The 54,385-nt window shown below is 65.3% G+C and carries 57 protein-coding genes (2 of these 57 running past the window's edge); 37 read left to right on the top strand and 20 right to left on the bottom strand.

What is annotated here, in order from left to right; translation table 11 throughout:
- Positions 1-527, bottom strand: the 5' portion of a protein-coding gene (locus BLT73_RS02985) for a rhomboid family intramembrane serine protease (RefSeq protein ID WP_090520678.1). The gene continues 196 nt to the left of window position 1, outside the view; the window shows 527 of its 723 coding nt (coding positions 1-527); its start codon is at positions 525-527; its stop codon lies off the left edge, out of view.
- Between the two features lie 129 nt (positions 528-656).
- On the opposite strand from BLT73_RS02985, the gene BLT73_RS02980 reads away from it, so the two are divergent.
- On the top strand, positions 657-1,925 hold the full coding sequence (locus BLT73_RS02980) for a 4-aminobutyrate--2-oxoglutarate transaminase (protein ID WP_090520676.1): 1,269 nt from the start codon (positions 657-659) through the stop codon (positions 1,923-1,925).
- On the opposite strand, the gene soxR is transcribed toward BLT73_RS02980, so the two are convergent.
- Complete coding sequence (soxR, locus tag BLT73_RS02975; protein ID WP_090520674.1) at positions 1,922-2,407, bottom strand: redox-sensitive transcriptional activator SoxR; 486 nt, start codon at positions 2,405-2,407, stop codon at positions 1,922-1,924. The two genes, BLT73_RS02980 and soxR, sit on opposite strands and share 4 nt — an antisense overlap.
- A 72-nt stretch (positions 2,408-2,479) precedes the next feature.
- Between soxR and BLT73_RS02970 the strand changes: the two genes are divergently transcribed.
- The 4 genes from BLT73_RS02970 to BLT73_RS02955 are packed head-to-tail and all read left to right on the top strand — an operon-like array spanning position 2,480 to position 6,047.
- On the top strand, positions 2,480-3,064 hold the full coding sequence (locus BLT73_RS02970) for an NADPH-dependent FMN reductase (protein WP_090520972.1): 585 nt from the start codon (positions 2,480-2,482) through the stop codon (positions 3,062-3,064).
- Complete coding sequence (locus tag BLT73_RS02965) at positions 3,061-4,266, top strand: MFS transporter (protein ID WP_090520672.1); 1,206 nt, start codon at positions 3,061-3,063, stop codon at positions 4,264-4,266. The genes BLT73_RS02970 and BLT73_RS02965 overlap by 4 nt, the downstream gene beginning before the upstream one ends.
- A 36-nt stretch (positions 4,267-4,302) precedes the next feature.
- Positions 4,303-5,286 (top strand): ABC transporter ATP-binding protein, encoded by a 984-nt coding sequence (locus BLT73_RS02960; protein ID WP_090520668.1) that lies wholly within the window; start codon positions 4,303-4,305, stop codon positions 5,284-5,286.
- Positions 5,283-6,047 (top strand): ABC transporter permease, encoded by a 765-nt coding sequence (locus BLT73_RS02955; protein WP_425438796.1) that lies wholly within the window; start codon positions 5,283-5,285, stop codon positions 6,045-6,047. Before BLT73_RS02960 ends, BLT73_RS02955 begins: the two co-directional genes overlap by 4 nt.
- A 447-nt stretch (positions 6,048-6,494) precedes the next feature.
- On the opposite strand, the gene BLT73_RS02950 is transcribed toward BLT73_RS02955, so the two are convergent.
- Positions 6,495-6,947: a hypothetical protein gene (locus BLT73_RS02950; protein WP_090520666.1), complete on the bottom strand. Its 453-nt coding sequence runs from the start codon at positions 6,945-6,947 to the stop codon at positions 6,495-6,497.
- A gap of 206 nt (positions 6,948-7,153) precedes the next feature.
- On the opposite strand from BLT73_RS02950, the gene BLT73_RS02945 reads away from it, so the two are divergent.
- Together BLT73_RS02945 and BLT73_RS02940 are read left to right on the top strand one after the other, a co-directional pair.
- Positions 7,154-7,672, top strand: a complete 519-nt coding sequence (locus tag BLT73_RS02945) for an HdeD family acid-resistance protein (RefSeq protein WP_090520663.1) — start codon at positions 7,154-7,156, stop codon at positions 7,670-7,672.
- 179 nt (positions 7,673-7,851) lie between these two features.
- The gene (locus tag BLT73_RS02940) at positions 7,852-9,084 is read left to right on the top strand and encodes a DUF2254 domain-containing protein (protein ID WP_176804859.1); all 1,233 of its coding nucleotides are present in this window, start codon (positions 7,852-7,854) and stop codon (positions 9,082-9,084) included.
- A gap of 160 nt (positions 9,085-9,244) precedes the next feature.
- Here the strand turns inward: BLT73_RS02940 and nrdF are convergent, their stop codons facing one another.
- The 6 genes from nrdF to hppD all read right to left on the bottom strand — a co-directional run bounded on the left by nrdF (position 9,245) and on the right by hppD (position 14,854).
- Positions 9,245-10,225 carry a class 1b ribonucleoside-diphosphate reductase subunit beta gene (gene nrdF / locus BLT73_RS02935; protein WP_090520660.1) on the bottom strand — a complete coding sequence of 327 codons (981 nt, stop codon included), beginning with the start codon at positions 10,223-10,225 and terminating at the stop codon, positions 9,245-9,247.
- A gap of 11 nt (positions 10,226-10,236) precedes the next feature.
- The gene (nrdE, locus tag BLT73_RS02930; protein ID WP_090520657.1) at positions 10,237-12,381 is read right to left on the bottom strand and encodes a class 1b ribonucleoside-diphosphate reductase subunit alpha; all 2,145 of its coding nucleotides are present in this window, start codon (positions 12,379-12,381) and stop codon (positions 10,237-10,239) included.
- A complete protein-coding gene (nrdI, locus tag BLT73_RS02925; protein ID WP_090520969.1) occupies positions 12,363-12,779 on the bottom strand; it encodes a class Ib ribonucleoside-diphosphate reductase assembly flavoprotein NrdI in 417 nt (138 codons plus the stop codon). The genes nrdE and nrdI overlap by 19 nt, the downstream gene beginning before the upstream one ends.
- A 33-nt stretch (positions 12,780-12,812) precedes the next feature.
- Positions 12,813-13,034, bottom strand: a complete 222-nt coding sequence (gene nrdH / locus BLT73_RS02920) for a glutaredoxin-like protein NrdH (protein WP_090520968.1) — start codon at positions 13,032-13,034, stop codon at positions 12,813-12,815.
- A 363-nt stretch (positions 13,035-13,397) separates the two neighbouring features.
- Positions 13,398-13,745: a Rieske (2Fe-2S) protein gene (locus BLT73_RS02915; RefSeq protein WP_090520656.1), complete on the bottom strand. Its 348-nt coding sequence runs from the start codon at positions 13,743-13,745 to the stop codon at positions 13,398-13,400.
- Entirely contained in the window at positions 13,742-14,854 is a 1,113-nt protein-coding gene (gene hppD / locus BLT73_RS02910; RefSeq protein WP_090520654.1) for a 4-hydroxyphenylpyruvate dioxygenase, read from the bottom strand. Before hppD ends, BLT73_RS02915 begins: the two co-directional genes overlap by 4 nt.
- A 113-nt stretch (positions 14,855-14,967) precedes the next feature.
- Here hppD and BLT73_RS02905 point away from each other — a divergent pair, with 113 nt between their 5' ends.
- Complete coding sequence (locus BLT73_RS02905; RefSeq protein WP_090520653.1) at positions 14,968-15,435, top strand: Lrp/AsnC family transcriptional regulator; 468 nt, start codon at positions 14,968-14,970, stop codon at positions 15,433-15,435.
- Here the strand turns inward: BLT73_RS02905 and BLT73_RS02900 are convergent.
- Complete coding sequence (locus BLT73_RS02900) at positions 15,432-16,190, bottom strand: TSUP family transporter (protein WP_090520651.1); 759 nt, start codon at positions 16,188-16,190, stop codon at positions 15,432-15,434. The two genes, BLT73_RS02905 and BLT73_RS02900, sit on opposite strands and share 4 nt — an antisense overlap.
- Before the next feature lie 51 nt (positions 16,191-16,241).
- Here BLT73_RS02900 and BLT73_RS02895 point away from each other — a divergent pair, with 51 nt between their 5' ends.
- Positions 16,242-17,255 carry an NAD(P)H-dependent flavin oxidoreductase gene (locus BLT73_RS02895; RefSeq protein WP_090520649.1) on the top strand — a complete coding sequence of 338 codons (1,014 nt, stop codon included), beginning with the start codon at positions 16,242-16,244 and terminating at the stop codon, positions 17,253-17,255.
- On the opposite strand, the gene epmA is transcribed toward BLT73_RS02895, so the two are convergent.
- Positions 17,252-18,292, bottom strand: a complete 1,041-nt coding sequence (gene epmA / locus BLT73_RS02890; RefSeq protein WP_090520647.1) for an EF-P lysine aminoacylase EpmA — start codon at positions 18,290-18,292, stop codon at positions 17,252-17,254. The two genes, BLT73_RS02895 and epmA, sit on opposite strands and share 4 nt — an antisense overlap.
- A gap of 88 nt (positions 18,293-18,380) precedes the next feature.
- On the opposite strand from epmA, the gene efp reads away from it, so the two are divergent.
- On the top strand, positions 18,381-18,947 hold the full coding sequence (efp, locus tag BLT73_RS02885; protein ID WP_090520645.1) for an elongation factor P: 567 nt from the start codon (positions 18,381-18,383) through the stop codon (positions 18,945-18,947).
- 119 nt (positions 18,948-19,066) lie between these two features.
- On the opposite strand, the gene BLT73_RS02880 is transcribed toward efp, so the two are convergent.
- Together BLT73_RS02880 and serB are read right to left on the bottom strand one after the other, a co-directional pair.
- The gene (locus BLT73_RS02880; RefSeq protein WP_090520643.1) at positions 19,067-19,273 is read right to left on the bottom strand and encodes a cold-shock protein; all 207 of its coding nucleotides are present in this window, start codon (positions 19,271-19,273) and stop codon (positions 19,067-19,069) included.
- A 190-nt stretch (positions 19,274-19,463) separates the two neighbouring features.
- On the bottom strand, positions 19,464-20,342 hold the full coding sequence (gene serB, locus BLT73_RS02875; RefSeq protein ID WP_090520641.1) for a phosphoserine phosphatase SerB: 879 nt from the start codon (positions 20,340-20,342) through the stop codon (positions 19,464-19,466).
- 133 nt (positions 20,343-20,475) lie between these two features.
- Between serB and lysM the strand changes: the two genes are divergently transcribed.
- Entirely contained in the window at positions 20,476-20,979 is a 504-nt protein-coding gene (gene lysM / locus BLT73_RS02870) for a peptidoglycan-binding protein LysM (RefSeq protein WP_090520640.1), read from the top strand.
- A 152-nt stretch (positions 20,980-21,131) separates the two neighbouring features.
- Complete coding sequence (locus BLT73_RS02865) at positions 21,132-23,012, top strand: acyl-CoA synthetase (RefSeq protein WP_090520638.1); 1,881 nt, start codon at positions 21,132-21,134, stop codon at positions 23,010-23,012.
- A 60-nt stretch (positions 23,013-23,072) separates the two neighbouring features.
- Here BLT73_RS02865 and BLT73_RS02860 read toward each other — a convergent pair whose 3' ends face one another.
- Positions 23,073-24,395: an MFS transporter gene (locus tag BLT73_RS02860; protein WP_090520636.1), complete on the bottom strand. Its 1,323-nt coding sequence runs from the start codon at positions 24,393-24,395 to the stop codon at positions 23,073-23,075.
- 213 nt (positions 24,396-24,608) lie between these two features.
- On the opposite strand from BLT73_RS02860, the gene cyoA reads away from it, so the two are divergent.
- From cyoA to BLT73_RS02835, 5 genes are read left to right on the top strand one after another with little or no spacing between them, the layout of a single operon-like run.
- Positions 24,609-25,667, top strand: a complete 1,059-nt coding sequence (gene cyoA / locus BLT73_RS02855; RefSeq protein ID WP_090520635.1) for a ubiquinol oxidase subunit II — start codon at positions 24,609-24,611, stop codon at positions 25,665-25,667.
- An 11-nt stretch (positions 25,668-25,678) separates the two neighbouring features.
- On the top strand, positions 25,679-27,688 hold the full coding sequence (gene cyoB / locus BLT73_RS02850; protein WP_090520633.1) for a cytochrome o ubiquinol oxidase subunit I: 2,010 nt from the start codon (positions 25,679-25,681) through the stop codon (positions 27,686-27,688).
- A gap of 7 nt (positions 27,689-27,695) precedes the next feature.
- Positions 27,696-28,322, top strand: a complete 627-nt coding sequence (gene cyoC, locus BLT73_RS02845) for a cytochrome o ubiquinol oxidase subunit III (protein ID WP_090520632.1) — start codon at positions 27,696-27,698, stop codon at positions 28,320-28,322.
- Positions 28,322-28,708, top strand: a complete 387-nt coding sequence (gene cyoD / locus BLT73_RS02840) for a cytochrome o ubiquinol oxidase subunit IV (RefSeq protein ID WP_090520630.1) — start codon at positions 28,322-28,324, stop codon at positions 28,706-28,708. Before cyoC ends, cyoD begins: the two co-directional genes overlap by 1 nt.
- The gene (locus tag BLT73_RS02835) at positions 28,705-29,454 is read left to right on the top strand and encodes an SURF1 family protein (RefSeq protein ID WP_245726957.1); all 750 of its coding nucleotides are present in this window, start codon (positions 28,705-28,707) and stop codon (positions 29,452-29,454) included. The genes cyoD and BLT73_RS02835 overlap by 4 nt, the downstream gene beginning before the upstream one ends.
- Here the strand turns inward: BLT73_RS02835 and BLT73_RS02830 are convergent, their stop codons facing one another.
- The 4 genes from BLT73_RS02830 to BLT73_RS02815 are packed head-to-tail and all read right to left on the bottom strand — an operon-like array spanning position 29,455 to position 35,145.
- Positions 29,455-30,576 carry a glycosyltransferase family 61 protein gene (locus BLT73_RS02830; RefSeq protein WP_143025612.1) on the bottom strand — a complete coding sequence of 374 codons (1,122 nt, stop codon included), beginning with the start codon at positions 30,574-30,576 and terminating at the stop codon, positions 29,455-29,457. It abuts the gene before it with no gap.
- Between the two features lie 43 nt (positions 30,577-30,619).
- Positions 30,620-32,947, bottom strand: coding sequence for a sulfatase-like hydrolase/transferase (locus BLT73_RS02825; RefSeq protein WP_090520627.1), 2,328 nt, complete (start codon positions 32,945-32,947; stop codon positions 30,620-30,622).
- A gap of 3 nt (positions 32,948-32,950) precedes the next feature.
- On the bottom strand, positions 32,951-33,709 hold the full coding sequence (locus BLT73_RS02820; RefSeq protein WP_090520625.1) for a hypothetical protein: 759 nt from the start codon (positions 33,707-33,709) through the stop codon (positions 32,951-32,953).
- Positions 33,706-35,145, bottom strand: coding sequence for a hypothetical protein (locus tag BLT73_RS02815; RefSeq protein WP_090520623.1), 1,440 nt, complete (start codon positions 35,143-35,145; stop codon positions 33,706-33,708). Before BLT73_RS02815 ends, BLT73_RS02820 begins: the two co-directional genes overlap by 4 nt.
- Before the next feature lie 161 nt (positions 35,146-35,306).
- Here BLT73_RS02815 and BLT73_RS02810 point away from each other — a divergent pair, with 161 nt between their 5' ends.
- Genes BLT73_RS02810 through BLT73_RS02795 form a run of 4 tightly spaced genes read left to right on the top strand, consistent with a single transcriptional unit; the run spans position 35,307 to position 40,262 of the window.
- The gene (locus BLT73_RS02810) at positions 35,307-36,125 is read left to right on the top strand and encodes a glycosyltransferase family 32 protein (protein WP_090520965.1); all 819 of its coding nucleotides are present in this window, start codon (positions 35,307-35,309) and stop codon (positions 36,123-36,125) included.
- 40 nt (positions 36,126-36,165) lie between these two features.
- Complete coding sequence (locus BLT73_RS02805) at positions 36,166-38,004, top strand: glycosyltransferase family 2 protein (RefSeq protein WP_245726938.1); 1,839 nt, start codon at positions 36,166-36,168, stop codon at positions 38,002-38,004.
- 33 nt (positions 38,005-38,037) lie between these two features.
- Complete coding sequence (locus BLT73_RS02800) at positions 38,038-39,213, top strand: nucleotide sugar dehydrogenase (protein WP_090520621.1); 1,176 nt, start codon at positions 38,038-38,040, stop codon at positions 39,211-39,213.
- A gap of 11 nt (positions 39,214-39,224) precedes the next feature.
- Positions 39,225-40,262, top strand: coding sequence for a glycosyltransferase family 2 protein (locus tag BLT73_RS02795; RefSeq protein ID WP_090520619.1), 1,038 nt, complete (start codon positions 39,225-39,227; stop codon positions 40,260-40,262).
- A gap of 233 nt (positions 40,263-40,495) precedes the next feature.
- On the opposite strand, the gene BLT73_RS16950 is transcribed toward BLT73_RS02795, so the two are convergent.
- On the bottom strand, positions 40,496-40,807 hold the full coding sequence (locus BLT73_RS16950) for a hypothetical protein (protein ID WP_143025611.1): 312 nt from the start codon (positions 40,805-40,807) through the stop codon (positions 40,496-40,498).
- Between the two features lie 85 nt (positions 40,808-40,892).
- Here BLT73_RS16950 and BLT73_RS02790 point away from each other — a divergent pair, with 85 nt between their 5' ends.
- The 15 genes from BLT73_RS02790 (at position 40,893) to BLT73_RS02720 (ending at position 53,193) form a co-directional block, all read left to right on the top strand.
- The gene (locus BLT73_RS02790) at positions 40,893-41,336 is read left to right on the top strand and encodes a GtrA family protein (RefSeq protein WP_090520617.1); all 444 of its coding nucleotides are present in this window, start codon (positions 40,893-40,895) and stop codon (positions 41,334-41,336) included.
- Entirely contained in the window at positions 41,333-42,985 is a 1,653-nt protein-coding gene (locus BLT73_RS02785) for a hypothetical protein (protein ID WP_090520616.1), read from the top strand. The genes BLT73_RS02790 and BLT73_RS02785 overlap by 4 nt, the downstream gene beginning before the upstream one ends.
- Positions 42,982-43,797 carry a glucose-1-phosphate cytidylyltransferase gene (rfbF, locus tag BLT73_RS02780; protein ID WP_090520614.1) on the top strand — a complete coding sequence of 272 codons (816 nt, stop codon included), beginning with the start codon at positions 42,982-42,984 and terminating at the stop codon, positions 43,795-43,797. Before BLT73_RS02785 ends, rfbF begins: the two co-directional genes overlap by 4 nt.
- A complete protein-coding gene (rfbG, locus tag BLT73_RS02775) occupies positions 43,797-44,942 on the top strand; it encodes a CDP-glucose 4,6-dehydratase (protein ID WP_090520612.1) in 1,146 nt (381 codons plus the stop codon). Before rfbF ends, rfbG begins: the two co-directional genes overlap by 1 nt.
- Positions 44,943-44,960: 18 nt before the next feature.
- Positions 44,961-46,148: a DegT/DnrJ/EryC1/StrS family aminotransferase gene (locus BLT73_RS02770; protein ID WP_218132496.1), complete on the top strand. Its 1,188-nt coding sequence runs from the start codon at positions 44,961-44,963 to the stop codon at positions 46,146-46,148.
- A gap of 140 nt (positions 46,149-46,288) precedes the next feature.
- The gene (locus BLT73_RS02765) at positions 46,289-47,230 is read left to right on the top strand and encodes an NAD-dependent epimerase/dehydratase family protein (protein WP_176804857.1); all 942 of its coding nucleotides are present in this window, start codon (positions 46,289-46,291) and stop codon (positions 47,228-47,230) included.
- The gene (locus BLT73_RS02760) at positions 47,227-48,216 is read left to right on the top strand and encodes a glycosyltransferase family 2 protein (protein WP_090520607.1); all 990 of its coding nucleotides are present in this window, start codon (positions 47,227-47,229) and stop codon (positions 48,214-48,216) included. Before BLT73_RS02765 ends, BLT73_RS02760 begins: the two co-directional genes overlap by 4 nt.
- Before the next feature lie 85 nt (positions 48,217-48,301).
- A complete protein-coding gene (locus BLT73_RS02755; protein WP_090520605.1) occupies positions 48,302-48,916 on the top strand; it encodes a ribonuclease D in 615 nt (204 codons plus the stop codon).
- A gap of 9 nt (positions 48,917-48,925) precedes the next feature.
- Entirely contained in the window at positions 48,926-49,870 is a 945-nt protein-coding gene (locus tag BLT73_RS02750; RefSeq protein WP_090520603.1) for a KpsF/GutQ family sugar-phosphate isomerase, read from the top strand.
- Positions 49,870-50,436, top strand: coding sequence for a hypothetical protein (locus tag BLT73_RS02745; RefSeq protein ID WP_090520601.1), 567 nt, complete (start codon positions 49,870-49,872; stop codon positions 50,434-50,436). The genes BLT73_RS02750 and BLT73_RS02745 overlap by 1 nt, the downstream gene beginning before the upstream one ends.
- A 21-nt stretch (positions 50,437-50,457) precedes the next feature.
- The gene (gene lptA / locus BLT73_RS02740; RefSeq protein ID WP_176804855.1) at positions 50,458-50,949 is read left to right on the top strand and encodes a lipopolysaccharide transport periplasmic protein LptA; all 492 of its coding nucleotides are present in this window, start codon (positions 50,458-50,460) and stop codon (positions 50,947-50,949) included.
- Entirely contained in the window at positions 50,949-51,692 is a 744-nt protein-coding gene (lptB, locus tag BLT73_RS02735; RefSeq protein WP_090520600.1) for an LPS export ABC transporter ATP-binding protein, read from the top strand. Before lptA ends, lptB begins: the two co-directional genes overlap by 1 nt.
- A gap of 148 nt (positions 51,693-51,840) precedes the next feature.
- A complete protein-coding gene (gene hpf, locus BLT73_RS02730; RefSeq protein WP_090520598.1) occupies positions 51,841-52,419 on the top strand; it encodes a ribosome hibernation-promoting factor, HPF/YfiA family in 579 nt (192 codons plus the stop codon).
- Between the two features lie 62 nt (positions 52,420-52,481).
- Positions 52,482-52,946 carry a PTS sugar transporter subunit IIA gene (locus BLT73_RS02725; protein WP_090520597.1) on the top strand — a complete coding sequence of 155 codons (465 nt, stop codon included), beginning with the start codon at positions 52,482-52,484 and terminating at the stop codon, positions 52,944-52,946.
- 55 nt (positions 52,947-53,001) lie between these two features.
- Complete coding sequence (locus BLT73_RS02720; protein WP_090520595.1) at positions 53,002-53,193, top strand: hypothetical protein; 192 nt, start codon at positions 53,002-53,004, stop codon at positions 53,191-53,193.
- Here BLT73_RS02720 and mutY read toward each other — a convergent pair whose 3' ends face one another.
- Complete coding sequence (mutY, locus tag BLT73_RS02715) at positions 53,194-54,210, bottom strand: A/G-specific adenine glycosylase (RefSeq protein WP_090520593.1); 1,017 nt, start codon at positions 54,208-54,210, stop codon at positions 53,194-53,196.
- Positions 54,211-54,293: 83 nt separating this feature from the next.
- Here mutY and BLT73_RS02710 point away from each other — a divergent pair, with 83 nt between their 5' ends.
- Positions 54,294-54,385, top strand: the start of a protein-coding gene (locus BLT73_RS02710) for a DUF721 domain-containing protein (RefSeq protein WP_090520591.1). The gene runs 433 nt beyond the window's last position; only the first 92 of its 525 coding nucleotides appear in the window; it begins with the start codon at positions 54,294-54,296; the stop codon falls past the right edge of the window.

Genomic DNA, 54,385 nt, shown 5'->3' with positions numbered 1-54,385 from the left:
AAGACCTGGAACAGGAACCACAGCCCCAGCATCACCCAGGCCGGGATGGTGAAGATCTTGATGACGATGATGATGATCGCCAGCACATCCACCTTGGCCTTGGGAAACAGCAAGAGATAGCCGCCCATCACCCCGGCAATCGCGCCGGATGCCCCGACCATCGGGATGCCGTCGGACGGGTTGGCGGCGATCTGCGCGCCCGCCGCCGCCAGCCCGCAGGCGAGATAGAAGACCAGGAACCCCAGATGCCCCATCTGGTCTTCCAGATTATCCCCGAACACCCAGAGAAACAGCATGTTGCCCGCGATATGCAGGATGCCCGCATGCAGGAACATATGCGTCACCAGCCCCCAGAGATTGGCGCCATTCGTCACCGCCACCGGGTAGAGCGCCAGATCCTCCCACAGCGCGGTCATGCCGCCGGCCCAGGGCATGGTCAGCACGAACATGACAAGGTTCAGGAAGATCAGCAGGTTGCGGATATAGGGCGTGCGCTCGGACGGGTTGTGATCGCGGATCGGAAACATCTGGTGTCCTTCTTTGCGCCGACGATGCCCGAGCGGGCGCAATGAGGCAAGCGTCACCCCCTTGCCGGAACGCGGCGAAGGGCGCAATCATCGCTGCGAGAGATTCCGGGAACGACCAGGGGGGCCATCATGGCGGAGCTGACCGAGCGCAAGAATGCCGCGATTTCGCGCGGCGTGGGCATGACCACGCAGATCTATGCCGAGCGGGCCGAGAATGCCGAGATCTGGGACAGGGACGGCAATCGCTATATCGACTTCGCCGCCGGCATCGCGGTGGTCAATACCGGGCATCGCCATCCCAAGGTGATGGCGGCGGTGCGCGCGCAGCTCGACCGCTTCACCCATACCTGCCACCAGGTCGTGCCTTACGAGAACTACGTCACGCTGGCCGAGCGGCTGAACGATCTCGTGCCCGGCGCGGGGCCGCAAAAGACCATTTTCGCCACCACCGGGGCCGAGGCGGTGGAAAACGCGATCAAGATCGCGCGGCATTATACCAAGCGCCCGGCGGTGATCTCGTTCGCGGGCGGGTTTCACGGGCGGACCTTCATGGGCATGGCGCTGACCGGCAAGGTCCAGCCCTACAAGGCCGGGTTCGGGCCGATGATGAACGACATCTGGCATCTGCCGTTTCCGAACGATCTCTACGGAGTCAGCCAGGACGTGGCCGTCGCGGCGCTGGAACGCCTGTTCAAGGCCGATCTGGAGCCGGAGCGTGTGGCCGCGATCATCGTCGAGCCGGTGCAGGGCGAGGGCGGGTTCTACGAGGCGCCGCAGGGATTCATGTCGCGGCTGCGCGAGATCTGCGACGCGCATTCCATCCTGCTGATCGCCGACGAGGTGCAGACCGGATTCGCCCGCACCGGCAAGCTGTTCGCGATGGAACATCACGGCGTGGCCGCCGATCTGACCACCATGGCCAAGGGGCTGGGCGGCGGGTTCCCGATCTCCGCCGTGACCGGCCGGGCGGAGGTGATGGACAGCCCTGCGCCGGGGGGCCTGGGCGGCACCTATGCCGGCAATCCGCTGGGCGTGGCCGCCGCCCATGCCGTGCTCGACGTGATCGAGGAGGAGGGGCTGTGCGACCGCGCCGAACGTCTGGGCCAGCGGCTGAAACAGCGCCTGGCGGGTCTGCGCGATGCGGTGCCGGAGATCGTCGATATTCGCGGGCCGGGTTTCATGAACGCGGTGGAGTTCAACATCGCGGGCAGCGACCGGCCCAACACCGACATGGCCAACCGGGTGCGCGAGGAGGCGCTGAAGCGCAACCTGATCCTGCTGACCTGCGGGGTGAACGGCAATGTGATCCGCTTCCTCGCGCCACTGACCATCCCCGATGCGGTGTTTACCGAGGCGCTGGATATCCTCGACGAGAGCATCATGGCCGCGCGGGGCTAGCGCCGGCCCGCCTCGGCCTCTGCCCCCAGCCGGTGCGCGCCCGGCCCCCAGGCGGCGGCGCGGTCGTTTTCATTGAAGATCGGGCACTGGTCGTGGGACAGGCAGCCGCACTGGATGCAGCCGGCCAGCCGTTCGCGCATCAGGGAAAGCGTCTCGATCCGCCGGTCGAGATCGTCGCGCCACGCCGCCGAGATCCGGCCCCATTGATCGCGGTTCAGCGGTAGTCCGTCCAGCGCAGGCGCGATGGCCTGCCGGATCTCGGCCAGCGGGATGCCGGCGCGCTGCCCGGCCCGGATGATCGCCAGCACCCGCAGCGCGGCGCGGGTATAGCGGCGGTGATTGGCCCCGTTCCGCGTCGCCCGAATCAGCCCCTCGCGCTCGTAGAAATGGATGGCGGAGACGGAAAACCCGCTCCGCTTGGCTAGCGCGCCGACGGACAGCATCGGTGGCGGACGGCGGGTGCCACTGTTTTCAAACGACATTATGCTCTTGTCCTAAACTATTGTTGAGGTCTTAGGGTGCGCCGCATCGAAACAGATTTCAAGGAAAGACAAATGTCTCATCACAACCAGATTGCCGTCATCCAGGGCTCGATTCGCGCCGGGCGGATCAACGACCGCGTCACCGCCTGGGTGGTCCGCGCCATGCAGCAGCAGGGATACAGCCCCGACGTGATCGACCCGGCCGACCCGGAATTCCTGCCGATCCAGACCGGCGACGAGGCGGCGGCGGCGCGGCTGACGGCACGGCTGGAGCCGGCCGCGGCCTATGTGGTGGTGACGCCGGAATACAACCACGCCGCGCCGGGGCCGCTGAAAACGCTGATCGATTCGCAGAAACATGTCTGGCAGGCCAAGCCGGTCGGCTTCGTCTCCTATGGCGGGATCTCGGGCGGGCTGCGCGCGGTCGAGGCGCTGCGCCCGGTCTTTGCCGAGCTGCACGCCGTGACGCTGCGTGACACGGTCAGCTTCGCGGCGCCATGGAATCGGTTTGACGATTCAGGCCGGCTGACCGATCCTGAGGACCACGCGGCCGCATCGGCCGCCATGTCCCATTTCGGGGATCGTCTGCGCTGGTGGATCGCGGCCCTGGGCCCGGCGCGCGCGGCATCCCCCTATGATCGGAAGAAGGCTGCATGATCGACCGGATCCTGAGGGACTCCCGTGCCTGGGGCGTGATGCTGGCGGCAACGCTGACCATCATGTCGAACGCGACGATTACCCCGGCCCTGCCGGGCATCCAGGCGATGTTTCCCGACAATCCCAATGCCGAATTGCTGACCCGGCTGCTGATTACCGCGCCGTCGCTGGTCGTGGCCATCATCGCGCCCTTCGCGGGGGTGATGGTGGACCGGCTGGGCCGCCGCCTGCCGCTGTTCACCGGGCTGGGGATCTATCTGCTTGCCGGGACGGCGGGTCTCTATCTGCAATCGCTGGAGGCGATCCTGGCGTCCCGCCTGGCGCTGGGCCTTGGGGTGGCGGGGATCATGACCGCGCAGGCCGCGCTGATCGGGGATTACTTCACCGGGCCGGAGCGCGGGCGGCTGATGGGCTATCAGCTTGCCGCGGTCAATCTGGGCGGGCTGATCTTCGTGATGACGGCGGGATTCCTGGCCGCGATCAGCCCGCGCCTGCCCTTCCTGATCTACGGGCTGGCGCTGCCGATCTTCCCGCTTTTGTGGCGCCTACTGCCCGAACCCGACCGCAGCGCCGAGCAGAACCCAGGCACCGCCATGCCCGGCGGCGGCGGAGAGCCGGGCTGGCCCGTCACCGTGCTCATCATGGCGACCGCCGCGGCGCTGACCTTCGTGGTGTTCTACGCCATCCCGACCCAGCTTCCCTATCACCTGGCCGAGATCGGGCTGGAAGATCCGCGCTACGCGGGCGAGGTGATGGCCTCGATGATGCTGGCCGCCGCGGTCTCGGCGGTGATTTCCGGGCTGGTGCGGCCGCTGCTGGGCCGGATCGGCACGCCGGTCACGGGGTTCCTGCTGCTGTCGGGCGGGTTCTGGATCCTGGCGCAGGCCACGGCGCTGCCGCTGGCGATGGCCGGGACCGCGCTGATCGGGTCGGGGCTGGGCTTCTGCATGCCCACCTTCATCACCACGGCGCTGAATGCCGCGCCGTTCAACCGCCGCGGGCTGGTGTCGGGCCTGGTGACATCCTCGTTCTTCCTGGGCCAGTTCCTGTCACCCGTGGCCAGCCAGCCGCTGGTGGCACAATGGGGCTATCCGGCGGCCTTCACCACCGGCTCGCTGCTGTTTCTGGGGCTGAGCGTGATTCTGGCGGTGACGCTGAAACACCGCCAGCCGCACGTAGACAACACCGCCCGCGCGCAATAGCGTCGCACGCGCCGCATCCGGGATGGGAATATCACGATGAATGCAATCATCGACGTCGATCGTCTGAGCAAGCAATATGTCAACGGACCCAAGGCGCTGGACGATGTCTCGCTGCAAATCGACGAGGGCGAGATCGTGGCGCTGCTGGGGCCGAACGGGGCCGGCAAGACGACGCTGATCTCGATCATCTGCGGGCTGGTCGTGCCCAGCGGCGGCACGGTGCGCGTGGGCGGGCACGACATCCGCACCGACTGGCGCGCCGCGCGCAAGCTGATCGGGCTGGTGCCGCAGGAAATCACGCTGGAGCCGTTCGAGACGGTGCTCAACTCGGTCCGCTTCACCCGCGGGCTCTACGGCGCGCCGCCCGATGACGCCTATCTGGAACAGGTGCTCCGCAGCCTCGCGCTGTGGGACAAGAAGGATGCCGCCACGCGGGAACTCTCGGGCGGCATGAAGCGCCGGGTGCTGATCGCCAAGGCGCTGTCGCATCAGCCCAAGATCCTGTTTCTGGACGAGCCCACCGCCGGGGTCGATGTCGCGCTGCGCCGCGAGATGTGGCAGGTCGTCGAACAGCTTCGCCGCGACGGGGTCACGATCATCCTGACCACCCATTACCTGGAAGAGGCCGAGGAGATGGCCGACCGGATCGGGGTCATCAACCACGGCAAGCTCTTGCTGATGCAGCCCAAGGACGAGCTGATGGGCGAATTCGGCAAGAAGCACCTGACCGTCGAATTGCAGGAGCCGCTGGACGCGCTGCCCGCGTCGCTGGCCGAACGCGGCCTGACTCTGTCCGATGATCGCAGGCGCCTGGGTTACGACTATGACACCCGGTCCGAGCGCACCGGCATCGCCCGGCTGCTGGCCGATCTGGCCGGGCTGGGGCTTCAGGTCCGCGACGTCTCCACCAAGCAATCCAGCCTGGAGGAGGTGTTCATGTCGCTGGTGGCCGAACCGGATGACGAGGGGCCAGACCGCGACGACGCGGCCCGGCCCGCACTGAAGGAGGCCACGGCATGATCAATACTGGCGCGATCCGGGCCATTTACGGCCATGAAATGTCACGTTTCTTCCGCACGGTCTGGCAGTCCATCGCCTCGCCCGTGCTGTCCACCGTGCTGTATTTCGTGGTGTTCGGCGCCGCGATCGGCGGGCGCATCCAGTCGGTCGAAGGCATCCCTTACGGCGCCTTCATCGTGCCCGGCCTGATGATGCTGACCGTGCTGCAGCAATCCGTCTCCAACGCCTCCTTCGGGATCTATTTCCCGAAGTTTTCCGGCACGATCTATGAATATCTGGTCGCCCCGGCCGGCTGGATCGAGGTCTCGGTGGGCTTCGTCGGCGCGGCGGCGTCGAAGGCGATCCTGATCTCCATGCTCATCCTGCTGACCAGCTTCTTCTTCGTCGGCGCGCAGATCGCCCATCCGGTCTGGATGCTGGCCTTCCTGTTCCTGACCTCCTTCGCGTTTTCGCTGCTGGGTTTCATCATCGGTCTGTGGGCGAAGAATTTCGAGCAGTTGCAGATCGTGCCGATGATGGTCATCACGCCGCTGGTGTTCCTGGGCGGGGCCTTCTACTCCGCCTCGATGCTGCCGCCGGTCTGGGAGACGGTGGCCAAGCTGAACCCGGTGCTCTACCTGATCTCGGGGTTTCGCTGGTCGTTCTTCGACATGGCCGATGTGCCGGTCGGGCTGTCGCTGTTCGCGGTCGGGCTGATGATCCTGGTCTGCATGGGGATCATCCGCTGGATCTTCCTGACCGGCTGGCGGCTGCGCGACTGAGCCGCGCGCGCCGCCGCGTCTCGCCGCCCTGTGAAGCGCCGTGACCGCGCGGGGCCGTTGGACCGACCGGTTCGGCCGGTCGCTGCGACCGCATTGGACAATCCCTTGTTGTAAGGTGGTTTTGCGGGATCTCAGCGCCTGATAAATCCCGAAATTCCCGCGAAACGTGCAAATCCCGGATCTGTGTTTACTGCGAAACCTGCCCGAAAGGACAAGTTACTTGCCGGAACCCTCGCCAGTGACCATGTGTTCCTCTGCCAGTTCGTCAGGCCCACGGGCGACGCCGCCCGACGGTTCAGAGTGACAGGTGACATGTGCCCGGCCTGGCCAGAGCCAGACTTTCCGTCCGTTGGCGGATCAGGGGTACCACCGGAACGCGCAGTTCCGGTGGCTGTTAACGAGTTGACCAATGGTAGGGGCCCGCGCCACGGCGCGGGCTCTCCATCATCAATTGTTACAGATGCGTGACTGCGGGTCGAGGCGAATATAATCCCGCGCCGTGATCTTGTGCATCTTCAGCGAGCCCTTCCACTCCCGCTCCCATCGCTCGCGGATGCCGTTGCGATAGAACATCCCCATGATCTGATCGACATAGGGCGGGATGATCTGGGTGTTCGGAATGCGCGGCGCGTGAAACCCGATCGTCGCATGCGGCCCCAGGCAGGCATTGCGCATGGTAATCAGCATGGTGCAGGCGGACCGGCAATAGCCCCGCACCTCCACCCGCTTGCCCGAGCGTTCCAGCCGGCTGCGCAGCTTCACCATGTCCAGCACATTGCCGCCCTTGTGGTTCATCACCACGATGGCCTGCCTGGTCTCCGTGATCGCGGCCTGGCCCGCACCCGGCAGGGCCATCGCCAGCGCCAGGACGATCACGGGCAGGATGCGGAAATGCGACATGGCCAGACAATCTCTTCTTGGTCTTCCCATTCTGACCCGGCAAAGCGGGTGAGAAAAGCCACAGCTCCGTGAAGCTTTCGGTGATTCGGCGGGTTGGGGGTGGAATTTCGTGGCGCAATGCACGCAGAAATGGCACGACCCCGGACAGGGTGCGCCGCCGGTTTGCACCGATGGCGGGGCGCGTCATTTCGAGTGGAGTCTTCAACATGACAGGTCGTATTCTCTGGATCGTGATCGGCATCCTGTCGGTCCTCGCGGGGATCCTGGCGCTGGCCAATCCCTTCATGGCGACGCTGACCGCGGAACGCTTCGCCGGCTGGTCCTTCATCTTCATCGGCGGGCTCCAGATCGGCGCGGCCTTCCAGACCGTCGGCTGGGCCGGGCGGATCTGGGTGATCCTGCTGGGGCTGGCCTGTATCCTGCTGGGGGTGTTCCTGCTCCTGAACCCGCTGGCCGGGATCGTCTCGCTGACGTTCGCTGCCGCCGTCACCTTCATCATCGCCGGCATCTTCAAGATCGTGCTGGCGATGGATCTGCGCGGCACACCGGCCTTCTGGCTGATGATGCTCAGCGGCCTCGTCTCGGTCGTGCTGGGCGCGATGGTGCTGGGCAATTTCCCCGCCTCGGCCGCGACGCTGCTGGGCATCCTGCTGGCGGTGGAGCTGATCTCAACCGGCGTGTCGATGGTGGCGCTGTCCACCACGCGCGAGGCGACGCGGCACTGACCCCGGCCGCGGGTTGCGCGGACAGGTGCGGCGCAACGCGGCCCGACCGGCCCGGTGAGACCCCGGCACGGTAAGACCCCGGCCCGGCCCGCGCGGGACGCATTGATCCCGCGGCCGAAAACCGCCACAACATGCCTGCCGGTCGCGACCGGCGCAGATGGTGCGGCAAGGGGTCAGGCATGTTTCGCTGGGTGCATAGCGGCTGGGCGATGAAGCTGCGCGAGCAGCTTCGCAAGATGTGGGTGCGGGTCGTGCTCTACAGCCTGGCCGGGATCGGTCTGGCACTGACCGCGCAATTCGTCGGCCCCTACCTGCCCTATATCCCGAAGATCGACCTGGCCTCGGGCTCGGTCGGCTCGCTTCTGAACATCATTGCCTCGTCGATGCTGGCGGTGACGACCTTCTCGATGTCGATCATCGTCTCGGCCTATTCATCGGCCACCGCCAACGCCACCCCGCGCGCGACACGCCTGCTGGAGGAGGACCGCGTCGCCCAGACCGCGGTGTCGATCTTCATCGGCTCCTTCCTGTTCTCCATCGTCGGCATCATCGGGCTGTCGGCGGGCATGTATCCCGACAAGGCGCGGGTGCTGCTGTTCATCGCCACGCTGCTCGACATCTTCCTGATCACCTGGGCGCTTCTGCGCTGGGTCAACCATCTCAACGAATTCGGCCGGATGAGCGACATCATCGACCGGATCGAGGAGGCCGCGATGCGGCCGACCCGGCTCTATCGCGAATCGCCCGCCCTGGGCGCGGTGCCCGGCCAGTCGGTCCTGCCCGACACCGCGCCGGTCATCACCGCCGACACGCCCGGCTATGTCCGCTATATCGACATGGCCGAGTTGCAGGAGGCGTCCGAGCTGGCCGGGGTGGAGGTGGAGATCCGCCGGATGCCGGGCAAATACGCCCATCGCGGCGAGGTGCTGCTGCGGCTCTCGGCGCAGGTCGAGGACAAGTTCCAGCACGCCATGCGCGATTGCTTCACCCTCGGCACCTCGCGCAATTTCGACCAGGATCTGCAATACGGCATGACCGTGCTGGGCGAGGTGGCCAGCAAGGCGCTGTCGCCGGGGATCAACGATCCCGGCACCGCCATCGAGGTGCTGCGCGCCGGCACCCGCGTGCTGCAGGAATTCCACCGCCCGCTGGAGGAGGAACGCGAGCCGGACTATCCCCGCGTCCATGCCCCGCCGCTGGATGTGCCGCAGCTCTATGCCAGTTTCTTCGCGCCCATCGCCCGCGACGGCACCGCCGTGCTGGAGGTGCAGGAGACGCTGCATGACTGTCTGAACGTGCTGGCCCGCGAGGGCCACCTGCCGGCTGCAAGGCGAGAGGCGGGCCGGGCGCGCGAGCGGTCGGGCAAGAACCTGACCGAGCTGTGGGAAAAACAGATGCTCGGGATCGACTGAACGCAACGCGCGTTGCCGGTGTACACATGGTGTACAGGCTGTGCACGCCCGGTGCATGGTCTGTGACACGGCTGTGACCGGGGTCCGGCGGCGTTGAACGGGCCATGAAAAAGGGCGCGCCGCGGCACGCCCCCTAGATCACGCTTATGGGTTGTCGGGATCAGAAATCCCAGTCCTCATCCTCGGTCGCGACCGCCTTGCCGATGACGTAGCTGGAACCCGAGCCCGAGAAGAAGTCGTGATTCTCGTCCGAATTGGGCGACAGCGCCGCCAGGATCGCGGGCGAGACCTTGCAGGCCTCGGCCGGGAACAGCGCCTCGTAGCCCAGGTTTTGCAGGGCCTTGTTGGCGTTGTAATGCAGGAAGGTCTTCACATCCTCGGTCAGCCCCACCGGATCATACAGCGTCTCGGTGTATTTCCCCTCGATCTCGTAGAGATCGAAGAGCAGCGAAAAGGCGAAATCCTTCAGCTCCGCCCGCTCGGATTCGGTCAGTTTTTCCAGCCCACGCTGGAATTTGTAGCCGATATAATAGCCGTGAATCGCCTCGTCCCGGATAATCAGCCGGATCAGATCGGCGGTGTTGGTCAGCCGCGCCCGGCTGGACCAGTGCATCGGCAGATAGAAGCCCGAATAGAACAGGAAGCTTTCCAGGAACACGCTGGCGATCTTCTTTTTCAGCGGGTGGCCGGTGCTGTCATACTCATCCAGGATCAGCCGCGATTTCGCCTGCAATTGCTCGTTTTCCGAGGACCAGCGGAACGCCTCGTCCACCTCGGAGGTCTGGCACAGCGTCGAGAACACGCTGGAATAGCTGCGCGCATGCACCGCCTCCATGAAGGAGATATTGCTCAGCACGGCTTCTTCATGCGGCGTCAGCGCATCGGGCATCAGCGCCGGCGCGCCCACCGTGTTCTGGATCGTGTCGAGCAGCGTCAGCCCGGTAAAGACGCGGATCGTCAGCTTCTGCTCGGCCTCGGTCAGCTGCGACCAGCTCTGGATATCGTTGGACAGCGGCACCTTTTCCGGCAGCCAGAAATTGGCGGTCAGCCGGTTCCAGATCTCCAGATCCTTGTCATCCTGCAGCCGGTTCCAGTTGACGGCGGCGGGCACGGCGCGGGCGGTGTTCATGGCGTCTTTCATGGTGTTCGTCCTTACAGCGTGCAGGAAACGCAGCCCTGAACCTCGGTCCCCTCAAGGGCGTTCTGGCGCAGGCGGATATAGTAGATGGTCTTGATCCCCTTCTTCCACGCATAGATCTGGGCGCGGTTGATGTCGCGGGTCGTGGCGTCGGCGGGGAAGAACAGGGTCAGCGACAGGCCCTGATCGACGTGCTGGGTGGCCGCGGCATAGGTGTCGATGATCGCCTCGGGGCCGATCTCATAGGCGTCGCGGTAGAACTCCAGATTGTCGTTCGTCATATACGGCGCGGGGTAGTAGACGCGGCCGATCTTGCCTTCCTTGCGGACCTCGATCTTCGCCGTGATCGGATGGATCGAGGAGGTGGCGTAGTTGATATAGCTGATCGAGCCGGTCGGCGGCACCGCCTGCAAATTGCGGTTGTAGAGCCCATCGGCAATGACGGCGTCCCGCAGCGCGGCCCAGTCCTCGCGGCTCGGCACCTCGATCCCGGCCTCGGCAAACAGCTCTTTCACCCGGTCGGTCTCGGGCAGCCAGTCGCGGTCCGTATATTTGTCGAAGAACGAGCCATCGGCGTATTTCGACTCCTCGAACCCGGCAAAGCTGCGGCCGCGCTCCTTCGCCAGCGCATTGGATTCGCGCAGCGCGTGATACAGCACCGTGGCGAAATAGATATTGGTGAAGTCGATCCCTTCTTCCGAGCCGTAATGGATCCGCTCGCGCGCCAGATAGCCATGCAGATTCATCTGGCCCAGCCCGATCGCGTGACTTTCGTCATTGCCCTTGCGGATCGAGGGCACGCTGTCGATCGACGACATTTCGGACACCGCGTTCAGCGCCCGGATGGCGGTGCCCACCGTGCCGGCCAGATCGCCGCTATCCATGGCCTTGGCGATGTTGAGAGAGCCGAGATTGCAGGAAATATCCGTGCCCATCTCGGCATAGGAGAGGTCGTCATTGAACTCAGACGGCGTGTTCACTTGCAGGATTTCACTGCACAGATTGGACATGGCGATGCGGCCGGCGATGGGGTTCGCCGCATTCACCGTGTCCTCGAACATGATATAGGGATAGCCGGATTCGAACTGGATCTCGGCAATGGTCTGGAAAAACGCCCGCGCGTTGATCTTTTTCTTGCGGATGCGCGGATCGTCGACCATCTCGTGATATTTCTCGGTGACCGAGATATCCGAGAACGGCACCCCGTACACCTTCTGCACATCATGGGGCGAGAAGAGATACATATCCTCGTTCTTCTTTGCCAGCTCGAAGGTGATATCGGGGATCACCACGCCGAGGCTCAGCGTCTTGATGCGGATCTTTTCATCGGCATTCTCGCGCTTGGTGTCGAGGAAGCGCAGAATATCGGGGTGATGCGCGTTCAGATAGACCGCACCCGCCCCCTGCCGCGCGCCCAACTGGTTGGCATAGCTGAAGCTGTCCTCAAGCAGTTTCATCACCGGGATCACGCCGGAGGACTGGTTGGCGATCTGTTTGATCGGCGCGCCATGCTCGCGGATATTGGTCAGCATCAAAGCCACGCCGCCGCCGCGTTTCGACAGTTGCAGGGCCGAGTTGATGCCGCGCCCGATGGATTCCATGTTGTCTTCGATGCGCAGCAGGAAGCAGGAGACGAACTCGCCCCGCGCCTGCTTGCCGGCATTGAGGAAGGTGGGCGTCGCGGGCTGGAACCGCCCTTCGACGATATCCTCCATCAGCCGCATTGCGAGCGCCTCATCACCCCGCGCCAGCGTCAGCGCGACCATGACCACGCGGTCCTCATACCGCTCCAGGTAACGCTGCCCGTCCCAGGTCTTCAGCGTGTAGGAGGTGTAGTACTTGAACGCGCCGAGAAAGCTGGGGAAGCGGAATTTCTTGCCATAGGCCTCATCCCAGATCCTGCGCTGGAAATTCTTGGAATACTGGTCCAGCACGGCCGGGTCGTAATAGCCCTCTTCGACCAGATAGCCGAGCTTTTCGTCGAGGCTGTGGAAGAACACCGTGTTCTGGTTCACATGCTGCAGGAAATACTGCCGCGCCGCCTTCCGGTCCGCGTCGAACTGGATCTGGCCCGCATCGTCATACAGGTTCAGCATCGCGTTCAGCGCGTGATAGTCCTTTGCCTCTGGCGCAGGACGGTTCAGGCGGTCGTCAAGCATGTCTCTCTCCAGAATCGATGAAGCCCGTCGCGGATGCGGGCAATGTCGTGATCGGTGCCGGCAAGTTCAAACCGGCACAGCAGGGGCACCCCGCATTTGCGGGCAATGACGTCGCCCGAGGCGGCGAAGAATTTTCCGAAATTGCGGTTCCCGGCCGAGATCACGCCGCGGATGAGCGCACGCCGGCCGGGATCGTTCAGAAAGCGGATGACCTGCCGGGGCACGGCGCCCCGGCCTTCGCCATCCGCAAATGTCGGTGTGATCAGCACATATGGCTGATCGGGTGCGGGCATCGGCTCATCGGGGCTGATCGGGATGCGCAGCGCGTCCACACCCAGCCGGGAGACGAAATTCGCCGTATTGCCCGACCGAGAGGAAAAGAAAACAAGCTGTGCCATACGACCGGTGCCAATAGAGCCTGCCGCCGGAAATCAGGACAGCTGGCCGATCAGGTCGGGCCGGAAGCCGGACCAATGCGAATCGCCAGCGATGACGACGGGTGCCTGACGATAGCCCAGATCCGAAACATGCGCATAGGCATCTTCGTCCTGGGTCAGATCGACCACGTCGAATTCGATTCCGCGCGCCTGCAGGGCGCGGGTGGTGGCGGTGCACTGGACGCAGGCCGGCTTGGAGTAAACGGTGATGCTCATCTGATCCCTCATTCTCTGTGCGGCACCGGAAGGAACGGAATCTGGCGGAAAAGACGAGCCTTCCCACCGATGCGCCCATGGCCCCGGCACCATGGTTTGTTGACATTCCGGCCCTGTTCGCCGCGGGTCTTGTCAGCGTGTCGCCTGTGTCGCGTCTCGCCCGCTTCGGGGTGATTCCCCCTGTGCCAGAACCCGTTCATCTTGTGCCCAAGCCCGGGGGGCTGTCAATATTTTGTGTGGCTTGGCTGACATATATCTAGGGGTTGACAGCGCATCCCCATTATGGGGCGAGCCGGGGCAGTCACGCGGGTATCTGGTAGGCGGCCAGCCATGCTTGAGGATGCGGCGCGACGGCGGGCAGAATCACCCCTCCGCAATGACCACGCGGTCCGCCTCCTGACGCAGCGGCACCGGGTCGAGCCCGCAGCCGGCCGGCCCGGCAATAACAGCGCCGGTCCGGCAGTCGAATTGCGCCTGGTGCGAGCTGCAGATCAGCCGCGCGCCATCGGCCGACAGAATGCGCGTGCCCTGGTAATCCAGCGGCAGATATTGATGCGGGCAGAGATTGACGAAGCCGCGCAGCCCGTCCGCATCCCGGACCACCAGCAGCGGAAAACCGGCAAGGTCGAGGGCTTTGACCCCCTCGACCTCGTCGATCTTGCAGACGACCGTGCCCGGCGCGGGCGCGGTCGAGATGTCCTGCCAACTCATTCCGCGGCGGTGTCCTTCAGCACGCCGCGGCGCATCTGGTCCTCTTCGATCGATTCGAACAGCGCGCGGAAATTCCCCTCGCCAAATCCGTCATCGCCCTTGCGCTGGATGAACTCGAAAAAGATCGGCCCGATCACGGTTTTCGAAAAGATCTGAAGCAGGATTCGCGTCGTGCCGCCATCGACCACGCCCTCGCCGTCGATGAGGATGCCGTGTTTCTTCATCTTCTCCAGCGGTTCCTCATGGCCGGTCACGCGCTTGCGGGACATCTCGTAATAGACATCCGGCGGCCCCGGCATGAATTCCAGCCCGTTTTCGGCAATCGCGTCGGTCGAGGCATAGATATCCTCGGACGCCACCGCGATATGCTGGATGCCTTCGCCCTTGTATTCGTTCAGATATTCCTCGATCTGGCTGTGCTCATCGGCGGATTCGTTGATCGGGATGCGGATCTTGCCGTCGGGAGAGGTCAGCGCGCGGCTGAACAGCCCGGTCTGCTTGCCCTTGATGTCGAAATAGCGGATCTCGCGGAAATTGAAGGTCTGGTTGTAGAATTTATACCAGGTGTCCATGTTCCCGCGCACGACGTTATGCGTGAGATGGTCGATATAGTAGAAGCCCACGCCTTCCGGGCGCGGATCTTTTTCCCCGAGCCAGTCATATTCCGCATCCCATGCGCTGCCGGTGTCGTCATATTTGTCGATGAAATAGAGCAGGCTGCCGCCGATCCCGCGCACGGCCGGGAAATCCAGCACCTTGCCGGGGCCGGTATATTCCTCGGCGCCCAGGTCTACCGCGCGTTTCAGCGCGTGTTGCGCATCCACCACGCGCCAGCCCATGGCGGGCGCGCAGGGGCCGTGATCGGTGATGAACTGGCTGGCATGGCTGTCCGGTTCGGCGTTCAGCACGTAATTGATGCCGCCCTGGCGGTAGAGGGTGACATTCTTCGACTTGTGCTTTGCCACCGGCACGAACCCCATCTTGCGGAACAGCGAATCGAGCTCCGCCGGGTTCGGATGGGCGAACTCAACGAACTCGAACCCGTCCGTGCCCGCGGGGTTGGCGTCGCTGATCTCGGCCTTCGGTGCGTCGTGGGGAAACGGTCCCATGAAATCCTCCTGTTTGCTTGAAGACGATTATGCAGCAACCGGGATGCAAGTGGGTTGCAATGAAGGCGCGATACGGCAAATCTATGCATGGTTTGTGCATTGGGCGCGGGATAATGGCCGAAATCACGCATGACAGCTTTGATCGTGCAATCCTTGCCGCATTGCAGCGCGACGGGGCGCTGACCAATGCGCAATTGTCGGAGCGGGTGAATCTCTCTCCCTCGCAATGCTCGCGCAGGCGGGCGGCGCTGGAACGATCGGGCGCGATCCGGGGCTATACGGCGCGGCTGGATGCGCGGGCGCTTGGTTTCGGGATCAGGGCCTTTGCGCGGGTCAATCTGCGCAGCCATGGCGCGGCGGGCGACAAGGATTTCGCCAGCTTCGCCGCCGCGCAGCCAGAGGTGCGGGCGGCGCATTCGGTCTCGGGCGATGCGGATTACGTGCTGGAATTGCAGGTCCGCGATTTGGATGCGCTGGCGGATTTCATCCATGACCGGCTGTTGCAGCATTCTCAGGTGACGCAGGTGCGGTCCGAAATCGTGCTGAAATCGGCCAAGCAGGATGGCGGGCTGCCGATCTAGACCAGGTCGAGCAGCAGTTTCAGCGCCAATGCCGTCGAGGTCACGACCAGCAGCGGCTTGATCAGCCGCGCGCCCACCCGCATCGCCAGAACGGACCCGACCCAGGCCCCGGCGATCTGCGCCACCCCCATCGCCAGCCCGGTGATCCAGAGCGGCTTGCCGACAAGTGCAAAGGCCACAAGCCCGCCGAGATTGGAGGCGAAATTCAGCAGCTTGGTATGCGCCGTGGCCCGCAGGATGCCGTAACCCGCCAGCATCACGAAGCCCAGCATGAAGAACGACCCCGTGCCCGGACCCAGAAGCCCGTCGTAAAATCCGATCAGCGGGACCACGAAGGCGGTGAATTGTAAGGGGCTGATCCGGGCGGTGCGGTCCGCATCGCCGAGACCGGGCTTGAGCGCAAAGAATGCGGCAATCCCGATCAGCAGCAGGGGCAGAAGATAGCGCAGCGCCTCGGTCGGGATCAGCGTCACGCAGAACGCCCCGATCAGCCCGGCGAGGAACGAGACCGACGCCGCCCCCAGTTGCCGCCGCAGATCGACATGGCCGGAGGCCGCATAGCTGATCGCCGCGGTGGCCGCCCCGAACACGCCCTGCACCTTGTTGGTGGCGAGCGCCTGCGCCGGCGGCAGCCCCGCCAGCATCAGCACCGGCACGGTGATCAGCCCGCCGCCGCCCGCAATGGCGTCGATGAACCCCGCCGCGAAGGCCGCGAGGATCAGCAGAAACACGACATCGAGGGCAAGTTCGAACATGACGGCTTGATCCTCCCCGTCGCAGGGAATGTAAATGGACAAAAGGAGGCCATGATGCTGCTGGAACAGATCGGAATGCGCGTGCCTGTCGTGCAGGCGCCGATGGCGGGTATCACCACGCCCGCGCTGGCTGCGGCGGTGGCCCATGCGGGCGGGCTCGGCTCGCTCGGCGTGGCGGCTATGGATGCGGCGCGCGCGCGTCAGGAGGTGCGGGCGGTCCGGGCGGCGACATCGGCGCGGTTCAATGTGAATGTCTTCTGTCATCAGCCGCCGCGTCGTGACGCGGGCCGGGAATCCGCGTGGCTTGACGGCTTGGCGAATGATTTCGCCCGGTTCGATGCGGCGGTCCCGGAGACGCTGGCGGATGGCTATCGCTCCTTCCTGCTCGACGACGCGATGCTGCGGATGCTGGTGGAGGAACGGCCGGGCGTCGTCAGCTTCCATTTCGGCCTGCCCGCTGCGGCGCAGATCGGCGCGCTGCGGGACAGCGGTGCCATCCTGCTCGGATCGGCGACGAGCCTTGCGGATGCGCTTAAGATCAGGGCGGCCGGGCTTGACGGGATCGTCGCGCAGGGCTGGCAGGCGGGCGGGCATCGCGGGGTGTTCGACGAGAACGGGCCGGATGAGCGGCTGGAGACGCGGGAACTGCTGGCAGCGCTGTCCGGGGTGGGGCTGCCGCTGATCGCGGCGGGCGGGATCATGGCCCGCGCCGATGTGCAGGCGGCGATGGATGCCGGTGCGGTGGCGGCACAATGCGGCACGGCCTTTCTGATGGCAGAGGAGGCCGGGACCACCGCCCCGCACCGGCAGGCGCTTGCGTCGGGCAAGACCCGCATGACCCGTGCCATCTCTGGCCGTCCGGCGCGCGGGGTCGAGAACATCATCAGCCGCCGGGATGACAGCGCCGCGCCCGATTACCCCTTGCCCTATTCGGCGCTCAAGGCGCTGCATGGTGCGGCCTCTGCGGCGGGGGAGACCGGCTACGGGCCGTTCTGGGCCGGCACCGGATGCGCCGAGGCCCGCCCCGGAACGGCGGCGGAGATCCTCGGGCGGCTGGTGCCTTAATCCGGCGCGGGCGTCCACATCACCGCCTCGATCGACGGGGCGGAGGTCGCCAGCATCACCAGCCTGTCGAAGCCGAGCGCGATGCCGGATGCCGCCGGCATGATCCGTAGCGCCTCCAGAAACTCCTCGTCCAGCGGATAGGCCTCGCCATAGATCCGGGCCTTCTCTTCCATGTCCGCCTCGAAACGGCGGCGCTGCTCGGCGGCGTCGGTCAACTCGCCAAACCCATTCGCCAGCTCGACCCCGCAGGCATAAAGCTCGAAGCGTTCCGACACGCGCGGATCATCGGCGGCGCGCCGCGCCAATGCCGCCTCGGGGACCGGATAGCGGTCAAGGATCGTGGCGCAGCCATGACCCAGATGCGGCTCCACCCGATCCGACAGCACGCGCGAGAACAGGTCCGACCAGCTGTCATCCGGGCCGTGAGAAATCCCCGCCTCGGCAAGCTGGGCGGCAAGCGCGTCGCGGGCGGTCCCGCCGTCGCGGTCGATGGTGGAGAGCAGGTCGATCCCGGCCAGGTCGTGGAACGCATCGGCCACGCTGATCCGTTCGGGCGCTGCATAGGGGTCGCAGAGGCGGTCGCGGAACCGGAACTCGGCCGCGCCTGCGGCTTCGGCCGCCAGCATCAGGAAATCGGCGCAGTCATCCATCAGCACCCTGTAATCCGCGCCCGCCCGATACCATTCCAGCATGGTGAATTCGGGATGATGCAGCGCCCCGCGCTCGCGATTGCGCCAGACATGGCTGAAGGCGGCGATCCGCGTCTCGCCTGCCGCCAGCAGTTTCTTCATCGCGAATTCCGGCGAGGTGTGCAGATAGACCGGCCGCGCTGCGCCGTCATTGCCGACCATCGTGCTGGCGAAACCGTGCAGATGGGTTTCATTTCCCGGACTGATCGCCAATGCAGCCGGATCGACTTCGGTGAACCCGTTCCGGTCCAGCCAGTGCCGGATTGCCCGCTGGATGCGGTTGCGGGCCAGCAGGGCCGGGCGTCGGTCGGCGTGACGGTGGGGCTGCCACCATTGGTCGTCGGTCATGGTTTCGCTGGCAATAGCTCGGTCATTGCGATAGGGACACGCGAAATGCGCTTATGCGCCCATCCGACAATTCGCAAGGAATCCGCAGATGAAAGTCATCGCATCCAGCCTCCGCAAGGGCAATGTCGTGGAACTCGACGACAAGCTGTATGTCGTGCTGAAATCCGAGAATTTCCATCCCGGCAAGGGCACGCCGACCACCAGCGTCGATATGCGCCGCATCTCGGACGGGGTGAAGGTGTCGGAACGCTGGAAGACCACCGATCAGGTCGAGAAGGCGCATGTGGACGAGCGCGAGTATGATTTCCTCTACAATGACGGCGAAGGCTATCATTTCATGGAGCCGGAGACCTATGAGCAGCTCGTCGCGTCCGAGGATGTGGTGGGCGATCAGTCGGTCTATCTGCAAGAGGGGATGCGGGTGTTCCTGCAGGTGTTCAACGGCGCGCCGATCGCGCTCGAACTGCCGCAGAAGATGACCGTGGAGGTGACCGAGACCGAACCGGTCGTGAAGGGGCAGACGGCGTCCTCCTCCTACAAGCCGGCGATGGTCGATAACGGGCTTAGGGTGATGGTGCCGCCGCATATCAGCACCGGGACGCGCATTGTCATCAACACCGGCGACAACTCCTATGTGGAGCGCGCGAAGGACTGATTTTGCCTGCTGGGGTCACGGTGAGGGGCGTCCGCAAGGGCGCCCTTTTTCGTGGGGCCGGACATGAAAAAAGCGGGGTTGCGTCGCCGCAACCCCGCCCGTTCCGATCCCGGCGCTGCTTAGGCGAGCGCGAGATTGCTGGCCGATTCGCGGCCATTGCGGTCCTGTTCCAGGTCGTAGGTGACGGCCTGGCCGTCATTCAGACCGGTCAGACCGGCGCGTTCCACGGCCGAGATATGGACGAAAACGTCCTTGGAGCCCGATTCCGGGGCAATGAAGCCGTAGCCTTTGGTGGCGTTGAACCATTTCACGGTGCCGTTGGCCATCGTGTCATTCCTTGTGTTTTTGCCGCTCACGGAATGCAGCGGCCCGGCAAAGCTGAAGTCGAAAGCTGAGCCGAAAAGGAACAGGTCCGAAAAAAGAGATGCGCCCCCTACATAGGCCGGATCGCCAGCGTTTGCGAGGGGGGATCGCACCGCGACCGCCCCGCCGGCGGGAATGCGCCGAGAGCCTGGCTCAGCCGGTCACGAACTCGTCACGCCCGTAACCCTGCATATAGAGCAGCGCGGTCAGGTCGCCATGATCGATCCGCACCGCCGCCTGCTCAGCCACGACCGGCTTGGCGTGCAGGGCGACGCCCGTGCCTGCGCGCCGGATCATGTCAAGATCATTGGCGCCGTCCCCGACCGCCATCGCATCATCCGGGGTCAGGCCGCGCGCGGCGGTGATCTCCTCAAGCGCCTGCAGCTTGGCCTCGCGCCCCAGAACCGGCAGGCCGACATGGCCGGTCAGCACGCCATCATCGGCTAGAAGCGTGTTCGCGCGGTGCTCGTCGAAGCCCAGCATCCCCGCCACCGGGCCGGTGAAGGCGGTGAACCCGCCAGAAACCAGTGCCGTATAGGCGCCCTGCGCGCGCATCGTGGCGATCAGCTCGCGCCCGCCGGGGGCCAGGGTGATGCGCTGATCCAGAACCTGGCCGATCACCTCTTCACCCAGCCCGGCCAGCAGGCCGACGCGCTCCAGCAGCGCCTCGTGGAAATTCAGCTCTCCGTTCATGGCGCGGGCGGTGATCTCGGCCACGCGCGCGCCGACCCCGGCCTCTGCCGCCAGCTCGTCGATGCATTCCTGCTGGATCATCGTCGAATCCATATCCGCCAGCAGCACCGCCTTGCGCCGCCCCGCGACCGGCTGGATGACCAGGTCGAACCCCGCCATCCGCGTGTCTGTCGCAATGGCCGCGGCATCCTCGGGCAGGGCCGAGACCGGAAACTCTGCCGCGATCTTGTCGGCCAGCCAGACCGGGTTTCCGCCCTCGAAGAGATGTCGCAAAGCATTTACGCGGTCCGGGGTAAGATCGGCCCGCTCGGTCGCGGCGATGACGGTGACGATATGCATGAGGCTCCCCGGTTCGGTCTGGGCATCTGACGTAGCGACCCGCTATCGCAATTCCCGGCGCTGTGCCAGCATCCGGGAACCGACGCGAGCGGATTGCGTTGGGGCGCGACGACAAACATGGAAGGATAAGCCGATGGCTTTGTGGGATTTTGTCAAGGATGCAGGCAAGTCGGTGTTCGGATCGGCAGAGGCGGCGGAGCCGAAAGATGGCGGTGCCGCGGATGCGCAGGCCGACACCGAGCGCAAGGTTGCGGCGATGAAGGCAGAGCTGAAGGCGCTCGGTCTTGGTGCCGACGACGTGAAGCTGACCCTGCGCAGCGACAAGGAAACCGTGAAGGTCGAATCCAAGGGCGCGGATCGCGAGACGATGGAGAAGCTGATCCTGGCGATCGGCAACATCAAGGGCATCGCCAAGGTCGAGGCCGATCTGCCCGAGGCCGAGAAGACCGCGACGGTCAGCAGCAAATCCGCCGAACCCGTCTTCCATACCGTGAAATCGGGCGAGACGCTGTCAGCGATCTCCAAGCAATATCTCGGCAGCGCCAATCGCTATAACGAGATTTTCGAGGCGAACCGCCCGATGCTGTCGGACCCCGACAAGATCTATCCGGGTCAGACACTTCGCATCCCGCAATAGGGCGCGACCAACGGGCCAGGGCGCGGCGTCAGCGGCCATGACGCTGCGTTCCGGCGGCCGTGGCCGCGTGGTCAGGCTTGCCCCGCGGCCCCGTTATGTCCCATGCTTACGCCCGAAATCACGGGCGCGAAGCCGCCCGGCAAGGGGGGAAGATGGGGCTGTTCAGATCAATCACCGACCGTCAGGCGGTCGAAGACGCGATGCCGTATGCCGCGCGCGACAATGCCCGCACGATGTACGAGTTCCTGTCGCGCGCGGCGGAGCGGTTCCCGGACCGCCCGGCCGTGTCATTCCAGCTTCTGGGCGGCCCCCGCGACCACGCCACGACGCTGAGCTGGTCGGATCTGCGCGAGCGGGTGACCGAAACCGCCAATCTGCTGCGCAAGCTCGGCGTGGGTCCGCAGGACACTGTCGCCTATCTGCTGCCCAACAGCATCGAGACGCCGGTCGTGCTGCTGGCCGGGATGACTGCGGGGATCGTCAACCCGATCAATCCGCTTCTGGAACCCGAACATATCGCCGGCATCCTGCGCGCCACCGATGCCAAGGTGCTGGTGACGCTGAAATCCTTCCCGAAATCGGATGTCGCGCAGAAGGCGGCGCAGGCGGTGGCGGACGCCCCCAATGTCAAGCATGTGCTCGAGATCGACCTGAACCGCCATCTGACCGGGCTGAAGAAGTTCATCGTGCCGCTCGCCCGTCCGAAGCTGCCGGTCAAACATCACGCGCAGGTTCATAACTTCGAGGCAGCGGTCTCCTCCGAGAACCACAACCGGCTGGATTTCGACGATCCGTCACGCGACCGGATCGCGGCCTATTTCCACACCGGCGGCACGACCGGCCTGCCGAAGATCGCGCAGCATAAATACTCCGGCATGATCTATAACGGCTTTCTTGGCGCCGAGCTTCTGTTCGACGAGAATGACGTGCTGATGTGCCCGCTGCCGCTGTTCCATGTCTTCGCGGCCTACCCGGTGCTGATGAGCTGCATCGCCTCTGGCGCGCATATGGTGATGCCGACCCCGGCGGGCTATCGCGGCGAGGGCGTGTTCGACAATTTCTGGAAGCTGATCGAACGCTGGCAGGCCACGTTCCTGATCACCGTGCCGACCGCGATCTCGGCGCTGATGCAGCGCAAGGTCGATGCCGATGTGTCCTCGCTGCGCACCGCGATTTCCGGCTCCGCGCCGCTGCCGATCGAGCTCTATAACCGTTTCAAGGCCGCGACCGGCGTGGAGATTGCCGAAGGTTATGGCCTGACCGAGGCGACCTGCCTGGTCTCCTGCAACCCGGTGGACGGCCTGAAGAAGGTCGGCTCCGTCGGCATCCCGCTGCCCTATACGCATATCCGCATCCTGCGAAAGACGCCGCAGGGGTTCGACGAATGCGCGGCCGATGAGGTGGGCGAGATCTGCATCTCCAATCCCGGCGTGTTCGAGGGATCGACCTATACCGAGGCCGACAAGAACCACGATCTGTTCGCCGAGGACCGGTTCCTGCGCACCGGGGATCTGGGGCGGATCGACGCGGATGGCTATCTGTGGATCACCGGCCGGGCGAAGGATCTCATCATCCGTGGCGGCCATAATCTCGACCCGGCGGAGATCGAGGACGCGCTGCTCTCGCATCCGGCGGTGGCCTTTGCCGGGGCCATCGGCCAGCCCGATGCGCGGGCCGGCGAACTGCCCTGTGCCTATGTGGAACTGGTCGAAGGCGCGGAGGTCACGCAGGACGAGCTGCTGGAACATGCTGCGGGCCACATCCATGAGCGCGCGGCGATCCCGAAATATCTGGAAATCCTGCCCGAGCTTCCGAAAACCGCGGTGGGCAAGATCTTCAAGCCCGACCTGCGCCGCCTCGCCATCACCCGCGTCTATGACGCGGCGCTGGAAGGCACTGGCGCCCGCGTGGCCGAGGTGGTCGAGGACAAGAAGCGCGGTCTGGTGGCACGCATCGCGGGCCGCGAGACCACCACGGATGACGAGATCCGGGCCCGTCTCGGCGATTTCACCCGCCCGTGGGAATGGGTCTGAGGCGGATCTGACGCCGGGCGCAACACAGCGCCCGGTGACCGCCCGGCCAAGGGCGCGCGACTACCGCCAGGAACTGTCCTGCTGACGCCGTGCCTCCTGCGTGCGCCGGAACAGCACGAGCGCGGCCAGCGTGCACAGCGCGCCGGACAGCAGATAGGCCCCGGATGACCACAGCCCGAAGGTCTCGGTCAGATACAGCGCCACGAAGGGCGCGAAACCGGCGCCGAACATCCAGGACAGATCGGCGGTCAGGTTCGACGCGGTATAGCGATTCTTCATCGCGAAGCCCGACGCCACCGCGCCGGAGGACTGGCCGAAGGACAGCCCCAGCAGGGCAAAGCCGATGAACACGTAAAGCGCCTCGCCGCTGAAGCCGAGGCTCAGCAGAAGCGGTGAAATGACGGCGTAGACGGCAATCCCGATGGCGCAGTTGCGCAGCAGGCTGCGCCGCCCGGTGCGGTCCGCGATGAAGCCGGATGCGACGATCCCGCCCAGCCCGATCAGCCCGCCCACGATCTCGATCCACAGGAATCCGGTGATGTTTTCCGGCGCGTTCAGATAGATCCAGCTCAGCGGGAACACGGTGACCATGTGAAACAGGGCCAGCGTCGCCAGCGGGATGAAGGCGCCTGCAATGATGTTCAGCGATTCCTCGCGCAGCAGCCGGGGATTGATGCGCGGGCGCAGCTCCGCCTGCTTGAACAGCAACTCGAAATCGTCGCTGACCACCAGCCGCAGCCGCGCGAACAGCGCCACCACGTTGATCGCGAAGGCGACGAAGAACGGGTAGCGCCAGCCATAGCGCAGGAATTCCGCCTCCGACAGCGAGCTGCGCAGAAAGATGAACAACCCGCAGGCCAGGATCAGCCCCAGCGGCGCCCCGATCTGCGGCAGCGTCGCATAGCGCCCCTTGCGGTCGGCGGGCGCGTGCAGCGACAGAAGCGATGACATCCCGTCCCAGGCCCCGCCAAGCGCCGCGCCCTGACCCATGCGGAACAGGCACAGGCTTGCGACGGTGAGCCAGCCCTCCTGCTCGAAGCTCGGCAGAAAGGAAATCGCGACGGTGGACAGCCCCAGCAGAAACAGCGCCGAGGTCAGCTTGGTGCCCCGGCCCCAGCGGCGGTCGACCCCGGTGAAGAAGAACGTCCCCACCGGACGGGCAACGAAGCCGAGCGCGAGGACCAGAAACGCATAGAGAATCCCCTCCGCCGGGGCGGCGAAGCTGAAGATGAATTGCGGAAAGACCAGCACCGCGGCGATGGCGAACACGAAGAAATCGAAGAATTCCGAGGTGCGACCAATGATCACACCTATCGCGATATCGCTGAGTCGGACATGTTCGCGATCGGGATCTGCGGCGGTGGAATCGGCTGCGGCATGCATGATTTGCTACCTTTCTGGCCTCTTTGGGCGGGCGGGCATTCTCCTGTTAGGGAGCAACTCCCGCCGCCCTGTGTCAAGCGCGTTTGGCGCATGGACAATCCAGCCCGGCTTTGGTTTGCTTGGGCCGTGACCCTTGGATGTGCACCCCGGAAAATCGCCGGGGCGATCTGTTCCGTCCCGCTCGACCCTCGCTCGGCTGTGTGAGCTTTCAGAATGACCCTAATTCGGCTTTCGATCATTTCGGCATTGATTGCATTTCTGTCCGGCTGCGGCTCCGAGGTGCTGTCGCCCGGCGGCGATGTCGCTGCCAAGACCCGCGACGTGCTGGGCATCACCACGGCGCTGATCCTGGTCATCGTTCTGCCGGTGATGGTCGCCACGGTGATCTTCGCGATCCGCTATCGCAGCGGCAACAAGGACAGCGAGGCCGAATACGATCCGCATTTCCACCACTCCGTCCAGTTGGAGCTGCTGATCTGGGCCGCGCCGCTGGTCATCATCATCTGGCTGGGCGCGCTGACCTGGGTCAGCACCCACAAGCTGGACCCCTACCGGCCGCTCGACAGCGAGACTCAGGGCGTCACCGATGGCGAGGAGCCGCTTGTCGTTCAGGTCGTGTCGATGGACTGGAAATGGCTGTTCATCTATCCCGAATACGGCATCGCCACGGTGAACGAACTGGCCGCGCCGTTGGACCGGCCGATCCGCTTCGATCTGACCGCGACGCAGGTGATGACCGCGTTCTACGTGCCGACACTGGCCGGGATGATCTACACCATGCCCTCGATGCAGACCCAGCTTCACGCCGTCATCAACGAGGCGGGTGAGTACAAGGGCATGGCCTCGCATTACAACGGCGCCGGGTTCTCGGGGATGAATTTCAAGTTCTATGGCTACGAGCAGGCGGAGTTCGACGACTGGGTTGAGAAGTCGCGCGACTCGGGCGAGGTGCTGGACCGCGACGAATATCGCGAGTTGCTGGAGCCGAGCGAGCATGTGCCGCCTGCCTTCTACCGGCTGGCCGACACGGAGCTGTATCACGACATCCTCAACCGCTGCGTCGAGCCGGGGCAGATGTGCATGGACGAGATGATGGCGCGTGACCGCGCCGCGCGGGGCGAGGAGAGCCACGGCGGCGGGCATGGCGACGGCATGGCGGAGGACACGGCCGAAGCCGATGCCGATCCGGCCGGCACCGCGATGGCCCAAAACGGCCAACAGGAGATGGATCATTCCGGCATGGCGCGAGACGTCGATGCGGGCGCGAACTGACGGGTAAGAAGATGGCAACGCAAGCAGCACCGATAGAAAGTTCGTTCCTGTTCGGCCGGCTGGGCTGGGATCAGCTTCCGCTGGATGTGCCGATCGTGGTCGGCACCTTCGTGGTGGTGGCGATCCTGGGCGCGGCACTCGTGGGCGCGGTCACCTATTACCGGCTCTGGGGCTATCTGTGGAAGGAGTGGTTCACCACCGTCGATCACAAGAAGATCGGGATCATGTACATGATCCTCGGGCTGGTGATGTTCCTGCGCGGCTTTGCCGATGCGATCATGATGCGCATCCAGCAGGTCTGGGCCTTCAACGGCTCCGAAGGCTATCTGAACGCGCATCACTATGACCAGATCTTCACCGCGCATGGCACGATCATGATCTTTTTCGTGGCCATGCCCTTCGTCACCGGGCTGATGAATTTCGTGGTGCCGCTGCAGATCGGCGCGCGCGATGTCTCTTTCCCCTTCCTGAACAATTTCAGCTTCTGGATGACCACCGGCGGCGCGGTGCTGGTCATGGCCTCGCTGTTCATCGGTGAGTTCGCCATGACCGGCTGGCTGGCCTTCCCGCCGCTCTCCGGCATCGTGTCCAGCCCGACCGAGGGGGTGGATTACTATATCTGGGGGCTGCAGATCGCCGGGGTCGGCACGACGCTGTCAGGGATCAACCTGGTCGTGACGATCCTGAAGATGCGCGCGCCCGGCATGACGCTGATGCGGATGCCGGTCTTCACCTGGACCTCGCTCTGCGCGAATATCCTGATCGTGGCGACCTTCCCGGTGCTGACCGCAACGCTGGTCCTGCTGGCGCTCGACCGCTATCTGGGCTTCAACTTCTTCACCAACGAGCTCGGCGGCAACCCGATGCTCTATGTGAACCTGATCTGGATCTGGGGCCACCCGGAGGTCTATATCCTGATCCTGCCCGCCTTCGGCATCTTCTCCGAGGTGACCGCCACCTTCTGCGGCAAGCGGCTGTTCGGCTATAACTCGATGGTCTATGCCACGGTGTGCATCACCATCCTGTCCTATGTCGTCTGGCTGCACCATTTCTTCACCATGGGATCGGGCGCGTCGGTGAACGCCTTCTTCGGCATTGCCACGATGATCATCTCGATCCCGACCGGGGCGAAGATCTTCAACTGGTTGTTCACCATGTATAAGGGCCGCATCCGCTACGAATTGCCGATGATGTGGACGGTGGCCTTCATGCTGACCTTCACCATTGGCGGCATGACCGGAGTCATGCTGGCCGTGCCGCCGGCGGACTTCATCGTCCATAACTCGCTGTTCCTTGTGGCCCATTTCCACAACGTCATCATCGGCGGCGTGGTCTACGGGATCTTCGCGGGGATCAACTACTGGTGGCCCAAGGCCTTCGGCTACAAGATGAACCAGTTCTGGGGCCATGTCAGCTTCTGGTGCTGGGTGATCGGGTTCTGGGTCGCGTTCATGCCGCTCTACATCATGGGGCTGATGGGGGTAACGCGGCGGCTGCGGACCTTCGACGATCCGTCGCTGCAGATCTGGTTCGCCATTGCCGCGCTCGGCGCGGTGCTGATCGCCTGCGGCATCGTGGCGCTCGTGCTGCAGATCGCCTTCTCGATCCGCGACCGCGACACGCTGCGCGACGAGACCGGCGATCCCTGGGAGGGGCGGACGCTGGAATGGGCCACCTCCTCGCCGCCGCCGGCCTATAATTTCGCCTTCACGCCGGTGATCTACGATGTCGATGCCTGGCACGACATGAAGGAGCACGGCTATAAACGCCCGCTGAAGGGCTTCCGGCCGATCCATATGCCGAAAAACACCGGCACCGGGGTCATCCTGTCGGCGATCAGCGTGGTGCTGGGCTTTGCGCTTGTCTGGCATATCTGGTGGCTGGCGGTGCTGTCCTTCGCAGCCGTGCTCGGCACCGCGATCTGGCACACCTTCAATTACAGCCGGGACTACCACATCCCCGAGGCGGAGGTGACCGCCACCGAAGATGCCCGCACCCAAACCCTCAGCAACGCGGTATGAGCCTGCCATGAGTTCTGACATCGTCACCGATCCCGGCGATACGCGGGTCTACCACCCCGAGGAAGAGCCGCATCACCCCGAGGGTCATTCCACCCCGCTGGGGTTCTGGATCTACCTGATGAGCGATTGCCTCATCTTCGCGATCCTGTTTGCGACCTTTGCGGTTCTGGGCCAGCGTTTCGGCGGCGGCCCCGGCCCGCAGGAGCTGTTCGACCTGCCGCTGGTGGCGCTGAACACGGCGATGCTGCTGATCTCCTCGATCACCTTCGGCTTCGCCATGCTGTCGATGCATGAGGGCAACCAGAAGGGCGTGCTGAAATGGCTGGGCATCACCGCGATTTTCGGCGCGGCGTTCCTGTGCATCGAGCTCTACGAGTTCAACCACCTGATCCATGAAGGCGCGGGCCCGGACCGCTCCGCCTTCCTGTCGGCCTTCTTCGTGCTCGTGGGCACGCATGGGCTGCATGTGACCTTCGGGCTGCTGTGGCTGGGGGTGATGGTAATCCAGCTTCGCCGGCACGGACTGACCAATGCCAATCAGCGGCGGCTGAACTGTCTGTCGCTGTTCTGGCACTTCCTCGATGTGATCTGGATCGGGGTGTTTACCTTCGTTTACCTGATGGGAATGATCTGATGAGCGCCAGCAGCAACCATCACGGCGACCACGAAGCCGCGCAATTTCCTCACGGCACCAAGCGCGACTATGTGACCGGCTTCGTGCTGTCGGTGATCCTGACGGTGATCCCGTTCAGCCTGGTCATGTCCGGCGGGCTGGACTCGGCGCGGATGACAGGCTTCGTGATCCTCGCCTGCGCCGTGGTGCAGATGGTTGTGCACATGATCTATTTCCTGCACATGACCCCCAAGGCAGAAAGCGGCTGGACGCTGATCTCGCTCGCCTTCACGCTGATCCTGCTGACCATCACCGTCGTCGGCACGATCTGGGTCATGTACAACATGGATGCGAACATGATGCCGGGCATGGGCACCGACGCCCAGTCCGAATCCCCCAGCCCTTGACCGGCAGGTCGCCGGATCAGCCGCGCCCGCTGTGGCAACTGGCGACGGTGCTGGCGGTCGGGCTGGGCCTGATGCTGGGCTTTCTGGCGCTCGGGGTCTGGCAGGTCGAGCGGCTGGCCTGGAAGCGCGACCTGATCGCGCGGGTCGATGCGCGGCTGGCGGCCGATCCGGTCGACTGGACAGAGATCGTCAACCTGCCGCCCGGTGAACAGGAATACCGCCCCGTTCGCGTGACGGGCCGCTTCGATCACGACAGCGAAGTGCTGGTGAAGGCGGTGACGGAGGAAGGCGGCGGGTTCTGGCTGCTGACCGCGATGCAGAGCGTGGCCGGAACGACGGTGCTCATCAATCGCGGCTTCGTGCCGCCGGATCGGCGTGACCCGGCCAGCCGGACGCAGGCATTGCCGCAGGGCGAGGTCACAGTCATCGGGCTGGCCCGGCTGACCGAGCCGGGCGGGGCGTTCCTGCGCGAGAATGATCCGGTCGCGGATCGCTGGTTCTCCCGCGATGTCGCCGCGATCGCCGAGGCGCGGGATCTCGACCGGGTCGCCGCCTTCTTCGTGGATGCCGACGCGACGCCGCAGCCCGGCGGCTATCCGCTGGGCGGTCTGACCGTCACCCGGTTCCGCAACGCGCATCTGGGCTATGCGCTGACCTGGTTCGCGCTTGCCGGGCTGGTCGCAACCGGGCTGGTGATGCTGATCCGGTTCGAGATCCGGCAGCGCGGCGCCTCGGTGGCGCGGTAGTCACGGCATCTCGACCGGGACCACGGCCTGTCCCAACCGCTCGGACAGGGTTGCCACCTCGGCATCCATCTCGACCCGGCCGGGGAAGGCAGCGCCATGGCTCTGTTGCAGGAAGCCATGGTCGTGCAGCGCCGCGGTCAGCCGGGGAAAATCAAGCTCCGCGTAGATCTCGCTCACCTGGCGGCGATCGGCGGATTCGAACTGGTATTGCCGCCCGCTCAGCGCGTCGATCACCACCGGCGCGCGCCCGGCGAAATGCCGGAACTGGCGCATGAAATCCGCCACGATTCCGCCCGGTCGGCGCAGGATGATGCCGACCCGCACCTCAGGCCCGGTATAGAACCCGGCCAGATGCAGCGCCGAATTGTCGCTGGAGACGATGACCCGCGCCGCCTTGTATTGCGCGATCTGCTCGGAGATCGGCAGATCCTGCGGGTGAAAGATGCGATACCCCTCGGCCGCGAACATGCGCTCAAGCGCCGCCTCGCCCAGATAGCGGCCGCGCTTGGAAAACAGCCTGCTGCGCGAGATATAGATCTTCTCGGCCCCGGCAGGCGCGATGTCGCGGCCGAAATGCGCGCGCACGAATTGCCGGTATTCGGGACATCCGCCGATCATGTCGCCGGTTCCGAAGCCCTGCGGTGCCAGAACCAGCCGCTCGACCCGTGTGGGGCGGACCGCGCCTTCGGAGTTCGCGCAGGGCGGGCCGAACATCTCCAGCAGCGGCAGCAGCGGGCGCACGAAGCGGCGCGGCCAGGTGACCTGTTTCTTGGTCAGGAAGATCACCCCGTCCAGTTTGTCGCGCACATGCGGGATCGCCCAAAGACGCGCGGTCGATTCGACCAGGAAATGCCCGAAATGCCCGTAGAGCATCCCGCCGAACAGCCATGTGCCGTTGAGCGTTTCCTCCGCGATCTGCGGCGTCTCCTCCGTCGGCTCGACAGTCACCGGGGTGGTCGAGTTGCGGAAACACTGGCCGAGCGGCAGATAGCTGCCGCTTGCGTCGAATACCCCCGAAGGGCGGCGCAGCCCGCGGGTCTTGCCGGGCGCGAAGGGCACGATCAGCGCGCTCTCGACCGTGCGGATGTCGCCGGCCAGCGATTGCGTCGGATCAAAACTCATGCTGATCCCTTTCTCGCCGCGCACATTGTGACCGCCCGGCCCGTCATCGCGCTGCCCCGGCCAGCAGGCATTGCGTCAGCGGATCGGCGTCCGGCGCAATATCGGTCAGGATCAGGCAGGAGCTGCCGGAATGGATCACCACCGCGCCATCCGCCTCGGTCAGGATCTCGGGCCGCGCGCCCCAGCCGGTCAGGTCATAGCGCTGCGCCGCATCCCAGCCGGTCAGCTCGGCGGTCGCCCCCGCATCCAGCGTGAACTGCTTCGCCCCCTTGCCGCAGATGATGACATTCGCGCCCGCCCCGATCCGCACCTTGTGATCGCCCTCGGCCAGCGTCAGGCGGTTGCGCCCGGTGCCGGTGTCGATCCGTGACGACCCCGGCCCGTCCTCGATCACGTCATTGCCGCTTCCGGCGAGGATGACGTTGCGCCCGGCCCCGCCGATGATGAGATCATCGCCCGACCCGCCATCCAGCGTGTCGCTGCCCGCGCCGCCGATCAGCGTGTCATTGCCCGACCCGCCATGAAAGCGGTTGCTGTCCTTGCTGCGCTTGGTGCGCGCCTCCAGCCGGTCGTTCCCGGCCCCGCCATGCAGGATCGACGCGCCGTATTTCGGCCCGATCAGCACGTCATCGCCCATGGAGCCCATCACATCGACCGACACCCGCTCCGACGTCTCGAAGCGGAACGGGCTGTCGGGATGGCCCACCACGCGGATCATCTTGCCTTCCCGCTCGTCGCTGTCCTCCTTGCGCGCGACCACCGTGGCGATCCGGATATCCTCGACATGCGGGGGCAGGTTCACCACATAGTCGTCCGGCCCGCCCAGATACCACAGCCGGTCATGCCCGCCATCCGCATCCTCGCGGATCTTCTCCACATCCGCACCATAGGCCCAGTAGTCATTGTCGCGCAGCCCGCCGGCCAGCACGACCGAGCCGTCCACCGCCATGATCGCGTTCACCCCGTCGGCCGGGTTCTCCGCCCCGGTCAGGTCCAGCCCCAGATCGCGCGCGCCCCGCACCAGCTCGTCGCGCAGCCTTTCCAGCGGCGTCGTCTCCGGCGCCGATTCGGCCAGATTGTCGGTCTCTCCGGGATCGCGGACCAGATCATAGACATGCTCCTCGCCATTGGGATAGCGGAAATAGCGAAGATGCTGCCAGTCGGGGTCCGAGGGGCGCACCGACAGCGTCCCGAAGACCGAGGTCACGGGCGATTTGCTGCGGTCATATTCCCCGAAGCTGTCGTCGATCAGCGGCAGCAGGCTTTGCCCCGACACCCAGTCGGCGCGGCGCGGCAGCCCGGCCAGATCCATGATCGTGCAGGGCAGGTTGTGCAGCGACACCGGCATCTCGACGGTCCGGCCTTCGGTCATGCGCGGCGACCAGATGCCAAGCGGCACGTGGGCGGCGCTGTCCCACTGGCTCATCTTGTGGAAACTGTCGTGATTGCCCAGGTTGAAGCCGTTATCGGACAGGAAAATCACCGTGGTATTCGCGCCAAGCGGGCTGGCCGCGAGCGCGTCGAGGAACCGGCCGATCTCGTGATCGACATGGCTCATCGCGGCGAAATAGGCGCGCACCACTTGCCGCCAGCCCTCGTCCCCGCCCTTTTCCGGCGTCCAGTTTCCATTGGCGATATAGGCCGCCTCATAGACCGCGAAACCGGGCGGCGGGCCGTAATAATCCTCCGGCGCGGCGATGGAGGGCCACTCGATCGCCGCCGGATCGTAGAGCTGATAGAACCGGTCCGGGCATTCCAGATTGAAATGCGGATGCTTGAATCCAAGCTGGATCAGATGCCGCCGCGCCGGGTCGGCCCGGTTCACATGGTCGATGGCGTTCTGCGCCACCCAGTAATCATAGAATCGGTCATCCTGGCTGCCATCGTCATCGGGATGGTTGATCCCGGCCACGCCCGGCCCGCGCCCGCCCAGATATTCATGCACGCCCCGGCGCCCGCCGCGGTCCGAGCACTCCGGTTCTTCATGGAACAGCATCCGGCGGTATTCTTCCGGCATCGGCTTGTAATTGCTGTCCACCTTGCCGGTGGTGAAGTTATAAAACCCCGCCCGCCGCAGATCATAGGCCCAGGCCCGTTCCGGCGGCATCACGTCGCGCCAGAACCGGTTCAGATCCACCAGACCGCTGCGATAGGGGGAGATGCCGGTCGCAATCTCGGCCCGGCAGGGCGCGCAGAGCGGCACGGTCGCGTAGCTGTTGGCAAAGCGGACCCCCTCGGCCATCAGCCGGTCAATATTGGGGGTCTGGATCTCGATCCCGAATGTGGCCCGCCAGGTGAAGACATCGATCATGTCATCCACCCAGATCATGCAGATATTGTCGTCGCGGGTCGCGGCGCGGTCAAACCCCATGGCTCACAGCTCCCACAGGCAGAAGGATGCGAAGGCGTCGCGCAGGCGATGACCGGTGCTGCCGGGCGGGGCGGACAGGACATCCAGACCGGGCCAGAGCAAGACACCGCCGATCGCGGCAGACCCCAGGGTTTTCGGCATGCCCTGGCGATGGCTGCGCGCGCCGATCAGCAGATCGGATTTCGGCGCGAAATCTCCGGCCCCCGCCGCGGTGGCGAAAGCGTCATCGGCGGGCCGCCACAGCCGCAATTCCCCGCCCGATTGCGACGCCATCACCGCCTGCCAGCCATCGCCCGCGCCGGGCAGGGCGGCAATCGCGGCACCCGCATTGTCGCGCAGCGTCGTGGTCAGCTCCTGATCCTGCGACAGATAGACGTAATTGCTGCGCCCCGATCCGCGCAGCGCAAACAGGCTGCGGGTGTCCTCGTCGCGCGGGGCGGGATGCCAGATGCAGGCCACGGTCCAGCTATCGGCGCGCACCACATCGCGGACGCGATAGGCGCAGTTGCGCCCGGCGCGGAGAAGCAGCGCGGCGCGGTCCCCGACCGTCTGGAACTGGCCCTCGGGCTCGGGCGAGACGGCATCGGCCTGGCGCTGCGCGGCGCATCGATCCGGCCAGACGGCCGGATCATCGCCGTGCGACGCGGCGTCGAACCACGACCCGCCCAGTTCGGCGCTCAGCGCCGCGATCCGCGCCACCGCGCCGCTCAGCAGCGCGGCCTCGGGCACGGTCACGCCGACCTGCAACCCCGCCCCGCTCATCGGATCACCTGCGAGGCCGGGACCGCCCATCTGTAATGCGTGCGTCCATCGCCAGAGACCGCCTGCCAGTCATCCCGCAGCGCACCGTTCCAGCCGGGCCGGCCCGCGCCGGGTGCTTCGGGTATGGCATAATCCAGCCGCCACTCGCCGCTGTCCGGCAGGTCGCCGTCCAATGTGATGCGGATCGCGCGATCGTCCTGCGGATGGATCTCGACCCCGGCGATGCCAGGAGCCGCATCCGCGCCGGTTATCGCGAACCCGGCCGCCGGTCCGGCCTGCATCGGATCGTCGGGATCGAGGATCAGCGCCGCCCCCGCCTTGAACACGGCGCGCAGCGCACGCGGCCCGTCCCGTTCCGCCAGGCACATCAGCGGCGCGGTCCACGCCTCGCGGGCCATCCGCGCCTCCAGAGCCTGCGCTTCGACGGCGGACTGCGCCAGAATGGCATCCGCCGTGGGCTGGCCCAACCGGTCCTGCGTCAGCGCGGCGGTGGCACCGACCACGCAGAGATCATGCCCGCCCGGCCGCAGCGCCAGCAGCGCAAATCCCTCGGCTGCGATGCGCGCCCGCGCGGCCTGCGTACCCCACCATGCGCCGCAATCCAGCGTCAGCAGAATGCGCGGCGGCGCCAGACCGGCCTGATCGACCGTTGCGGAAATCCCGTCCAGCAGGGCGAGGCCGGCGGCGTGGAATCCGCGCGCGTCCATCCCGTCAGCCAGGTGATCCGGCCCGATCTCCACCGCGATGGCCGCGATCCGCGCCGATTTGCCGAGCGCCCCGGCGAGTGCTGCGAAACGGTCCAGCGATGGCCGCAGCATGTCCAGATCCGTCCCGGAACCCAACGGCCCCGGCGGCAGCAATGCGGCGGCGGTTGCGAACAGCGGCAGGGCCCGGAAGGCATCATGGCGGTGCCTGAGCAGTGTACAGGCTGTGTACGCATTGATGCCGCTGTGGTGCAGGGCCTCGAACAGCCGCGGCGCTTCCCCCTCGTCTTCCTGCGGCGAGATGTTGGCAAGATGATAGGGAAATTCCGGCAGCGCACTCGGCGCGTTGAATCGCCGCCCGCCGGACAGCGAGAAAAGCCCCAGCACCGGCCCCGGCGTCTCTGCCAGCAGCGCCGGGCCGGAGATGTGGCGGCGATAGCGCCGCACCCCCTCCGCCCCCGGCAGCCGCGCCGTAAAGCGCAGCCAGTCGCCGTCCCGCATCGCGTCCCAGGCGTCGATATCCCCCAGAATGGCGGCGTCGAGCGTGACAGGCGCGGCAGCAACCGGATCGCCTTGCGGTAGAGCCTCGCCCTTGGCCGTGCCGGGCGCCTGGCCCATCCGTCGCGCGATATCCGCCACCACCCGGTCGGACAGGCGCATCACCAGCCCGGTGTCGTCGGCGGCCAGAACCGGGCCGTTCTCAGCGCTCAGCAGAATGGTTCGCCCGGTCATCTCAGTCACCCTGCCCTTCGGCCCGTCCGGCGTCCCGGTCTAACTGCACGGTGCTGAAATACAAGGCGGATCACCATTTTCCACAATTTCTCGAACTCACCCTAGCCGCATTGAACCCGGTCCGCTACAACATCCCAACCGACACCTGCCGAGGCTTCGCCATGGAACTCGACCGCCGCCCTGTTGCCTCGCTCTGGATCGGAGCCGAGCTGCATTATCTCAACCAGCTCTGCCTGAAATCGCATCTGCGCCACGGCCATCCGGTGACGCTGTATTGCACGGATGACGTGAAGAACGCCCCGGACGGGGTCGAGATCCGCCCCGCCTCCGAGATCATGTCGATCGACATGGCCCTGGTCAATGATACCTCGGCCTCGTTCCTGTCGAACGTGTTCCGCTACAAGATGATCCAGAAGACCGGTGCGATCTGGATCGATTGCGATGCGTTCTGTCACCGTCCCTTTCCCGACGACCAGGAATGGATCTTTGCCGGCCACGGCATGCGCGGGGCGCTGAATTGCGGGGTGGTGGCCCTGCCGCGGGAATGCGCGCTGATGGATCAGCTTCTGGATTACTACGACAACCTGCCCGATTACCCCGCGTGGTGGAACAAGCGGCAGCGCAAGCAGATGGACCGGATCAAGGATAAGGGCGGCTATACCCACGCCGCCGCCATCTACAAGGCCGAGCGGACCGCCTTCGGGCCGCAGGCCTTCACCTGGTTCGCGCAGCAGACCGGCGATATCGAGCGGGCGATGACGCCGGACACGCTCTATCCGGTGCCGTTCCAGTTGAACGACATCTTCTACGACCCGCATGGGCGGGTGGAGGGGTGGTTTACCGATCAGACCATGTCGGTGCATCTCTATACCAACGGCACCAAGCCGTGGTGGCGCAAGAATCCGCCGCTGGAAAACTCCTACGCGGCGCGGATGTGCGCCGAGGTCGGGATCGACCCGGCACAGGCGCTGGAAAGCTGAGGCGCGGCACCTGCTCGTGCGGCGCCATGGGAATGGGTGAATGAGTAACCGACCGGAGCTGAACCGCCATGCCAGCCGCCACGGCACCGTCATGGCGGTGTCGATGATGAAGGACGAGGCGCCGTATCTTCTGGAATGGTTCGCCCATCACCTGGCGGTCGGATTTACCGATATCCTCGTCTACACCAATGACTGCTCCGACGGCACGGTGGAGATGCTTCAGCGGCTCGAGGAGCTGGGGCTGGGTCATCACCGCCGCAATGACATCCCGGACGGGGTGAAGCCCCAGCCCTCCGCGATCAGCCATGCGCAGCGCGAGCCGCTGGTGCAGCAGGCCGATTGGGTGATGCTGTTCGACGCGGACGAGTTTCTGTCGGTCAACCATCCCTCCGGCCATCTGGACGGGCTTCTGGATGATGTCGTGGCGCAGGGCGCGAACGGCATTGTCGTTACCTGGCGCATTTTCGGCTCGAACGGCGTGATCGACTGGTCGCGCGCCCCGGTGACCGAGCAATATACCCGCGCCGCGCCGCATCTGTGGAACAAGGGCTGGGGGGTCAAGACCCTGTTCAAGTTCGACCCGGACTACTGGAAGCTGGGCATCCACCGCCCTTCCATGAAGAAGAAACATCTGGAGGGCGGTTTTCCCGACAGCGTCAAATGGCTGAACGGCTCGGGCAAGGAGATGGAAAGCTATTTCAAGTTCCGCGGCTGGCGCTCCATCCGCCGGACCTTGGGATATGACTGGGTCCAGTTGAACCACTACGCGGTGAAGTCCATCGACAGCTATGCCGCCCGCCGCTTCCGCGGCAATGTGAACAACAAGAAGGACAAGTATAACGCCGATTACTGGTCGCTCCAGGATCGCAACGAAGTGGCCGACACCCACATCCTGCGCCACGCCCCCCGCCGCGCCGAGATCATGGCGCAGTTGCTGAAAGATCCGGTCCTGAACGATCTGCACCACAAGGCGCTCGAGGCGGTGGAGGCGCGGCTGGCGGAATTCCGGCAGTCGGATGAATACGCCGCATTCCGTGACGGGCTGATCGAGGCCGGAAAGATCCCGATCACCGAGGTCGAGGCCAAGCCGCCCAAGGCCCGCGATCCGGCGAAGATCGCGGCGCTGATGTCTTCGGTGGAAAAGAAAGCGTCCCGGAGCTCGGCGCAGTCTGCCGAAGAAAGCCGCGCGTCGGGCTGGAACGCCATCGGGGTGGATCATTACGTCACCGGCCGGATCTCGCTGCGCGAGCCGGACTCGGTCGAGTGGATCGAATCGCACGGTGTGCTGCTGCCCTGCGATCCCGGCCTGTTTTCCAGCGATGCGCTGATGGCTGTGCTTGCGGGCAAGTTTGACCGACGGAATGTGCGCAACATCGCCAGCTACCTGTCCGGCAGCCGCCGCGTGCTGGATCTCGGCGCAGGCATTGCGCTGCCGGCGCTGCGGCTGGAGAAATCCGGCACGGATTGCACCATCATGGTGCAGGACAGCCAGCCCGGCATGGGGCGCGCGCTCGCGCGGATCCGGGATCGCAACGGGATGGGCAATTCCGCACGGGTCCGTTTCGTCGATGGGCCGCTGATCCTGCCGGGTGACGGGCCTGATGAGGCGCGGGGGCTGGCCGCCTATCTGGGGGATTTCCGGCCCGACACGCTGCGAATCTCTGCCCGCGCCGGGATCGGGGGCGCGCGGCTGGCGGCGCAGGATCTGTCCGGCATAGATCGCGTCATCCTGCCTTTCGAGGAGGCCGCCGAGATTGCTGCGCTGCGCGAATCCTACGGGGAAGTCCTTATCTCGAAGGGGCTCCGCGAGGTCTCGGACGCGGCGGATTCAGGATCCTTGCGATTTGCTCGCCCGTCCGGGGAAGAAACTGTAGACTGAGGATGTTTTTACTCCGTTGGAAGGGTTGAGAAAGTGTCGAAGACGAAAATAGCGGTGGCCGGTCTCGGCTATGTTGGCCTGTCGAACGCGGTGCTGCTGGCGCAGCATAACGCGGTGACGGCGTTGGATGTCACGCCGGACCGGGTCGAGATGGTCAATGCCGGCACGTCGCCGATCGAGGATGCGGAAATCTCGGATTTCCTGGCCAACCGGGATCTTGACCTGACCGCGACGCTGGACCCCGAGGCGGCGTTCGGGGATGCCGAGCTGGTGATCATCTCCACCCCGACGAATTACGACGCCAAGACCAACCGCTTCGACACCTCGACGGTCGAGACGGTGCTGGAGCAGGTGCACCGGATCAATCCGGCGGCGGTGGCCATCATCAAATCCACCATCCCGGTCGGGTTCGTCGAGCGTGTCCGGGCCGAAATGGGCTGGGACAACATCATCTTCTCCCCCGAGTTCCTGCGCGAGGGCAAGGCGCTGTTTGACAACCTGCACCCGTCGCGGATCGTGGTGGGCGAACGCTCGGACCGGGCCAGGAAATTCGCCGATCTGCTGACCGAAGGCGCCATCCGCAAGGACATGCCGGTGCTGTTCTGCGGCCCCGTGGAGGCCGAGGCGATCAAGCTGTTCTCGAACACCTATCTTGCCCTGCGCGTCGCCTATTTCAACGAACTGGACAGCTATGCCATCGCGCATGACCTGAACTCGCGCGAGATCATCGGCGGCGTGTGCCTCGACCCGCGAATCGGGGATTTCTACAACAATCCCAGCTTCGGTTACGGCGGGTACTGCCTGCCGAAAGACACCAAGCAGCTTCTGGCGAATTACGACCAGGTGCCGCAGAACCTGATCTCGGCCATCGTCGAATCCAACCGCACCCGCAAGGATTTCGTCTCTGACCAGATCGTGTCGCGCAAACCCGCGAAGGTCGGCGTCTATCGGCTGGTGATGAAGGCGGGTTCGGACAATTTCCGCGACAGCTCGATCCAGGGCGTGATGAAGCGGATCAAGGCCAAGGGGATCGAGGTGATCGTCTATGAACCGGTGCTGAAGGAGGATCTGTTCTTCAACAGCCGGGTGGAGCGCGACATCGACCGGTTCAAGCAGGAAAGCGACATTATTCTCGCGAATCGGCTGTCGGACGACATCCGTGACGTGGCCGGGAAGGTCTATACGCGCGACCTGTTCGGCGTGGATTGAACCGGCGCGCGATGCGGCTACTCTCCGTCACCTCCGTCCGCAATGAAGCGCCCTATCTCCTGGAATGGATCGCCTGGCAGCAACTGATCGGGATCACCGATCTGCTGGTCTATTCAAATGACTGCGACGATGGCACCGACCGCTTGCTGGACCGGCTGGCCGCAGAAGGCGTGCTGCGCCATGCCCAGGCCGAGCGGCGTCCCGGAAAGTCGATCCAGTGGAGCGCGCTGAAAGCCGCCTGGCAGCACGAGCTGCGCCGCCAGGCGGACTGGATGCTGATTTCGGATGTTGACGAATTTCCGGTCATCCATGCGGGCGAGGGGCGGATCGCGGACCTGCTGTCATCGGTGCCGGAGAATGCCGATGCCATCGCGCTTGCGTGGCGCTTGTTCGGGGCGGGCGGTGTGGCCCGGATCGTGGATCGGCCGACGGTGGAGACGTTCATCCGCTGTGCCCCGGTCGGCGTGATGCATCCGATTGCCGCGACCTTCTTCAAATCGCTGTTCCGGCCCGCCGCCTTCGGCGGGCCGGGCGTTCACCGTCCGCGCCACAAGAAGGACAGCGCGCCGGTCTGGATCAACGGATCCGGCAATCCGATGGACCCGGTGGTCGCGGAAAACGACAAGCGGCTGTCGCTGATCGGCACGGCCGAACATCGCAGCCTGGCCGAGATGCATCACTACTCGCTGCGGTCCGCCCAATCCTACCTGGTGAAATCTGAACGCGGCCTGCCCAATCGCAGCGACAAGCGCGTCGATCTGGGCTACTGGGTGGAGCGGAATTTCAATAGCGAGGAAAACCGCGCGGCGCAGCGCCATCTGCCGCAGCTCGACGCGCGGATCGAGGCGCTGAAGGGGCTGCCGGGGGTGGGCGAGCTGCATCAGGCGGGGTTCGATTGGCACCGCACCCGCTTCCGGCACCTGCTTGCGCGGCAGCCTTATTATGACCTGTTCTGCCAGATCCTCTTCGCGAGCGACAGCGCCGTTCTGACGCAGAGCGAGCAGATCAGCCTGTTGCGCATGTTCTCGAAGGTGAAGCCTGCGGAGTGATCTTCGCGGGGCGGCGGCCTGTCTCGGCTGCGTTCCGACAGGGGTTTCGCAGCGGGATCTTTTCTCGGGCCGATTTGTGGCGCGTGGCGATAGCATAGAGTCAAAGTCGAAATCGAACGCGAAATGCAACCATAAGTTGACGGTTTTGCGATTCGGAATCTTGGCGGGTGGAATTTTTCAGCTATTGCGTGTTTTGACACACGTGCAGGTTAATTGGATTTGCGGTTTCGGGTTCAAATGCGCTCGGCATGCTGGAAAACCAACGCGGTCAAGAAGTTCTCAAGCATCTGAGATATAGTTATATTTTGAGCTGGTGCACGCCGCGGATGCCCCATGGCGAAATCGCGCCGCGCGCAAACTGTCTTTTCCGGCAGTTTCGCCACATTTCCGGCGGCGGCATAAAAATAAACGCTGGCTTGCGCTTGAGAATTTCGTTTCAGTGCGGCAAGCTGTCGGCGTTGTAGTTGGTTTGTCAGTTCTGGTTGTGACGATGTTGCCTTTGCGTTTTGCAGGCGAATTGCCGGTTTGCGGCGGGCCTGCACCATTCTTCAACCAATCTTTGTCTCTGCAAGCTGACGCGGGCGTTCCGTTCGCAATCTGCGTGCGGCAGTCGGCCGCGCAGGCGGACCAATGCCCCTTTACGGGCCCGGCGCGATGATGTCCCGCGTGCGGATCATGCCGTCGCAGGCGCAATCGACGGGCGAGACAGTGCTGCGCTTTCTGGCCGCAGGCGTGGCGAACACGGCTGTCGGCTACGGCATCTACCTGGTCGCGGTGATCGCCGGTGCGGCCCCGCAACTCGCGCTGATCCTGCAATTCGTCCTGGGCGCGCTGTGGAACTATCAGCTTCACGCCCGGATGGTCTTTGCGGTCGAGGGCTGGCGGCGCCTGCCGGCCTATATCGGCAGCTATCTGCTGATCTACGCGGCAAACGCACTGGCGCTGCGCCTCCTGCTGGCGCAGGGGGTCGGGCCGCTTGTGGCGCAGCTCGTCCTGCTGCCATTCGTCGTGCTGGCCTCCTGGCTGCTGATCGGGCGGGTGATGGGGTTTCGCCATCGCGGGGTGCGGAGATGAGCGTGACCGAGGCCGCAACCCGCCCGGCGGCTGTGCCGCGCCTGCCGAGCGTCGCGAGGTCGCTGGTCCTCCTCGCGCTTGCCGTTGCGGTGCTGGGCCTGCTTGGCCGGATCATGGGATATGATCTGCGGCGCGACGAGTTCATGTTCGTGCCGCCCGCGGCATTGCTGGACGAGCATGATCTGTATCGGGACCTGTTCTACAATCACGTGCCCTATTCCGCCTGGCTGTTTCGTGCCGTCCACCAATTGCTGCCGTTTCTTGGGCTTTTGGCGGCGGCGCGGCTGACCGTGTTCATGGCCTGGCTTTTGTTGCTGGGCAGTGCGGGCTGGATCGGCTGGCGGCTGACCCGCTCGCCGAGCCTGACGCTGTTTGCCCCGGTCAGCCTGCTGACCGCCGAGGTGCTGCTGGGTCAGACCGGGATGGCGGCGACGAACAACCTGCTGCCGCTGCCCTTTGCCCTGGTGGGGCTGGGCCTGCTTTCCATCTCGCTGGCAGAGGGCGATCTGCGTTTCGACCGATTGTTTCTGGCCGGAATGATGCTGTCCGTGGCCGCCGGCATGAAGGCGAGCGCGATCGCCTTCATTCCCGCCGTGGCGATCGGATGCTTCCTCATGCCGCCGGAGCTGCGTCTGTCCGAGCGGATCCGCCGGCTGGTGCTGCCGGTCGGGCTTGGCGGGCTGATCGGCGCGCTGCCACTGTTCTGGCTGGCGCTGACCATGCCGGAGACCTTCTTCGCCCATATCGCGGGCTATCATGCCGGGCCGCATGTGGCGTTTTGGCAGGCCAACGCGTCCAGCGAGCCGGGGCTGGCGCTCAGCCCGCCGCAAAAGCTGCAACTGGCCTATTCGGTCTGGCTGGTCGGCGCCCCGATGCTGGCGATGTTCGCTGCCTGCTGGGGCTGGTTCCTGATGCGGCGCGGCCGCGGCGTGACGGGGCTTCGCGGCATGTCGGGCACCCATGCGGTGTTCCGGGTCGTGCTGGCCGCGACGGTGACAACGGCGGTGCTGGCTTTCGTGCCGACCCCCGGTTTCCCGCAATACTACGTCGCGCCGCTCGTCGGGTTTCCGGTGCTGACCGCACTTGCCTATCGCGCCATGTCCGATCCGTCGCGCGTGCATTTCGGGGCCGCGATGATGGTCGCCGCGGCGATGATGGCGGTTTTCGCCGCGCCGCGCCTGGGACTTGGGCTGGCCGCGCTGCGCGACCCCGCCGCCCTGACCCCGGCCCGGATCGCGCGCAGTGCCGAGCTGCTGCGCGCGCGGCTGGCGGAGGCGGGGCTTGCAGATGCCGGGCCGGTCGCCACGCTGTCGCCGCTTTATCCGCTGGAGGCCGGGCTGCCCATCTATCCCGAGTTCTCGGCCGGCCCCTTCGCCTATCGCGTCGCGCCATATACCGAGCCGGCGCTGCGCGCAGAATATGCCATGGCGGGCGCGGAGGATCTGGATGCGCTGTTCGCAGCCCGCCCGCCCGCGGCGATCCTGACCGGGTTCGACGCCGAACTCGAAGCGCCGTTCGAGGCCTATGCCCGTGCCAACGGCTTCACCCGCGCGGAGATCCCCGAAATTCGCGACCGCTACGGCGAGGCCCGGCTGTGGCTGTCGCCCGACGCCGTCACCCCACAGGACCAGACAGGAGACATTCCATGAAGACGATCCTGCTAGCCGGCGGGCTTGGCTCGCGCCTCGCCGAGGAAACCGTGAGCATTCCGAAACCCATGGTTGAGGTCGGCGGACGTCCGATCATTGCCCGTGTGATGGATGTCTACAGCCATTTCGGCCATGACGAGTTCATCGTCGCGGGCGGCTACAAATGCCTGATGCTGAAGCATTTCTTTGCGAATTATCACCTGATCGCGAATGACATCAGCGTGGATCTCGATTCCGGCGATCTGGCGCTGAAGCCGATCTCGTCAGGCGGGTGGAAGGTCAGCGTGGTCGATACCGGCGCCTTGACCATGACCAGCGGACGCATCCGGCGGCTGCGCGACTGGGTGGGCGACGAGACCTTCATGGTCACCTATTCCGACGGGCTCGGCAATGTCGATATCGGCCAGTTGCTGGAGTTTCATCGCGGTCACGGCAAGCTGGCCACGGTGACGGCGGTGCAGCCCCCGGCGCGGTTCGGCAACATGGAGCTGACGGCGGGCGGCAAGGTCCAGGCCTTCACCGAGAAGGTGCGCCGCTACGAGACCTGGATCAATGGCGGGTTCTTCGTCTTCGAGCCGGGCGTGTTCGACTATCTGATCGACGACATGGAGCCGCTGGAACAGTCGCCCATGGTCAACCTGACCCGCGACGGGCAGTTGATGGCGTTCAAGCATTACGGGTTCTGGCACCCGATGGACACGATCCGCGACCGCAATGCGCTGAACGAGCTCTGCGATCAGGATCCGCCGCCATGGCTGCAATTCGATGCCGCGGCGCAGGATCCGCAGCACGTGACGCGGGCCGTGATCTGATGGATGCATGGACCAATCCGGGCGAGCTGTCCTCGGGCTTCGGCGGCATATTTGCCGGCCGCCGGGTGCTGCTGACGGGCCATACCGGGTTCAAGGGCGGCTGGCTCGCGCTGTGGCTCCACGCGCTCGGCGCAGAGCTGCGCGCGGTCTCGCTGCCGCCCGAAACCTCGCCCTCGCTGTTCGATCTGGCGGGCGTTGCGGATCTCTGCGACAGCCGGTTTGCCGATATCAACGACGCCGCGGCGTTGCGCGCGGCGGTGGCGGGGTTCGCGCCGGAGCTGATCGTCCACATGGCGGCGCAGGCCATTGTGCGCGACAGCTATGACACGCCGGTCGAGACCTTTGCGACGAACGTGGTCGGCACCGCGAATGTGCTGGAGATCGCCCGGCAGAGCGCGTCGGTGCGCGGTGTGGTCGTCGTCACCAGCGACAAATGCTACGAGAACAATGAATGGGACTGGGGGTATCGCGAGGTCGATCCCCTCGGCGGGTCCGATCCTTACAGCGCGTCGAAAGCCTGCACCGAACTGGTCGCGCAGGCCTATCGCCGGTCGTATTTCAGTGCGCCGGACGCGGCGCGGCTCGCCTCTGTCCGGGCCGGGAATGTCATCGGCGGCGGCGATTGGGCGGCGCATCGGCTGATCCCGGATATCGTCCGCGCCACCGCCGCCGGTGAGGATGTCACGATCCGCAACCCGGCGAGCGTCCGCCCCTGGCAGCACGTGCTGGAACCGCTTTCCGGCTATCTGATGATCGCCGCCCGACTGCTCGGCGATGACCGTGACGCCGTGTCCGGCGCCTGGAATTTCGGGCCCGACACCGAGTCGACCGTCCCGGTGGGAGAGGTCTGTGCGCTGTTTGCCCGGCTTTGGGGCGAGGGCGGGCCGCGCTTCGTCATGCAATCCAACCCCGATGCGCCGCATGAGGCGGGGCTGCTGCGCCTCGACAGCACCAAGGCGCGGCTTCACCTGGGATGGCGGCCGCGTCTGGGTCTGGCCGATGCGCTGGCGCTGACCACCGACTGGTACCGGGCCCAGGCCGGGGGCGCGGATATGCGCCAGATCACGCTGGACCAGATCGCCGCCTATGCCGGGCTGATGCAGCCCCGCGCGGTATTGCCTGAAACGGACATGCTTGCAGGATAGGAGAGCCAGGAGATGCGCGTGAATTACGGACAGACCGTCCATGGCGAGGAAGAGATCGAGGCGGTCGTCAACGTCCTTCGCAGTTCGACCCAGATGGGCAAGCATGTGCGCGAGATGCAATCGGGCGTCGCCAAGCTGTTCGACAAGTCGCATGGCATCATGGTCAATTCCGGCTCATCGGCGAATTTCATCGCGGTGGCGCTTCTGGATCTGCCGAAAGGGGCGGAGGTGATTACCCCGGCGCTGACCTTTGCCACCACCGTCGCGCCCATGGTGCAGCACGGGCTGGTCCCGGCCTTCATCGACGCGGAAGACGGCACCTATAATGCCGATGCCGATCAGATCGAGGCGATGATCGGGCCCGACACCCGCGCCATCATGATCCCGTCGCTGATCGGCAACCTGCCCGACTGGACGCGGATCCGCGAGATTGCCGAACGGCACAATCTGATCGTGATCGAGGACAGCGCCGATACGCTCGGCGCGACGATCGGCGGGGAAAGCACGGGCGTCAATTCCGCCATTTCTACCACCAGCTTCTATGGCAGCCATGTCATCAACGGGGCCGGGAATGGCGGAATGCTGTGTGTCAATGACGACGATCTGGCCCGCCGCGCGCTGCTGCTGCGAAGCTGGGGGCGGACCTCGTCGCTGTTCCAGGAGGGCAGCGAAGCAATCGAGAACCGATTCAATGTCGAGCTGGACGGGATTTCCTATGACGCGAAATTCCTGTTCGAGGAGCTCGGCTACAACCTGGAGCCGTCCGAGATCAGCGCCGCCTTCGGGCTGGTGCAGCTTGGCAAGCTGGATCGCAACATCACCGCGCGGGAAGAGAATTTCGCCCAGCACCTGGCATTCTTCCGGGACTACGAGGAGTGGTTCATCCTGCCCCGCCAGCTTCCCGATTCGCGCACCGGCTGGCTGGCCTTCCCGCTGACGCTGCGGGAGGGTGCGCCCTTTACGCGGCGCGACATGCAGATTTTCCTCGAAAAGCGAGAGATCCAGACGCGGCCGGTCTTTACCGGCAATATCCTGCGCCAGCCAGCGATGGCCGATGTCGAATCGCGCAGGCGGGCGGAGGGCTATCCGGTGGCCGACCAGGTGATGCGCGGCGGCATCCTGCTGGCGTGCCATCACGGGCTGGATCAGCCGCAGATCGACTATATGCACGAGGCTTTCACAGCCTTCGCCAAGGAAAGGGGCTGAGCGATCGGGATGAAGCATATCTGGCAGGGGCCGGCGCGTGTTCAGGGCGTCCGGCCCGTGCCGCCCGGGGTCCGGCCAACGGTACCAGCCGCGCCCCGTCATGGCCGGGTTCTTCCGGCTGAATGGATTGGAGCTCAAGAATGACGCGCATCCTGGTGACTGGCGGCAGCGGCTTTATCGGATCGCATCTGGTCCGGGCCTGCCTCGATCGGGGCGGGGAGGTCGCGGTGCTCTCGCGCCCCGGCTCCGATCCGTGGCGGCTTGCGGATGTCGCGGACCGGATCACGATCCGCCATGTCGATCCGCTGGACGCGGATGCGGTCGCGCAGCTTCTGCGCGAGCTTGCGCCGGAGCGGGTGTTCCTGCTGGCCGCGGCGACGCGCATTGCCGGGGACCGGGATCTGGCCGCGATGGGCGAAGCCCTGCGCGCGAATGTCGAGCCGCTGCGGATCATGCTGGACGGGCTTAACGGGCTGGAACGCAAGCCCCGTGCCGTGATCCGCACCGGAACGCTGGCCGAGCTGGCAAAGGACGGCAGCGGCCGGGAATGGCCCGCGGGCATCTACGGGCTGTCGATCCTCATGGGCACGCATCTGGCGCGGATCTGGTCGCGAGAGGCGGGCATTCCGGCGATCACCGCCCGGCTCAGCCTGACCTATGGCGGCGATCAGTCCCGCGACTTCTTCGTGCCGGAGGCGATCCATGCCGCGCTCGCCGGCAGATTACGGGCACCGCAGCGGCCCGAGGCGATGCGCGACCTGCTGCATGTGGGTGACGTGGTGGCGGGTCTGCTGCGCATTGCGGATCATGCGGCGCGGCTGCCGCCGGTCCTCAACCTGTCCACCGGGCAGCCGCATCGGCTGGCGGATGTCACCGCCGAGATCGCCCGTCTGACCGGGCAGGCCCGCCCCCCCGCGTCAGACGCGGGGTCCGGGGCGGAGGATCACGTCTCCCTGCCGCCTTCGCCGGAACTTCTCGATCTCGGCTGGCGGCAGATGATCCCGATCACGCAGGGGCTCAAACAGGTGATTGCCTGGGAAACGGCCCGTAACGAAACCCCAACGTCGAGGCGAACGGCATGAGCCTGATTTCCCTTCTGGTCCCGGCCTATAACGAAGAAGACAATGTGCGGCACTGCTATGAGCGGATGGCGGCGGTGATGGCGGGATTGCCGCAGCACGAGGTCGAGTTCATCTTTACCGACAACCATTCCACCGACCGGACCTTTGCCGTGCTGTCGGAGATCGCCGCCGAGGATCCGCGTGTCCGGGTGTTCCGCTTCTCGCGCAATGTCGGCTACCAGAATTCGGTCATGTTCGCCTACAAGGCGGCGCGGGGGGATTGCGCCATCCAGCTTGATTGCGACCTTCAGGATCCGCCGGAGCTGATCCCGCAGATGCTGGATTTATGGACACAGGGCAACCAGGTGGTCTACGGAATCCGCCGCAAGCTGCCCGATGGTCCGGTGGTGGCCGCGCTGCGGCGCGGCTTCTACTGGTTTATCAACCGGATCAGCCATGACGACCTGCCGCGCAATGCCGGTGAGTTCCGGCTGGCGGATCGCCGGGTGCTGGAACAGATCCGCCGCAGCGAGGACCGCTCGCCCTATATGCGCGGGATGATCAGCGCGATGGGCTTCCGGCAGGTCGGGTTCGAATATGACCGCGCGGCGCGCACCGCCGGGGCGTCCAAGTTCCCGCTGAAGGCGATGCTGTCGCTGGCGGTTGACGGGCTTGTGAACCATTCGCTGGTGCCGCTGCGGCTGGCCTCGACCACGTCGCTTCTCGTCGGGCTGATCACGTTCATCGTGCTGCTGGGATATCTGGTCGGCAAGCTGCTGTTCGGCCAGCAATGGCCGCCGGGCTTCGCCACGATCGTGATCCTGCTGCTGATGTCGATGACGCTGAACGCCATGTTCCTTGGTATTCTGGGTGAATATATCGGGCGCATCTTCATGCAGACCAAGAACATCAACGCCCCGATCGTCGAGGCGACGCTGAATGTCGAGGCGCAGACGACCGAGGCGATTGATCCGGCGACCCCGATCCGCTTCCCTGCCGCGCGCTGAGCGCAGCGGCGCAGCGCAGGGGCGGTTCGGGAAGGGCTGACCTTTGCAGAAAACCCCTGTATGCACGCGTGAAAAAGGGGTGCGCATGGCGATTCATCTTTACCAGAACGATCTGCCCGACGGGTTGGATCTCGGCCCGGTCGTGGCCATGGATACAGAAACGATGGGGCTCGACCCGCGCCGCGACCGGCTGTGCCTGGTGCAGATGTCGTCCGGCGACGGGGACGCGCATCTGGTCCAGATCGCGCAAGGCCAGACCACCGCGCCCAATCTGACGCGGATGCTCGCCGATCCCGAGGTGCTGAAACTCTTCCATTTCGGTCGGTTCGACATCGCCGCGCTTGAGAATACCTTCGGCGTCGTCACCGCGCCGGTCTGGTGCACGAAGATCGCCTCCAAGCTGATCCGCACCTATACGGACCGGCACGGGCTGAAATATCTGCTGCAATCGCTGATCGATGTGGATGTCTCGAAGCAGCAGCAGACCTCGGACTGGGGGGCGGCGGAGCTGAGCGAGGCGCAGCTCGAATACGCGGCGTCCGACGTGCTGTATCTGCATCGCCTGCGCGACGAGCTGGAGACGCTGCTGATCCGAGAGGGGCGGCTGGCGCTCGCGCAGGAATGCTTCGACTTCCTGCCGAGCCGCGCCCGGCTGGATCTGCTGGGCTGGGGTGATGACAATGACATCTTCCATCACTAGGTCCGGCGCATGAGCAGCTATCTGGAAACCGCGCGGCGGGTGATCGAGACCGAGGCGAACGGGCTTGCCGCCCTGTCCGCGGCCCTGAACGAGCCGTTCGATCGGGCTGTGGATACCATCCTGTCCGCACGCGGGCGCGTCGTCGTGTCGGGGATGGGCAAATCCGGGCATATCGGGCGCAAGATTGCAGCGACGCTGGCCTCTACCGGCACGCCGTCGCAATTCGTGCATCCGGCAGAGGCGAGCCACGGCGATCTCGGCATGGTGGCCGAGGGCGACGTGGTGATCGTCATCTCAAATTCCGGCGAGACGCCGGAGATCGCGGATATCGTCGCCCATACCCGCCGCTTCGGCATTCCGCTGATCGGCATTGCCAGCCGCGACGGCTCGACACTGATCCGGCAATGCGACGTGGCGCTGCTGCTGCCCGCCGCGGCTGAGGCCTGCGGCAATGGCATCGTGCCGACCACCTCGACGACGATGACGCTCGCGCTCGGGGATGCGCTTGCCATCGCGCTGATGGAGCATCGGCGCTTCACGCCCGAACATTTCCGCACCTTTCATCCCGGCGGCAAGCTGGGGGCGCTGCTGTCTCGGGTGGGCGATCTGATGCATGGCGACATGCCGCTGGTTGCGGCGGAGGCCCCGATGACCGAGGCGCTGCTGACCATCAGCCAGAAGGGATTCGGCGTGACCGGGGTGACGGGGCCGGATGGGCGGCTGATCGGCATCATCACCGACGGCGACTTGCGGCGGCATATGGACGGATTGCTGGACCGGCGCGCGGCGGATGTGATGACGCCCGATCCGCGCACCATCGGTCCCGATCAGCTTGCCGAGGCCGCCCTGGCCGAGATGCAGTCGCGCAAGATCACCTGCCTCTTCGCGGTAGAGGACGGTCTTCCGACCGGCATCCTGCATATCCATGACTGCCTGCGGGCCGGGATGGTGTGATGCGCTCGCGCGTGATCGCCTGGCTGCGTGTGCTGCTGCCACTGGCCGCGCTCGCCATCCTGTCGACGCTGTTTCTGCTGGGCCGCTCGCCCGACCCGGATGACGCAATCCCCTATGCCGATGTCGATGCCGAGGAGCTGGCCCGTGATCCCCGCATGACGCGACCGGAATTCGCCGGCGTGACGAATGGCGGCGCGGCGGTGACGCTGACGGCGGATCGGGCCACCCCGAATTCCGACCGCGAGGGCAGCGCCGAGACGCTGCGCATGACCTGGCGGTCGGCCGACGGGCTGGCGGCGGATCTGACCGCGCCGCACGGGGATGTGGACGGCCAGGCGATCCGGCTAGACGGCGGTGTGCGGGTCACGACCTCGGATGGCTGGGCCATTACCGTGCCGCAGGTGGAAAGTGATCTGGATGCCGACCTTGTCACCGGCACGGGCGGGCTGACCGCGTTTGCGCCGATGGGTCGGATCGACGCGGCCGAGATGGTGATCTCGCGTGATGCCGATGGCGCGCAGCTTCTGAATTTATCCGGCGATGTGCGTCTGCTATATGAACCCTGATCCCTCTCGAAAGGATGTCGGATGCAAGCTGCTCTGTTCCCCGCTCTCGCGCTGACGCTGTGCCTCATCGGTGCCGCGCCGCTCTCTGCCCAGGTGATGGGGTTCGGCGGCGGCGGTGCCGACACGGACGCCCCGGTGGAGCTGTCTGCGGACAACCTGACGGTAAACCGCAGCAGCGGAGAGGCGGAGTTCAGCGGCAATGTCATCATCGGGCAGGGCGAGATGCGCCTGTCGGCCGATCAGGTCCTGGTCCGCTATGCCGAGGGCGATACCAGCCGGATCGACAGCCTGCAGGCGATCGGCAACGTGACGCTGGTGAATGGCGAGGACGCGGCCGAAGCGAACGAGGCCGTATATGAGGTCGAGGCCGGGAACATCACCCTGACCGGAGAGGTTCTGCTGACCCAGGGCGAGAACATCATGTCCGGCGACAGCATCGTGGTGAATCTGAGCGATGGCACCGCGCAGGCCTCCGGCCGGGTGCGCACGGTGCTCCAGCCGGGCCGCGACTAATGCCGGATCTGGTCGCGCCGCAGGGACTCTCGGTCCGGGGGCTGCGCAAATCCTATCGCAAGCGGCCGGTGATCCGCGATGTGTCGATGGACCTCGCGCGGGGTGAGGTGGTGGCGCTGCTGGGGCCGAACGGCTCGGGCAAGACGACCTGCTTCTATTGTATTGCGGGTCTCGTCGCACCTGATGGCGGCGACGTCTATATCGACGCGCAACCCGCCACCGGCATGCCGATGTATATGCGCGCCCGCCGTGGGATCGGTTATCTGCCGCAGGAAATGTCGATCTTCCGCGGGCTGACGGTCGAGCAGAACATCATGGGCGTGCTGGAGGTCGTCGAAGCCGGTCCCCGGCATCGCCGCGACCGGCTGGAGGAGCTGTTGGGAGAGTTCTCGATCGGCCATATCCGCCATGCCTCCGCGATGGCGCTCTCGGGCGGGGAGCGGCGCCGGGTGGAGATCGCGCGCTGCCTGGCCTCGAACCCGAAATACCTGCTTCTGGACGAGCCCTTCGCCGGGGTCGATCCGATTGCGGTGGGCGATATCCGTGCGCTCGTCCATGATCTGAAGTCGCGCGGGATCGGCGTGCTCATCACCGACCATAACGTGCGTGAAACGCTCGGGATCGTGGACCGGGCCTATATCCTGCATGACGGCCATGTGCTGATGTCAGGCACCACGCGAGAGATCGTGGACGACCCGCGCGTGCGCGAAGTCTATCTGGGCGAAAGCTTCTCTTTAAGCTGAGTGCAGGGCCGGTTTTTCCGGCCCGCCATTGCCGCCGATCCTGCTGCGCGGGCATCGTTGACACACCCGCGGACCGGTCGCAGACTGATCCTGTCCGGAGCGGTCCCGTCAGCTTCCGGCGGGGGCCGGGCAATGAAAGGAAAGAACAATGCGTTACCAGATCAGCGGAAAACAGATCGACATCGGTGAAGCCCTGACACAGCATGTCGAGACCGAACTTGGTGAGACGGTTGGCAAGTATTCGCAGCGCCCGACGGACGCCAATGTGACCTTCTCCAAGAAAGCGCATATGCTGGTTTGCGACGTTCTGGTCCATCTTTCCACGGGCCTGACCGTTCAGGCCAAGGGCGAGGCGGCCGATATCTACGCCGCCTTCGAAGCCGCCCGCGAGAAGATGGACAAGCAGTTGCGCAGATACAAGCGACGGCTGAAGGACCACCATAAGGACAGGTCCGGCCCGGTTGAATACGGCGCCGCAGGGCTGTATGTGCTGCCGGCCGACGAAGAGGAGTGGGAATCGCAGGATGCGAATGGCCTGCAACCCGTGATCGTCGCCGAAATGGAATCGCGCGTCCCGACCCTGTCCGTCGGTGACGCGGTCATGCAGATGGAACTGGCCGGCGCACCGCTTCTGGTGTTCCGCAACGAGAAGCACGGGGGCGTGAATGTCGTTCATCGTCGTGACGACGGCAATATCGGCTGGATCGACCCGCGCAATATCGGTTAGCTGCCTCGCGCGGCATCCCGCCCGGGGCATGTCGCCCCGGGCAGGTAGAAAGACGGATTGGTATGCAGCTTAGCACGATCGTCAAACCCGCGGCCGTACGCGCCTATCCCCAGGCGAGTTCGAAGAAGCGGTTGTTTCAGGATATTTCCGAACTGGCCGAACAGATCTACGGCCAGGATGCCAGCCAGACGCTGGATGCCTTGCAGGAACGCGAAAGCCTGGGCCCCACCGGCGTCGGCAATGGCGTGGCGCTGCCTCATGCCCGGCTGCACGGTCTGACCTCGGTGGCCGGGGTGTTCGTCAAGCTGGACAAGGCGCTCGATTTCGACGCGGTGGACCGCCAGCCGGTGGACCTGGTCTTCGCGCTTCTGGCCCCGAAGGGCAGCGGCGTCGATCACCTCAAGGCGCTCGCCCTCGTGTCGCGCACGCTGCGTGACCCGGACCTGCGGGCCAAGCTGCGCGCGAATTCCGACCCCGCGACGCTGCACGCGATCCTCAGCTCAGGCCGGGGCGTGCAGGCCGCCTGATTTGGTCCTGAACCGATTCGGCCCTATGGTTGTTGGGTCAGAGGAGGACCGTTACATGACCAAGAAATTGACCGACCGCGAACGCAGCACGGCCAATGGCCGCGTCCGCTCCTATGTGACCCAGGACCGCGAATCAGGTCTGCACCCTTCGATCTCCAAGCTGCACAGGCGCCATCATGCCCGTGCCGAGGATGATAGCCGCAAGGCAAGCGAATACGCGCGCATCGAGCGCGGCCACGAAGCCTGATCAGCGCGCGATTTCGGGCGCGGCCCGTGCCCAGACCTTTCGCATCAGCCCCGGCAGATCGGCCGGGTTGAAATGGTCCAGCCTCACCCAGTGACCGCGGGCGGCGGGCGCGTTGGTTTTTGCCAGATGCACCTGCATCTCCAGCGAGAAATGGGTGAAGACGTGCTGGATCGGCTCCAGCTTGCGCCATGCCGCGTCGAGCGGGGCCGTGGCCGCGCCGCCATCCCAGCCGGTGGACGGAAACGCAAGCGTGCCGCCGAGCAGCCCCTTCGGCGGACGCCGCTCCAGCAGGATCGAGGTGCCGTCGGTCACCACCCAAGCAATTCCTGCGCGCTGCGGCTTGGCCTTCCTGGGGGCTTTGCGGGGCAGTTCGGGCGCAATTCCCAGCCGGCGCGCCGCGCAGCCGTCGGAAAGCGGACAGATTACGCAGGCCGGGTTGCGCGGGGTGCAGATCGTGGCGCCGAGATCCATCATCGCCTGCGCGTAATCACCCGAGCGCCCGTTCGGGGTCAACGTCTCGGCCAGATCGACCAGTTCGCGCTTGGCCGCTGGCAGCGGCGTTTCGACCGCGAAAAGCCGTGCCACCACCCGCTCCACATTGCCATCGACCACGGTTTCGGGCTGGTCATAGGCAATGGCCGCGATGGCCGCCGATGTGTATGGGCCGATGCCGGGCAGGGTCTGCAATCCGGCCCGCGTCACCGGGAATCCGCCCTCGGCCGCGACCTGGCGCGCGCAGGCCAGCAGATTGCGGGCGCGTGCGTAATAGCCCAGGCCGGCCCATTCCGCCATGACCGCCGAATCGTCTGCGGCAGCCAGGCTGTGCACATCGGGCCAGAGCTGGATGAACCGCTCGAAATAGGATTTCACCGCCGCCACGGTGGTCTGCTGCAGCATGATCTCGGACAGCCAGACGCGATATGGATCGGCGCGGCTCCCGCCGGGCGGCACGCGCCAGGGCAGCACGCGGGCATGTCGGTCATACCATTCCAGCAATCTCTGCGCGACATCACGCATGGTTCACGGGTTTTTTGACCTGTCTCACTGGCATACGGGCACCGGGTTGGTAAACTGCCCCCGTTCTAACCGCGGAGCCCCGCATGTCACAGCCCCCCCGTCGATCGCGCGGATTCCGGCAGGCCGCGAGCCTGGTGGCGGGACCTGTCCGCCAGGCGGCGGAAGGAAGGGGGTT

This window comes from Paracoccus isoporae, from assembly GCF_900101865.1.
Classification (GTDB): Bacteria; Pseudomonadota; Alphaproteobacteria; order Rhodobacterales; family Rhodobacteraceae; genus Paracoccus; species Paracoccus isoporae.
The sequence above is the reverse complement of the archived record's forward strand: the minus strand, read 5'-3'. Positions and strand labels throughout refer to the sequence as shown.

Excerpts from the sequence above, each read along its gene's own strand:
- lptA (WP_176804855.1), top strand. The coding sequence starts at position 50,458 with ATGCAAGCTGCTCTGTTCCCCGCTCTCGCGCTGACGCTGTGCCTCATC.
- BLT73_RS02755 (WP_090520605.1), top strand. The coding sequence starts at position 48,302 with ATGGCGATTCATCTTTACCAGAACGATCTGCCCGACGGGTTGGATCTC.
- rfbG (WP_090520612.1), top strand. The coding sequence starts at position 43,797 with ATGGATGCATGGACCAATCCGGGCGAGCTGTCCTCGGGCTTCGGCGGC.
- BLT73_RS02900 (WP_090520651.1), bottom strand. The coding sequence starts at position 16,190 with ATGTTCGAACTTGCCCTCGATGTCGTGTTTCTGCTGATCCTCGCGGCC.
- nrdF (WP_090520660.1), bottom strand. The coding sequence starts at position 10,225 with ATGAAAGACGCCATGAACACCGCCCGCGCCGTGCCCGCCGCCGTCAAC.
- BLT73_RS02860 (WP_090520636.1), bottom strand. The coding sequence starts at position 24,395 with ATGCATGCCGCAGCCGATTCCACCGCCGCAGATCCCGATCGCGAACAT.
- BLT73_RS02750 (WP_090520603.1), top strand. The coding sequence starts at position 48,926 with ATGAGCAGCTATCTGGAAACCGCGCGGCGGGTGATCGAGACCGAGGCG.
- BLT73_RS02765 (WP_176804857.1), top strand. The coding sequence starts at position 46,289 with ATGACGCGCATCCTGGTGACTGGCGGCAGCGGCTTTATCGGATCGCAT.
- BLT73_RS02725 (WP_090520597.1), top strand. The coding sequence starts at position 52,482 with ATGCAGCTTAGCACGATCGTCAAACCCGCGGCCGTACGCGCCTATCCC.
- BLT73_RS02720 (WP_090520595.1), top strand. The coding sequence starts at position 53,002 with ATGACCAAGAAATTGACCGACCGCGAACGCAGCACGGCCAATGGCCGC.
- serB (WP_090520641.1), bottom strand. The coding sequence starts at position 20,342 with ATGCATATCGTCACCGTCATCGCCGCGACCGAGCGGGCCGATCTTACC.
- BLT73_RS02970 (WP_090520972.1), top strand. The coding sequence starts at position 2,480 with ATGTCTCATCACAACCAGATTGCCGTCATCCAGGGCTCGATTCGCGCC.
- BLT73_RS02745 (WP_090520601.1), top strand. The coding sequence starts at position 49,870 with ATGCGCTCGCGCGTGATCGCCTGGCTGCGTGTGCTGCTGCCACTGGCC.
- lptB (WP_090520600.1), top strand. The coding sequence starts at position 50,949 with ATGCCGGATCTGGTCGCGCCGCAGGGACTCTCGGTCCGGGGGCTGCGC.
- BLT73_RS02950 (WP_090520666.1), bottom strand. The coding sequence starts at position 6,947 with ATGTCGCATTTCCGCATCCTGCCCGTGATCGTCCTGGCGCTGGCGATG.
- cyoA (WP_090520635.1), top strand. The coding sequence starts at position 24,609 with ATGACCCTAATTCGGCTTTCGATCATTTCGGCATTGATTGCATTTCTG.
- nrdE (WP_090520657.1), bottom strand. The coding sequence starts at position 12,381 with ATGCTTGACGACCGCCTGAACCGTCCTGCGCCAGAGGCAAAGGACTAT.
- cyoB (WP_090520633.1), top strand. The coding sequence starts at position 25,679 with ATGGCAACGCAAGCAGCACCGATAGAAAGTTCGTTCCTGTTCGGCCGG.
- cyoC (WP_090520632.1), top strand. The coding sequence starts at position 27,696 with ATGAGTTCTGACATCGTCACCGATCCCGGCGATACGCGGGTCTACCAC.
- efp (WP_090520645.1), top strand. The coding sequence starts at position 18,381 with ATGAAAGTCATCGCATCCAGCCTCCGCAAGGGCAATGTCGTGGAACTC.
- BLT73_RS02945 (WP_090520663.1), top strand. The coding sequence starts at position 7,154 with ATGACAGGTCGTATTCTCTGGATCGTGATCGGCATCCTGTCGGTCCTC.
- soxR (WP_090520674.1), bottom strand. The coding sequence starts at position 2,407 with ATGTCGTTTGAAAACAGTGGCACCCGCCGTCCGCCACCGATGCTGTCC.
- mutY (WP_090520593.1), bottom strand. The coding sequence starts at position 54,210 with ATGCGTGATGTCGCGCAGAGATTGCTGGAATGGTATGACCGACATGCC.
- BLT73_RS02805 (WP_245726938.1), top strand. The coding sequence starts at position 36,166 with ATGAGTAACCGACCGGAGCTGAACCGCCATGCCAGCCGCCACGGCACC.
- BLT73_RS02965 (WP_090520672.1), top strand. The coding sequence starts at position 3,061 with ATGATCGACCGGATCCTGAGGGACTCCCGTGCCTGGGGCGTGATGCTG.
- BLT73_RS02820 (WP_090520625.1), bottom strand. The coding sequence starts at position 33,709 with ATGAGCGGGGCGGGGTTGCAGGTCGGCGTGACCGTGCCCGAGGCCGCG.
- BLT73_RS02960 (WP_090520668.1), top strand. The coding sequence starts at position 4,303 with ATGAATGCAATCATCGACGTCGATCGTCTGAGCAAGCAATATGTCAAC.
- BLT73_RS02895 (WP_090520649.1), top strand. The coding sequence starts at position 16,242 with ATGATGCTGCTGGAACAGATCGGAATGCGCGTGCCTGTCGTGCAGGCG.
- BLT73_RS02810 (WP_090520965.1), top strand. The coding sequence starts at position 35,307 with ATGGAACTCGACCGCCGCCCTGTTGCCTCGCTCTGGATCGGAGCCGAG.
- hpf (WP_090520598.1), top strand. The coding sequence starts at position 51,841 with ATGCGTTACCAGATCAGCGGAAAACAGATCGACATCGGTGAAGCCCTG.
- nrdH (WP_090520968.1), bottom strand. The coding sequence starts at position 13,034 with ATGAGCATCACCGTTTACTCCAAGCCGGCCTGCGTCCAGTGCACCGCC.
- BLT73_RS02915 (WP_090520656.1), bottom strand. The coding sequence starts at position 13,745 with ATGAGTTGGCAGGACATCTCGACCGCGCCCGCGCCGGGCACGGTCGTC.
- rfbF (WP_090520614.1), top strand. The coding sequence starts at position 42,982 with ATGAAGACGATCCTGCTAGCCGGCGGGCTTGGCTCGCGCCTCGCCGAG.
- BLT73_RS02790 (WP_090520617.1), top strand. The coding sequence starts at position 40,893 with ATGCCCCTTTACGGGCCCGGCGCGATGATGTCCCGCGTGCGGATCATG.
- BLT73_RS02785 (WP_090520616.1), top strand. The coding sequence starts at position 41,333 with ATGAGCGTGACCGAGGCCGCAACCCGCCCGGCGGCTGTGCCGCGCCTG.
- BLT73_RS02815 (WP_090520623.1), bottom strand. The coding sequence starts at position 35,145 with ATGACCGGGCGAACCATTCTGCTGAGCGCTGAGAACGGCCCGGTTCTG.
- BLT73_RS02795 (WP_090520619.1), top strand. The coding sequence starts at position 39,225 with ATGCGGCTACTCTCCGTCACCTCCGTCCGCAATGAAGCGCCCTATCTC.
- BLT73_RS02905 (WP_090520653.1), top strand. The coding sequence starts at position 14,968 with ATGGCCGAAATCACGCATGACAGCTTTGATCGTGCAATCCTTGCCGCA.
- BLT73_RS02830 (WP_143025612.1), bottom strand. The coding sequence starts at position 30,576 with ATGAGTTTTGATCCGACGCAATCGCTGGCCGGCGACATCCGCACGGTC.
- BLT73_RS02865 (WP_090520638.1), top strand. The coding sequence starts at position 21,132 with ATGGGGCTGTTCAGATCAATCACCGACCGTCAGGCGGTCGAAGACGCG.
- BLT73_RS02825 (WP_090520627.1), bottom strand. The coding sequence starts at position 32,947 with ATGGGGTTTGACCGCGCCGCGACCCGCGACGACAATATCTGCATGATC.
- BLT73_RS02955 (WP_425438796.1), top strand. The coding sequence starts at position 5,283 with ATGATCAATACTGGCGCGATCCGGGCCATTTACGGCCATGAAATGTCA.
- hppD (WP_090520654.1), bottom strand. The coding sequence starts at position 14,854 with ATGGGACCGTTTCCCCACGACGCACCGAAGGCCGAGATCAGCGACGCC.
- lysM (WP_090520640.1), top strand. The coding sequence starts at position 20,476 with ATGGCTTTGTGGGATTTTGTCAAGGATGCAGGCAAGTCGGTGTTCGGA.
- epmA (WP_090520647.1), bottom strand. The coding sequence starts at position 18,292 with ATGACCGACGACCAATGGTGGCAGCCCCACCGTCACGCCGACCGACGC.
- cyoD (WP_090520630.1), top strand. The coding sequence starts at position 28,322 with ATGAGCGCCAGCAGCAACCATCACGGCGACCACGAAGCCGCGCAATTT.
- BLT73_RS02880 (WP_090520643.1), bottom strand. The coding sequence starts at position 19,273 with ATGGCCAACGGCACCGTGAAATGGTTCAACGCCACCAAAGGCTACGGC.
- BLT73_RS02760 (WP_090520607.1), top strand. The coding sequence starts at position 47,227 with ATGAGCCTGATTTCCCTTCTGGTCCCGGCCTATAACGAAGAAGACAAT.
- BLT73_RS02980 (WP_090520676.1), top strand. The coding sequence starts at position 657 with ATGGCGGAGCTGACCGAGCGCAAGAATGCCGCGATTTCGCGCGGCGTG.
- BLT73_RS16950 (WP_143025611.1), bottom strand. The coding sequence starts at position 40,807 with ATGGTGCAGGCCCGCCGCAAACCGGCAATTCGCCTGCAAAACGCAAAG.
- BLT73_RS02940 (WP_176804859.1), top strand. The coding sequence starts at position 7,852 with ATGTTTCGCTGGGTGCATAGCGGCTGGGCGATGAAGCTGCGCGAGCAG.
- nrdI (WP_090520969.1), bottom strand. The coding sequence starts at position 12,779 with ATGGCACAGCTTGTTTTCTTTTCCTCTCGGTCGGGCAATACGGCGAAT.